The organism is Streptomyces sp. NPDC088747, from assembly GCF_044751025.1.
Lineage (GTDB): Bacteria > Actinomycetota > Actinomycetes > Streptomycetales > Streptomycetaceae > Streptomyces.
In genome coordinates, this window is the sequence record NZ_JBIVKZ010000013.1 from 57,541 (window position 1) to 114,478 (window position 56,938).

Below are 56,938 nucleotides of genomic sequence, written 5' to 3' on the forward strand. Positions count from 1 at the left end.
GCGAGGTGCGGTACCAGATCGACAACGAGTGGCTCGACGGCTTCCAGGCCACCGTCACGGTCACCTCCACCAAGGCCCTCGACTCCTGGCGCGTCTCCTGGACCTACCAGGACGGCCAGCGTGTCGCCCAGATGTGGGACGGCTCCTTCGTCCAGAAGGGCTCGCGGGTCACCGCCACCGCCGCCGACTACAACAGGGCCGTCTCCGCGGGCGGCACCTTCGCCGTCGGTCTCCTCGCCTCCTGGCAGGACGGCAACTCCGCACCCCGCGACTTCGCGCTGAACGGCGGGAAGTGCGCGGTCGCGGGCTGACCCCGGGGCCCGAGTTCCCCGCTCACAGTGCCGCGGTCCAGGAACTCGACGGGCCGTCGGCGCGGATCGACTCCCTCTCCCAGGCCTCGCGGCTGCGCACATAGCGAGGGGAGGCGGCGACGATGCCCTGGGTCTCCGCCGAGCCCGGCCGCAGGCGCCAGCGCACCGTCCCCGTGACCCGGACGGCACAGGAGTCCACGAACGACTGGCACGCCTGGCGCAGTTCACCGAACCAGCGCCCTTCGAGCGCCTCGCGGACCCAGATCTGTTCGATGCGCATCTTCTCCCGGACGGTCTCGGCGTCGAGCGTCGCCGTCTCCAGATGCCACAGGGCTCAGGGCGAGCGGCAGCAGCGCGACGGTGCTCGGGATGAGCCGCCGCAGCGTCGCCGAACACGTCCGCCAGGTCTCCGCCCAACTCGGCAGCGGCAGTCGCGCCCGGCTGGGCCATCTGCTGGCCACGACGGGGATGCTGGACGGCGAGGAGTGAGGGAGCGGTGCGCCGCCGTGGGGCGAACTCCGCCCGCCGCTGGGTCCGTATCCCGCTCCGCCGCTGGGCCCGTACCCCGCTCCGCCGCTGGGCCGGCACCCCGCTTCGATAATTGCGTGGCGCCCGCCGGAGCGCGCCTCTAGGGTGTGTACGAATCGAGCGGTGGCCGGTGTCCGGTCGCCGCCGCAGGCCGAGTCAAGAGCAGGAGGTGTGACCCGATGGCTGTCTTTGCGAAGGGCGCTGCCCGCATCCAGAAGTCCATCAAGTCCACCTCTGTGGCCGCCGGCTGACCTTCCTCCTCTTTCCGCGCGTCTGAAGGCGCGTGTGCCGGGGCCGCCCTTGTGAAGGGTTTCCCTTGACTTCCTCTTCTCTCCCTCTCCACCCGCTGACGTCCTACGGCTGGGACGACGCGTGGGCGGACGAGTTCGCCCGGTTCGACGCCGAGGGGCTGCTCCCCGGGCGGGTGATCCGGGTCGACCGCGGACAGTGCGACGTGGTCACCGCCGACGGGGTGACGCGCGCGGACACCGCGTTCGTGACCCCCAACGATCCGCTGCGGGTCGTGTGCACCGGCGACTGGGTCGCCGTCGAACCCGCGGGCAACCCGCGCTACGTACGGGCGTACCTGCCACGCCGTACCGCCTTCGTGCGCTCCACCTCCTCCAAGCGCTCCGAGGGGCAGATCCTCGCGGCCAACGTCGACTACGCGGTGGTCGCCGTGTCCCTCGCCGTGGAACTCGACCTGGGCCGCGTCGAACGCTTCCTGGCGCTGGCCTGGGAGTCCGGCGCGCAGCCCGTGGTCGTCCTCACCAAGGCCGACCTGGTGCCGGACCCTGCGACGCTCGGGCATCTCACGCAGGACGTGGAGACGACCGCGCCGGGGGTGCCGGTGCTGCCGGTGAGCGCCACCACCGGAGAGGGCCTGGACGTACTGGAGGCCGTGCTCTCCGGCGGCACGGCCGTGCTCCTCGGACAGTCCGGCGCGGGCAAGTCGACCCTCGCCAACGCGTTGCTCGGCGAGGACGTCATGGCGGTGCGGGCCGCGCGCGACGTGGACGGCAAGGGCCGCCACACCACGACGACCCGCAACCTCCTCGCCCTCCCCGGCGGCGGGGTCCTCATCGACACGCCCGGCCTGCGCGGAGTCGGCCTCTGGGACGCCGAGACCGGCGTCGGCCAGGTCTTCGCCGAGATCGAGGCACTCGCCGCGGACTGTCGCTTCCACGACTGCGCCCACGTCGCCGAACCCGGCTGCGCCGTCCTCGCCGCGCTCGACGCCGGCGCCCTCCCCGAACGCCGCCTGGAGAGCTACCGCAAGCTCCTCCGCGAGAACCAGCGCATCGTCGCCAAGACGGACGCCCGGCTCCGCGCGGAGATCCGCAAGGACTGGAAACGGAAGGGCGCGGAGGGGCGCGCGGCGATGGAGGCGAAGAGGGGGCGGTGGTAGGCGGATCGGCCGGCGAAGACTCAGCCCCTCCGGCGTCTGAGGAGCGGGGTCCGGGGCGGAGCCCCGGGAACGAGGGACGGCCAGGGGCGGAGGGGCGAAGGCCTCTCCACCCCTGGCCCCACCCCCACCCCCGCCCCCTCAGTCCTCCAGCCCCCAACTGTGAATCCGCCGGGGATGCACACGGATCAGCTCCTCGCTGAAATGCGGTCCCAACTCATGTGGCCCGGTGAGGAGTTCGGCATCGCCCCGGATGTCGACCCCCCGGACCCGCCACGGATGAACGCTGACGACATCGTCGACGACCAGCCCGACCTTCGGGTTCTTCTGAAGGTTGCGCCACTTCTTGGTGGACCCCATCGAGTAGCCGCCGATCAGAATCGTCCCGTCCTCCTGCGGGAAGAAGCCGACGGGGTTCGCCTGCGGCTGCCCGTGCGGGTCGACGGTCGCCAGCCGCCCCAACCGCTGCGACTTCAGGTACGCACGCTCGGCCTCGCTGAATTCGGTCATGCCACCAGCCAAACAGCCGAAGGCGACCAGCGCATCGGATCCTGGGCCTAGGGCCCCGGACGTAGTACGGGTGTACGGCCGTGCGCCCAAATGGCGTGCATCGGGGCAAGAGTGCGCCGGTGGGACCAACCGGTCGGCGATCCTTGGCCGCATGACCCGCGCGATCAAGGTCCGGCACGTCCTCGCGGCCCTGGTGACGACCCTGGTCCTCGCCCCGCCGTCCGTGGGCGCCGAGGCGGCACCGCTCCTCGGCCCGTTCGCCCTCGCCCCCACCCCCACCTGGACCGGAACCTGGGAGGGCGCCGCCTCCGGCACCGTCCCCGCGTTGCCCGGCGCCACGATCCGCAACGTCGTGCACACCAGCGTCGGCGGCGGCGCCGCCCGCGTCCGGATCTCCAACCGGCTCGGCACCAAGCCGCTCCGACTCGGCGCCGTCACCGTCGCGTTGCAGGAACCGGGCGCACCGCGCAGCGCGAAGGCCGTGCCGGGATCGATGCGTACCGCCACCTTCGGAGGCGCCGCCACGGTGACGATCCCGGCGGGCCGGGACCTGCTGACCGACCCCGTGTACCTCCAGGTCCCGGCCGACGCCAACCTCCTGGTCTCGGTGCACACCCCCGTCGACTCGGGCCCGGCGACCTACCACCGCTCCGCGCTCCAGGCCAACTTCGTCGCCCCCGCGGGGGACCGGACCGCCGAGGAGAGCGGCACCGCGTACACCACGGCCATCGGGAACTGGTACTACGTGACCGGCGTCGACGTGCTCGGCACCTCGGCCGCGGGCAGCGTCGTCACCCTCGGCGACTCCATCACCGACGGCACCGGCTCCTCGTTCAGCGCCAACCACCGCTGGCCCGACCGTCTCGCCGACCGCCTGGCGGCCCTCCCGCCGACCCGCAGGCTAGGCGTACTGAACGCGGGGATCTCCGGAAACCGCCTCCTCCTGGAGGGCCGCGGGCCCAGCGCGCTGGACCGCTTCGACGCCGACGTCCTCTCCCGCACCGGCGTACGCGTGGTGATCGTGATGGAGGGCATCAACGACATCAAGGGCGCCCCGGCGGTGACGGACCCCGCCGCCGTCGAGGACGCGTACCGCCGCCTGGTGAGCCGCGCGCACGCCCGCGGGATCCGCGTCGTCGGGGCGACGCTCACCCCGTACGCGGGCCACAGCGCCTACACGCAGGCCCGTGAGGCCGTACGCCAGGAGGTCAACCGGGTGATCCGCACGGGCGGTCTCTTCGACGAGGTCGTGGACTTCGACGCCGTCGTCCGCGACCCGGCCCGCCCGAGCCGCATCCTCCCGGCCTACGACCCCGGCGACCACCTGCACTTCAACGACGCCGGCCTGAAGGCGATGGCCGACGCGATCGACCTGACCGAACTGGCACCCTGGGCTCCCTGAACGCCTCCCGAGCGACCCCGAGCGACTCCCCGAGCGCCTCATCGAGCGACGTGGAGCCTTGAGCGCGGGCTCCAAGGAAAGAAGGACCCCGCCCGGAGCCCACCGCACCGCCCGGGCCCGGCTCACCCCCAGGTCACCGCCCCCAGCCACGCGCCCATGATCAGCAGGCACGCGAACAGCTCCGTCAGGACGCTCCAGCCGCCCGCCCGCATCGCCGTCCGCACCGAGGCCATCGCCTGCCCGTGCCCGCCCAGGCGCAGCCGCTCGGAGAGGTAGATCCCGCCGAGGAAGCCGGGTATCGCGCCGGCCACCGGTACCAGGAAGAAACCGAGCAGCGCCCCGGCCCCGGCGTACACCGCCATTCGAGGGGTCGCCCCGCTCTCCCGCAGCCGCCGGGCCGGCAGTACCCACCGGAGCGCCTGGGACAGCAGCAGGACCCCAGTGGCGCCCACGAGCACGGCCCAGGCGACGCCCCGGGCGTCCTCCAGCGCCCACCACAGGACCGCGGCCCATACGAGCCACGACCCCGGTACGCCGGGCACCAGTACTCCGGCCAGGCCGAACAGTATGACCACGCCGACCAGCAGGAGTTCCCACGCTCCCATCTGCCCAGCGTGACTGAGCGAGCGGGAAACCGCAGGTCAGTCCCGGGCGACCCAGCCCTTCTCGTACGCGTGCCAGCCCAGCTGGAGCCGGGTCGTGACCCGCGTGAGTTCCATCAGCCGCTTGACCCGGCGCTGCACGGTCCGCAGCCCCAGATCGAGCTGCTTGGCGACGCTGGCGTCGGTCAGCCCGGCCAGCAGCAGGGACAGGACCTCCAGATCGGTGCCGTCCGGGCCGTCCGCACCCTGCTCCAGGACGGCCGCGCCCCCGAGGCGCAGCGGCAGCGCGTCGCGCCACACCGACTCGAACAGCCCGGAGAGCAGTTCGAGCAGCCCGCTCTCGTGGACGACCAGCGCGGAGGGCTCCGAGGCGTGCGAGGTGAGCGGCACCATCGCGAGCGTCCGGTCGGCGATGACCAGCTTGGTCGGCACCTTGTCGACCACCCGGACCCGCTCGTCCCGCCCGAGCGCGGCGGACAGCTCGGTGATCCCGTCGGGCAGGTCGAGAACGGCCCGCTCGACGACCACGCGGTAGCGGACGCCCCGGCCCGCGGCCTGCTCCTCCGCGTCGTTGTCCATCCCGGAGACGGCCACCGGATTGCCGGTGACCAGCGCGCACACCTCCTCGGCCGCGCCGAGCTGGAGCTGGAGGAACCGCTGCGCGACCGCCGCCGCGCCGATCACCACCTCGACGAGGTCGTGCACGGCGGGCTCGGCGGCCTGCCCGCGGTACTCCTCGGCGAGCAGCGCGGCCGCCAGCTCCGCCTTCTCCAGCTCGTGCCGCTGCTGCGTGAGCAGCGCCCCGAGGGCCACACCGGGCGGAGCGGCGACCCAGCGGCCCGGGCGCCCCGACGACTGCGCCGCGAGTCCGTGCCGCTCCAGGCGGCGCAGGGCGCGCTCCGTGTCGTACTCGCCGAGCGTGAGCCGCCGCGCGAGATCGGGCACATCGGCGGCGCCGACCGACACCAGCGCGCGGTACGCCGTCTCGTGGGTCTCATCCAGACCTATCGCTCCGAGCATGCGGCGACATCCCTCCCCAAGGAATCGTTTCAGCAGGTCGGTGACGCCGATGGCGGAAAACAGCCACGGCGCAAACCCGCCTCGGCACATCATCGCCGTACCCCCCGCCTTTCTGACAAGCTCACGCCACCGAGGCACCGCATGCCGCCCGTTATGCCCCGCTCGGGACGGTGGTGGGCGGGGCGAGTGCGGTCGCCGGTGGCGGGCGGAGCGAGTGCGGGCGCGCGTCACAGCGGAGCCTCAGGGAAACAGGTCACACTCGGCCGCACCGACCGAAGGCGGGGACAACTCCGTCATCCAGACCGTGACCTGGGCCTACGGCGCGCGGGTGCGCGTGCGCCGGGCCCGGTCACTCCGGCGCCGCCGGGCGGTTCTCCCGTGGGGGGTGGGACCGCCCGGCGGTACACGTCCGGCCCTCGCGCGCGCCGTCCAGTCCCGCATCGGCGTTCGACGGTTCGTCCGACACGCCGTTCGACGACCAGTCCCTTGGCCGGTTTTTCGGGATGCCTCGTTTTCATCCGGCTCCGGCGGTGGACAATTACGGGCATGAGCCAGCAGGGGGAGAAGCCCACCGGTCACCAGGACGACTGGTGGGGGCAGTTGTACGACGACTCCACCGAGGACACGGGGCCCGCGGCCGTGGCCGATTCCCTCGACGACCGGTTCGCGTCGGCCGCGGGGACGATGGGTCTTGAGCCAGGCGCCGCTGCGGGACCGGGGCCGGCGCCCGAATCCGGTGCCCCGCCGCAGCCGGAGCGGCCTCCCGCCGTACCGGAGCAGCGCCCCGGCCGCTGGGAGCGGGGGAACGCCCTCGGGCCGGACGCCGCCCCCGGCCCGGGTCCGCTCGCCGGTCCTGGGCCGAGCCCCTCCCCGGGGCCCTGGCAGACCCCGCCGCCGGTCCGGCACGCCGGTCCGGCCCAGGGCCCGCCCGCCGACCCGTCCGTTCCCGCCATCTTTCCGCCGGGACCGACCCCGCCCGGGTTCCGCCCGCAGGAGCCCCCGAGCCGTACGTCCACGGAGTCGCCCGGCGCCGCCGTCCCCGCCTCGACAGGCCCTCTTCCCAACGCTCCCGTGCCGTGGGACGCCCCGCCGCCCCCCGCCCGCCAGAACCGCGAGGCCGCACTCGCCGTCCCGAACCGGCCACCCGCCGCCGGCTACGTCGGCTCGGGCCCGCCCACCTACGACGCCGAGCCCACCACCCTCCCGCCCGCAGACCCCGACGCACTGGAGGACCTGGTCGCCGACACGGTCCTGGACGGCGCCCGCTACGGGACCAGCACCCTGCGGGCCGTCTCCGTGCGCGGGGACTCCGCGCGTTTCCGGGGCGAGCCGCGCCGGGACTCGCTGCTCACGGCCCGCTTCGGCACGGGGGAGCAGGCGCTGGTGCTCGTCGCTATGGCCACGGGCGCGCGGGCCACGCCAGGCGCGCACCTGGCTGCCGCCGAGGCCTGCCAGTGGATCGGGCGGGCCGTGGGGCGCAGCCACGCGCGGCTGTCGGAGGACATCAGGGCCGCCAGGCGCGGTGACCTGAAGTCGGGGCTGCACCGGCTGACCGACCGCAGCCTGGGCAAACTGCGGGCGAGCGCGGCCGAACAGGGCATCGAGCCCGAGGAGTACACGGCCAGCCTGCGGTGCCTGCTGCTGCCCGCCGATCCCGAGTGCCGTACGCGCGTCTTCTTCGGCGTCGGGGCCGGGGGCCTGTTCCGGTTGCGGGACGGTGAGTGGCAGGACATCGAACCGCGGGTCGCCGACGTCACCGGCGAGGCCGTGGTCGGCTTCGGATCGCCGCCGCACGAGACCCCGGAGGGCGACCGGCTCACCATGGACCTGGGGATCACGACGCCCCCGAGCCCGTACGAGGCGATCGCCGAACCGCCGCGCGCCCCGTTCCGTTTCCGTGCCTCCGTCGCCCGCCCGGGTGACACGCTGCTGCTGTGCACCGGGGGACTCGCCGACCCGTTGCGCGGCGAACCCGGGCTCGCCGAGCAGTTGACGGCGCGGTGGTCGGGGGCGGAACCGCCCGGTCTCGCGGGGTTCCTCACGGACACCCAGGTGCGGGTCAAGGGATACGCCGACGACCGGACCGCGGCGGCCGTTTGGGAGGCGTAACACCCGGCCCTGTGAATTCATGGAACCCGGACGGATCTCCGGAGACCGAAGGGCACGTGAAGTCATGGCCAAGCAGAACGTCGCCGAGCAGTTCGTCGACATCCTCGTCCGCGCGGGAGTCAAGCGCCTGTACGGGGTGGTCGGCGACAGCCTCAACCCCGTCGTGGACGCGATCCGGCGCAACTCCGCCATCGACTGGATCCATGTCCGGCACGAGGAGACCGCCGCCTTCGCCGCGGGCGCGGAGGCCCAGGTCACCGGCAAGCTCGCGGCCTGCGCCGGCTCCTGCGGTCCCGGAAACCTGCACCTGATCAACGGCCTGTACGACGCCCACCGCTCCATGGCCCCGGTGCTCGCCCTCGCCTCGCACATCCCCTCCAGCGAGATCGGCCTCGGCTACTTCCAGGAGACCCATCCCGAACGGCTGTTCAACGAATGCAGTCACTACAACGAGATGATCTCCAACCCGAAGCAGATGCCGAGGCTGCTCCAGACCGCCATCCAGCACGCGGTGGGCCAGTCCGGCGTCAGCGTCGTCTCGCTCCCCGGTGACATCGCCTCCGAGCCCGCGCCCGACAAGGCCCTGGAGACCGCCCTCGTCACCTCCCGGCCCAGCGTCCGACCCGGCGACGCCGAGATCGACAGGCTCGTCGCGATGATCGACGCGGCCGACAAGGTCACCCTGTTCTGCGGCAGCGGCACCGCGGGCGCGCACGCCGAGGTCATGGAGTTCGCGGAGAAGATCAAGTCCCCCGTGGGGCACGCGCTGCGCGGCAAGGAGTGGATCCAGTACGACAACCCGTACGACGTCGGCATGAGCGGGCTGCTCGGATACGGCGCCGCCTACGAGGCGACGCACGAGTGCGATCTCCTGATCCTGCTCGGCACCGACTTCCCGTACAACGCCTTCCTCCCCGACGACGTGAAGATCGCCCAGGTCGACGTCCGCCCGGAGCGGCTGGGCCGGCGTTCCAAGCTGGAGCTGGCGGTGTGGGGCGATGTGAAGGAGACCCTGCGCTGTCTCACGCCGCGGGTGCGGCCCAAGGAGAACCGGCGCTTCCTCGACAAGATGCTGAAGAAGCACGCCGACGCGCTGGAGGGGGTCGTCAAGGCGTACACCAGGAAGGTCGAGAAGCACGTCCCGGTCCACCCCGAGTACGTCGCCTCGCTGGTCGACGAACTCGCCGCCGAGGACGCGGTGTTCACCGTCGACACCGGGATGTGCAATGTGTGGGCGGCCCGGTACATCTCGCCCAACGGCCGCCGTCGCGTGATCGGTTCGTTCTCGCACGGCTCGATGGCGAACGCGCTGCCGATGGCGATCGGCGCCCAGTTCACCGACCGCGGGCGGCAGGTCGTCTCCATGTCCGGGGACGGCGGGTTCTCCATGCTGATGGGCGACTTCCTCACCCTCGTCCAGTACGACCTGCCGGTGAAGGTCGTCCTCTTCAACAACTCCTCCCTGGGCATGGTCGAGTTGGAGATGCTGGTCGCCGGGATGCCCTCGTACGGGACCACCAACAAGAACCCCGACTTCGCGGCCGTGGCACGGGCCTGCGGTGCCTACGGTGTCCGCGTCGAGAAGCCCAAGGACCTCGCGGGCGCACTCAAGGACGCCTTCAGGCACAAGGGTCCCGCCCTGGTCGACGTGGTCACCGACCCCAACGCCCTGTCCATCCCGCCGAAGATCAGCGCCGAGATGGTGACGGGCTTCGCGCTGTCCGCCTCGAAGGTCGTGCTCGACGGGGGAGTGGGGCGGATGCTGCAGATGGCCCGTTCCAATCTGCGCAACGTGCCGCGACCTTGAGGTCCGCCCCGGCCCCGGGTGCTCTTCGCCCGGCGCCGGGCGGGTCGCGTACGGCCGGATCGGCAGTGGCGGCTCAGCAGTCGGGCCGATCCCCGGTGGTCGGGACGTCCCCGCGGAGGTAGGTCCGCGGACGTGCTGGACCACCGGGTTGTGCGCCGTCTCGAACGGCAGACGCACCGCCGCCACCAGAGTGCCCTTCTCGCCGGCGCCGCCGCCCATCCACCGTCATCCGCAGCTTGTTGACTGTTCGACATGACTGTCGTGTTTCCGTACGGGGCATGGTTTCCCGTGAACGTGTTCGAGCGGGAGGAACCGACATCGGCGCGCAGGCGGGGGACATGAGAAGGCAGTCACGAGGAGGCGGTCCGATGGCCATCGGGGTCTCCTCCGGAAAAGCGGTGGAGGAAGCGACCGAGAGGGCGATGGACCAGCCGGGGGGAGCACAGCTGAGGCGCAGGCTGGGCCGGGCCGACCTGCGGGCGGTGCCCGAGGTCCGCAAGGCGCTGCGGGAACTCTTACGTCACTGGGGGAGGCCGGGAAGGGCGGAGATAGCGGAGCTGCTGACCAGCGAGCTGGTCACCAACGCACTCGTCCACACCGACGAGGACGCGGTGCTGACTGCGACCGTCGGGCCTCGTAGACTGCGGGTGGAGGTACGGGACTTCGTAGGAAGCAGACCGACGCTGCGGGTACCGGACGCCGACGACGGTACGCACGGCAGAGGGCTCGTCCTCGTCCAGTCCCTCGCGGACGCGTGGGGGGTGCGCTCGCACGGCGTGGGCAAGGCGGTGTGGTTCGAACTGGACGGCGGCGCGGTGTAGTCACCGCGCCGCCGTCCCAGTGTTCGCGGCCTCGTCGAACAGCCGCGCTCGCGGTCCTGCCTCGTTCAGTCACGGGTCAGGACCGAGTGGTGCCTACGAGCCGTGCCTAGCCGAACTGCTGCTCGAGGTCCTTGAGCTTGCGCTCCAGGGAGTCGAGCCGCGGGAGAGCCATCGTGTCGTCCTCCGCCGTGAGATCGACGGTGAACGGCTCGGCGCTCTTGCGGACCGGCTGAAGCGGGGGCCGCGAACGGACGGGAAGCGGCTCCCCGGCCGATATGGCAGGCTCCGTGGAGGCCTGGGCGGAGGTCCGCTCCACGGTCGCCGACTCCAGCTCCCGGCCGCCGCCACCGCCACCGCCGCCACCGCCGGGGCCCGGGCCGGGCAGCGCCTTGTGGCCACGGCTGAGCGCCTTGAGGTGTGCTCGCTCGACGCGCTCCTCGTTGCGGCGGCGCAGTCGGGTCTGCTCCTTCTGGCGCCGGTCCTCGCGCACCTCGTCCACGGCCTCGTCCAGGGTGCGGACGTTCTCCAGGAGCATCAGCGACCAGGCGCTGTACGTCTCGCGGGGCGCCCGCAGCCAGCGGACGATCCGGATCTGCGGCAGCGGACGCGGCACCAGGCCCTGCTCACGGAGCGCGGCACGGCGGGTCTGCTTCAGCGCGCGGTCGAACAGCACCGCGGCCGACAGGGACATGCCCGCGAAGAACTGCGGGGCGCCCTCGTGCGAGATCCCCCGCGGCGCGTGCATCCAGTTGAACCAGGCGGCGGCACCGGCGAACGTCCACACGAGTATCCGGGAGCCGAGCGCCGCGTCACCGTGGCTGGCCTCGCGCACCGCGAGCACGGAGCAGAACATGGCCGCTCCGTCCAGGCCGAACGGCACGAGGTACTCCCAGCCGCCGGAGAGGCCGAGGTTCTCCTCGCCGAAGCCGACCAGGCCCTTGAAGGAGAGTGCGGCCGCGACGGCGGCGCAGATGAAGAGCAGCAGGTAGGAGGCGGTGCCGTATATGGCTTCCTTGCGCCTTCGGCGCTCCTCGCTGCGCTCCCACGAATCTTCCGTGCTCGCCGCTTTCTCCCCGGACTTCTTGCCGCGCGCGAGCACCGCCACCGCCGCCAGCAGGCCCAGGAGCAGAACGGCGCCCGGGAGGAGCCAGTTCAGCGATATGTCGGTCAGTCTCATCTGGGGTCCCTTGCATTGGGATAGGGCGTAACGCCCGTCATAGTGGCCCAATCCCATCGGCCCTCAGGGGTTTTCGGGGCAAGAGGCCGCCAATGGAGTGCAAGGGGATGCGCAGGGCGACATTCTGCTCGAACTGCCGCGCGAGGGACGGGAGTTGAGTGCGATTAACACTACCCGTACTGATGGTTCAACGGAAAGTTCCTGCGACAAGTGAGGAAGTTGTGAAGCAGCTGTAACCTCCGGGGCGCCCGTGAGGGAGTCCCGTGGGAGTTGATCTTACGGTATGCGCGGGGGTGGACCGTGCCGGGGTGCCTCAACTGGCGGCGGCGACGGACAACTTGGTGAGGCGGTCCGCGTCGCAGGTGCGCGGGCAGGTGGCGCAGGTGTCCTCGGGGCGCAGCGTGTAGAAGAGGCAGCAGCTCACGCGGTCGCGGGTGGCCAGCGGCTGCCCGTCCTCGCCGGTCAGTTCGCGGAACGCGGCGGAACCGGCGTAGGGCCCGGTGGTGCCCGGCAGCAGCAGCCTCAGCTCGTCCATCGCGCGCCGCTCCTCGCCGAGGAGGCCGGCGATGTACCAGAGGCTCTCGACGATCTCGTCGGTCGCCATGCCCCACAGGGCGCGGCCGCGCCGCCGCATGCGCGGTCCGAAGCCGCCGAGGACCGGTTCCAGGTGCTCGGCCACGGCGGCCCGTACCTCTGCCCGCAGAGCCTCCTCGTCCGGTACGACCCGGGCGCCGGGCAGGGTTGCCGCCGGGTCGTCGGGCAGGCAGGCGAACTCGCCGGTCCGCACCGCCAGGCGGCCGAGGGTGCGCTGGAATGTGACGTGCTCCACAGGGAAGCGGGGTACGCGGCGCTGGAGGAACCACGGCACGGTGATCAGGAGGCAGGCCGGCCAGGCGTAGCGGTGCAGTCCGAAGCTGGCCACCACGTTGGGGCGGGCCCGCTGTCCGTAGTCCTCGATCACCTGTGCCTCGTCCCACGCCAGGAACGCGTCGAGGTCGGACCCGCCCGCCGCGAGCCCCGCGACGCCGACCCAGCCGGCGCCCCGGGGGGCCGGCTCGCCGGGACCGAGCTCGATGACGCTCAGGTCGGGATAAACCTCGGTCAGCCGGGCGTACGCGTCCGTGACGACAGAGGGGGCCGGGCGGTCCCCTGTGAGGGTTGAGGTGCCTGCGGCTATGAGGGTTGAGGTGTCTGCGGCCGGTGCGAGAGCGTGCATGCGGGGACCATCGCTTCCCGATCGTTGACAGGTAAGCCTTACCTTACCCGGTACGGTCCATGTTTGAACTGGCGGCGACTGGGCCTATGGTCTTGACGGACGAGTGACAACCACGGCATTGACCCCCAAGTGCCGACAAGCCCGGAGGAGGTCCCCGTGGAGCAGGCCGGTCCGCGCGGCGCGCACGGCTCCCCCGGGGTGGGAATCCCCGATGTCCGCACGGCGAGTACCCGGGTGCCCGCGCAGCCGCAGGCGGCCGACGTGGAACGGGAGCGGGAGCGGAACGCCGCCGCGGGGGTGGCGCCGGGCGCTTCCTCCGGTGCGGCCGCCGACGCCGAGGTCCGCGGATCGGCCGCCCGTGGTGAGCACACGCACAGCGAGCCGCCGCCGATCCCGCGCCCCCGGGCCGAGAGCGCGCGTCCCGTCGTCCAGCGCGCGTCCGTACGCGGGCAGATCCTGGACGCCCTGCGTGGCGCGCTCGTCGCGGGCGAACTCGCGCCCGGTGAGGTCTACTCGGCGCCCCTGCTCGGCGAGCGCTTCGGGGTCTCCGCGACACCCGTACGCGAGGCGATGCAGCAGCTCGCGCTCGAAGGGGCCGTCGAGGTCGTGCCCAACCGGGGTTTCCGGGTCGTCGAACGCGGCACCCACGAGCTGGCCGAGCTCGCCGAGATCCGCGCCCTCATCGAGGTCCCGGTGATGCTGCGACTGGCCCGCACGGTGCCCGCCGCGCGCTGGGCCGAGCTGCGCCCGCTCGCCGACGCGACGGTACGGGCCGCGTCCCTCGGCTGCCGCGCGACCTACGCCGAGTCCGACCGCGTCTTCCACCGCGCGGTCCTCGCCCTCGCGGGCAACCAACAGCTCGTCCGCATCGCCGACGACCTCCACCGCCGCGCCCAGTGGCCCCTGGTCGGCGGCCCCGCCACCCGAGGCCGCGCCGACCTCGTCGCCGACGCCGCCGAACACACCGCCCTCCTGGAAGCCCTGACCGCCCAGAACCTGCCGGTCGTGCAGTCCCTGGTCCGGGAACACTTCGCGGGCGCGTAGCAGCGGGCGACGAGCGACGGTTTGCCGCGGGCCTCGCCCACCTGGCCCGTCCGGGCCCCGTCTCTCGCGGCCGAGCCGTGGCCGCCGGCCTGCCGGCCGCCCCCGTCCCCGGTATGTCCCCTTCCTCCCGTGTGTGTCACGGCTCCGTGCGGGGTGCGCTACGTGGCGTCGGGGCGGGGAACCCGGGGTGGGCGGTGGGCGTGGCCTCGTGTACTCGGTGTGAGTCGGAACGAACTCGGAGGTGGGACCCATGCCCGACCCGTCCTGGACGGCGCAGCAGCAGGCTCAGCAGGCCTCGCAGCACGCGCAGCGGATCCATCAGGACCATGTGCGCCAGCACCGAGACATGAGCGAGCTGGGCCGCGCCCACGCCCGGCACGGTGGCGCGGCCCAGCACCACTACCCCGCGTCCGCCCGCCACGGCCAGGGCGGCGGGCTGCGCGGTCTCCTGACGCTCGTGGTGCTCGTGGCCGCGGTCGTGTACCTGGCCCGCGACCCCGAACTCCGCACCACCGTCGAGACGTTCGCCCAGGGCCTCTGGGCGCGCGTCCAGAACAGCTAGGCCCGCCCGCTTATGCCGTGGCGGCCGGCGGGTTCAACTGCTGGGCCAGCCAGGTCGGTACGCCGCCCAGGAGCCGGAACAGCCGTGCCGCCTCGGCCCGCAGCCGGGACGCCTCCGGCTCGGACTCGGCGTCCGCGAGCGAGGCCAGCGCCGGAACCGTACCGACGAGGAAGCCCAACTCCTCGCGGATACGCAGAGATTCGGCGAATCCGTGCCGCGCCTCCGCCAACTCGCCCTCCTGAAGGGCGAGTCCGGCGAGATGGCGCCAGGTGAAGGAGAGCAGCAACGGGTTGTCCTGCGCCGTCGCACCGGCGTGGGCGCGCCGGTAGGCGGCCCGCGCGGACTCCGGCGAGTGCGCCAGGTTCTGGGCCACCAGACCGCGCCGGAAGTCCAGCAGCGCCCGCGCAGGCGCCCCCGGCGTGATCAGCGCGGCGGCCCGGCTCAGCGCGGCCCGCGCCTCGTCCGCCCGGTCCCGTACCCCCAGCAGCGTCGCCGCGTACGCCAGTTGCCCGCGCTCGCACGCCGCCGCGCCCCGCTCGTCGTCGCTCTGGGCCACCGCCTCCGCCGTCCGCAGCGCGTCCTCCGCCTCGGCCCAGCCCTGCTCGGTATAGAGGCACCCCTCCACGAGAAGCGACGCTCTCTGGAGCGCCGGTTCCGCGCTGCCCGGATCGAGCAGCGCCGCGGCATCGGCCCAGCAGGCGCGCGAGCGCAACCGCCATACCGCGGTCTGGAGTGGATCGTCACCTGCGGTCGTTCCGGAACCAGACATGGCGGAATGCGCCACGTTGCCCTCCCCGAGCACACCATTGAGCTGTTGAGTGGTGGCATCTCAGCACGGATCGCGGGGCCCGGCCAAGGGGGTGGGTGAAGGATTTCACAAAGTCGTGGATGTCGTGCCGCGCATCCCGGGAACCGGAAATCAGCTCATTCTCAGTGCCAGGAAGAAGTCCAGCTTGTCCTCCAGGCGGGAAAGGTCACGACTCGTCAACTGCTCGATCCGGCCAACGCGGTAGCGCAGCGTGTTGACGTGCAGGTGCAGACGCGCGGCACAACGGGTCCAGGAACCGTCGCAGTCGAGGAACGCCTCCAGGGTCGGAATCAGCTCGGCGCGATGGCGCCGGTCGTAGTCCCGCAGCGGATCGAGCAGCCGGGCCGTGAACGCCCGCCGCACGTCGTCCGGCACGAAGGGCAGCAGCAGCACGTGCGAGGCCAGCTCCTGGTGCCCGGCCGCGCACACCCGTCCGGGCCGCGCCGCGGCGACCCGGCGGGCGTGCCGGGCCTCCTCCAGCGCGCCGCGCAGCCCCTCCGCCGAGTGCACGGCGGCGCTGACGCCGAGCGTGAGCCGCCCGTCGTCGTTCAGGCCCGCCGTCAGTGGATCCCGTACGGCCTCCAGGAGCGTGTCCGCGAGCAGCCCGCTCTCCGAGCCGTCGTGCTCCGAGGACACCGCGGGAAGCGCGAGGAGGGCGATCGCCTCCTCACCGGTGTGGGCGACGGCTATGCGGTCGGAGTGCTCGGGGCCCGCCGCCAGCGGATTGACGAGGATCTCCTCCAGGAGCGCCTGGGCGACCGGCCCGCCCTCGATGTCCCCGCCGTCCCACTCGACCCGGGCCACCACCACCTGCCAGTGCGGGGCCGCGCCCAGCCCCGGCAGCAGCACCGGAGCGGCCACCCGCAGCCGCGCCGCGATCTCGGCGGGCGGGGCGCCCGTCTGCACCAGCTCCAGGACCTCCTGCGCGAGCCGCCGCCGCACCGTGCGCGCCGCGTCCCGCCGCTCCCGCTCGACCGAGATCAGCTGGGTGACCCCCTGAAGGAGGTCGAGCCGCTCCTCGGGCCAGTCCCCGGCGTCCGCCTCCACCGCGAGCAGCCAGTCCGAGAGCACCGTCTCGCGCACGTCCCGGGACGCGCCCGTGGAGCGGCCCGCGGAGGGGATCGGGAAGAGCGAGTACGTCGTCGTGCCCACCGTGACCCGGTGCGGGCCCCGGCGCCCGGTGCGCGCCGCCGCCAGGTGCTCGGCGGCCAGCTGCCCGCAGACGTCCGCGGGCAGCGCGGCCCCCGCGAGCTTCGAACCCGCGATGGGCCGGCCGGTGGGGGACAGCACCCAGGCCCGCAGGTCCAGGTCGGAGCCGAGCAGGTCGAGCACCACGTCGGGGCCGCCCCCGGCAGGTCCCGACGTCATCATCCGCCGGTGCCGGTCCACCACGGCCGCCAGATCCCCGGCCCGCTCGCCCGAGACCTGCCGTACGACGTGCTCGGTGATCGTCGCGAAGGCCACCGACTCGTTCACCCCGAACAGCGGCAGCCGGTGCCGGACGCAGGCCTGGACCAGATCGTCCGGCACGTCGCCGAGCTCCGCCTCACCGGCGGCCAGCGCCGCGACCCCGGCGCCCGCCAGGATGCGTACGAAGGGCTCGGAGTCCGCGGCGTCGTGCCGCCAGGCGAGACCGGTGAGGACCAGCTCACCGCCCGAGAGGTAACGGCTGGGGTCCTTGAGGTCCGTGGTCATCACACCGCGTACGGTGCGGTCCAGCTCGTCCTCGCCGCCGAGCAGCCGCAGGCCCAGCGCGTCGGTGTCCAGCAGTGCGCGCAGCCGCATTCTCGTCGCCGCCGATCTTTGTCTCGAAATCTACGATGGATCTGGATGGCTCCGGGGTGAGAACCCCGCGGGCGGGGTTTCCGCCCGCCTGAGCCTGTGTCCTGGGCTTTCGAGAGCTGTGCTCACTGTTTCCAGGGAAAAACAGAGAGGTTTCTGATGACCTCCGTTCATACGAATCTACAAGATGCGCGCCCTGGCCAGCCAACTCCTTCATGGTTTCAGTGACTGACCCCCATGGAGCACCGCGCTGTGTACTGGCCCCACTCCGCGTAAACAACTCATGAACGAGCCGGGCCCGCCGCACACGATCTGGCTTGATCAGAACCACTGCGACCACCACGACACGAATGAAGAGAGCCACTCATGGACTTCCTTCGCCCCGCCAGCTGGGAGGAGGCGCTCGCCGCGAAGGCCGAGCACCCCACCGCTGTGCCGATTGCGGGTGGCACCGATGTGATGGTCGAGATCAACTTCGACCACCGCAGGCCCGAGTACCTCCTCGATCTGAACCGCGTCGGCGAGCTGAGCGACTGGGAGGCCGGCGAGGAGAGCGTGCGCCTGGGCGCCTCCGTCCCCTACACCAAGATCATGGAACACCTGCGCGGCGAGCTGCCCGGCCTGGCCCTCGCCTCCCACACGGTGGCCTCCCCGCAGATCCGCAACCGCGGCGGCGTCGGCGGCAACCTCGGCACCGCCTCCCCGGCCGGTGACGCCCACCCCGCCCTCCTCGCGGCGGGCGCCGAGGTCGAGGCCGAGTCCGTACGCGGCACGCGGCTGATCCCGATCGACGAGTTCTACACCGGCGTGAAGCGCAACGCGCTCGCTCCCGACGAGCTCATCAGGGCCGTACACATCAAGAAGGCGGACGGCCCGCAGCAGTACTCCAAGGTCGGCACCCGCAACGCCATGGTCATCGCGGTCTGCGCCTTCGGCCTCGCACTGCACCCGTCCACCCGCACGGTCCGCACCGGCATCGGCTCCGCCGCGCCCACGCCCGTCCGCGCCAAGACCGCCGAGGAGTTCTTGAACGCGGCGCTCGAAGAGGGCGGCTTCTGGGACAACGGCCGGATCATCACCCCGTCGGTCGCCAAGCAGTTCGCGGACCTGTGCGCCGCCGCCTGCAACCCGATCGACGACGTACGCGGCACGGCGAGCTACCGCCGTCACGCGGTCGGCATCATGGCCCGCCGGACGCTCACCTGGACCTGGGAGTCGTACCGCGGCGGCGCCGCCCACACGGAGGGAGTCGCGTAATGCGCGTCAATTTCACGGTCAACGGCCGTCAGCAGGAAGCCGACGACGTGTGGGAGGGCGAGTCCCTGCTGTACGTACTGCGGGAGCGGATGGGCCTGCCCGGTTCCAAGAACGCCTGCGAGCAGGGCGAGTGCGGTTCCTGCACGGTCCGCCTCGACGGCGTGCCGGTGTGTTCGTGTCTCGTCGCGGCCGGCCAGGCCGAAGGGCGCGAGGTCGTCACGGTGGAAGGGCTCGCGGAGTACGCCAAGCAGCGGGCCGAGCAAGGCGGTTGCGGTACGGGAGCGTGCGGCACCGGCCTGGACCAGGCAAAGCGGTGGGAGGCGAAACCGCAGGACTCCCACACCGGCGAGGGCGGTGAACTCGCCCCCATCCAGCAGGCGTTCATCGACGCCGGCGCCGTCCAGTGCGGCTTCTGCACCCCCGGTCTGCTGGTCGCGGCCGACGAGATGCTGGAGCACAACCCGACCCCGAGCGACGCGGACATCCGCGAGGCGCTCTCGGGCAACCTGTGCCGCTGCACCGGCTACGAGAAGATCATGGACGCGGTCCGCCTCGCGGCCGCCCGGCAGTCCGAGGCGGTCTGACCATGGGAACGACAGGCACACCCACCAACATCACCCAGGGCTCCAGGACCAAGGGCGGCATCGGCGAGTCGACGCTGCGCCCGGACGGCACCCTGAAGGTCACCGGCGAGTTCGCGTACTCCTCCGACATGTGGCACGAGGACATGCTTTGGGGCCAGATCCTGCGCTCGACCGTCGCCCACGCCGAGATCGTCTCCATCGACACCTCCGAGGCACTCGCCCAGGCCGGCGTCTACGCCGTACTGACCTACGACGACCTGCCGACCGACGTGAAGAACTACGGCCTGGAGATCCAGGACACCCCCGTCCTCGCCCACGGCAAGGTCCGCCACCACGGCGAGCCGGTCGCGATCGTCGCCGCCGACCACCCGGAGACCGCGCGCCGCGCCGCCGCGAAGATCAGGGTCGAGTACCGCGAACTGCCGGTCATCACGGACGAGGCGTCCGCGACCGCGCCCGACGCGATCCTCATCCACGAGGGCCGCGACGACCACCACATCGGCCATGTGAGCCACCCCAACATCGTGCACCGCCAGCCGATCGTCCGCGGCGACGCCGAACAGGCCGCCAAGAAAGCCGACTTCGTGGTCAGGGGCGAGTACACCTTCGGCATGCAGGACCAGGCCTTCCTCGGCCCGGAGTCCGGCCTCGCCGTGCCCGCCGAGGACGGCGGCGTCGACCTCTACGTCGCCACCCAGTGGCTGCACTCGGACCTCAAGCAGATCGCGCCCGTCCTCGGCCTGCCCGAGGACAAGGTCCGTATGACGCTCTCGGGCGTCGGCGGCGCGTTCGGCGGACGCGAGGACCTGTCGATGCAGATCCACGCCTGTCTGCTGGCCCTGCGCACCGGCAAGCCCGTCAAGATCGTCTACAACCGCTTCGAGTCCTTCTTCGGGCACGTCCACCGCCACCCCGCCAAGCTCTACTACGAGCACGGGGCGACCAAGGACGGCAAGCTCACGCACCTGAAGGCCCGGATCGTCCTGGACGGCGGCGCGTACGCCTCCGCCTCCCCGGCGGTCGTCGGCAACGCGGCCTCGCTGGGCGCCGGCCCGTACGTCATCGACGACGTCGACATCGAGGCCGTCGCGCTCTACACCAACAACCCGCCCTGCGGCGCCATGCGCGGCTTCGGCGCGGTACAGGCGTGCTTCGCCTACGAGGCCCAGATGGACAGGCTCGCCGACGAGGTGGGCATGGACCGGGTCGCCTTCCGCCAGCTCAACGCGATGGAACAGGGCACCCTGTTGCCGACCGGGCAGGCCGTGGACTCCCCGGCGCCCGTCGCGGAGATCCTGCGCCGCGTCAAGGCGATGCCGCTGCCGCCGGAGCGCCAGTGGGAGAGCTCCGAGGGCTCCGACGTACGCCAGTTGCCGGGCGGCCTCTCCAACACCACCCACGGCGAAGGCGTCGTACGAGGTGTCGGCTACGCGGTCGGCATCAAGAACGTCGGCTTCTCCGAGGGCTTCGACGACTATTCAACCGCCCGCGTCCGTATGGAAGTCGTGGGCGGGGAACCGGTGGCCACCGTGCACACCGCGATGGCGGAGGTCGGCCAGGGCGGCGTCACCGTCCACGCGCAGATCGCCCGCACCGAACTGGGTGTCACGCAGGTCACCATCGCCCCGGCCGACACACAGGTGGGCAGCGCCGGTTCGACGTCCGCGTCGCGTCAGACGTACGTCACCGGTGGCGCCGTCAAGAACTCCTGCGAGCTCGTCCGCGAGAAGGTCCTGGAGATCGGCCGCCGCAAGCTCGGCACCTACCACCCCGCCTGGGCCACCGCCGAACTGCTCCTGGAGGGCGGCAAGGTCGTCACCGACGGGGGCGAGGTCCTCGCCGACCTGGTCGACATCCTGGAGGACGAGGCCGTCGAGGTCGAGGCCGAATGGCGGCACCGCCCGACCGAGCCCTTCGACCTGCGCACCGGCCAGGGCAACGGGCACGTCCAGTACTCGTTCGCCGCGCACCGCGCCGTCGTCGAGGTGGACACCGAACTCGGCCTGGTGAAGGTCATCGAACTGGCCTGCGCCCAGGACGTCGGCAAGGCGCTCAACCCGCTGTCCGTCATCGGCCAGATCCAGGGTGGCACCACCCAGGGCCTGGGCATGGCGGTCATGGAGGAGATCATCGTCGACCCGGTCACCGCGAAGGTGCGCAACCCCTCCTTCACGGACTACCTGATCCCCACCATCCTCGACACACCGACCATCCCGGTCGACGTGCTCGAACTCGCCGACGACCACGCCCCGTACGGGCTCCGTGGCATCGGCGAGGCCCCGACCCTGTCGTCGACCCCGGCCGTCCTCGCGGCGATCCGGAACGCGACGGGTCTGCAGCTCAACCGGACGCCGGTACGGCCTGAACACCTGACCGGCACCGCATAGGCCCCCAGGGCCCAGTTCGCGGCACCGGACTCTCCGGGCGCCGCACAGGACCCTCCGGGCGGCGCAGGGAACGTCACACTTCGCCGCGCCGCCCGGAGTACTCAAGTACCGCACCGCTCGCGGCACTTGAAGCACAGCCACGCACACGCAAACCCCACGTTCGTCTCGGGCCGTCCCCCGGGTCGTGCGGCCGAAGTTCCTTCCCAAATCCCGCAGCCACCCAAGTGGCTGATCGACCGTCAGGGCGGTCGACACGGGTGTCCCTTTGAACCTTGGGAGCAGGCCCACATGACCCAGCAGTCACTGGAGCCGAAGACCGTCGCTGAGGACGCGGGCGCGGGTAGCCGCGTCCCGGCCGGCCGGTCCTGGCTCGACCGGTACTTCCACATATCCCAGCGGGGAAGCTCCGTCGCGCGTGAGGTGCGCGGCGGCACCACCACCTTCATGGCGATGGCGTACATCCTGCTGCTCAACCCGCTGATCCTGTCCGGCAAGGACGCGGCCGGGAACACGCTCGGCCAGCAGGCGCTGATCACCGCGACCGCGTTCGCGGCGGCGTTCACCACCCTCCTCATGGGCTTCTTCGGCAAGGTGCCGCTCGCCCTCGCCGCCGGACTCTCCGTGTCCGGCGTGCTGTCCTCGCAGGTCGCCCCGCAGATGACCTGGCCGCAGGCGATGGGCATGTGCGTGATGTACGGCGTCGTCATCATGCTCCTGGTCGTCACCGGCCTGCGCGAGATGATCATGAACGCGATCCCGCTGGCGCTGAAACACGCGATCACCATGGGCATCGGCCTGTTCGTCGCGCTGATCGGCCTGGTGAAGGCGGGCTTCGTCCACCAGGGCGTGGCCACCCCGGTCTCCCTCGGCCCGGCCGGTGAGCTCGCCGGCTGGCCGGTACTGCTCTTCGCCGCGACCCTGCTGCTGATCTTCATGCTCCAGGCCAGGGCGATCCCCGGCGCGATCCTCATCGGCATCGTGGCGGGCACCGTCGTCGCCGTCGTCCTCAACGCCCTCGACGTGATCGACCCGAAGCAGTGGGCGAGCGGCGCCCCCGAACTGCACGGCAGCGCGGTCTCGATGCCGGACTTCTCGCTCTTCGGCGACGTCGAGTTCGGCGGCTGGGGCCAGGTCGGTGCGATGACCGTCGGCATGATTGTCTTCACCCTCGTGCTCGCCGGGTTCTTCGATGCGATGGCCACGATCATCGGCGTCGGCACCGAGGCCAAGCTCGCCGACGCGCAGGGCCGGATGCCGGGCCTGTCCAAGGCGCTGTTCATCGACGGCGCGGGCGGAGCGGTCGGCGGGGTGGCCGGCGCGTCGGGCCAGACGGTCTTCGTGGAGTCGGCGACGGGCGTCGGGGAGGGCGCCCGTACGGGCCTGTCCTCCGTGATCACCGGCCTGTTCTTCGCGGCCTGTCTGTTCTTCACCCCGCTCACCGCGATCGTTCCCGGCGAGGTCGCCGCCGCCGCGCTCGTCGTCATCGGCGCCATGATGATGATGAACGCCCGGCACGTGGACTGGGCCGACCGCGCCACCGCGATCCCGGTCTTCCTGACCGTCGTGATCATGCCGTTCACGTACTCCATCACCGCGGGTGTCGCCGCCGGAGTGATCAGCTACGTCGCCATCAAGATCGCACAGGGCAGGGCCCGGGAGATCGGGGCGTTCATGTGGGGCCTGACGGTGATCTTCGTCGTCTTCTTCGCCCTCAACCCGATCGAGAGCTGGATGGGCGTGCGCTGACCCGCCCGCCGGATCCCTCCACGCAACCGCCGCTACCGCTGCAACCGCCGCAACTCGCCCGAGGAGACCGAGAGATGCTGGACATCGCCGAAGAGCTGCACCGGTGGGCCGAGGCGGGACGCGACTTCGCCGTCGCCACCGTCGTGGCCGTCGGCGGCAGCGCGCCCCGCCAACCGGGCGCCGCGCTCGCCGTCGACTCCGACGGCACGGCGATCGGCTCGGTCTCCGGCGGCTGCGTGGAGGGCGCCGTCTACGAACTGTGCCGACAGGCCTTGGAGGACGGGGAGCCGGTCCTCGAACGCTTCGGCTACAGCGACGACGACGCCTTCGCCGTGGGGCTCACCTGCGGCGGCGTCATCGACATCCTGGTGACGCCGGTCCGCTCCGGGGATCCCGCCCGGCCCGTGCTCGCCGCCGCGCTGGCCGCGGCGGCGGGCGGGGAGGCCGCCGCGGTCGCCCGGATCGTGAGCGGTCCGGCCGAACTGCTGGGGCGCGCGGTGGTGGTGCGCCCCGACGGGTCGTACGAGGGTGGCTTCGGCGCCCATCCCGAGCTGGACCGGACCGTGGTGGGCGAGGCGGGGGCCTTCCTGGACGCCGGCCGCACCGGCACCCTGGAGATCGGAGAGCAGGGCTCTCGTTGTGGAGCACCGCTCACGGTTCTGGTGGAGTCGTCGGTCCCGCCGCCCCGGATGATCGTCTTCGGCGCCATCGACTTCGCTTCGGCGCTGGTACGCGTCGGCCGCTTCCTCGGCTACCGCGTGACGGTGTGCGACGCCCGCCCCGTCTTCGCGACGGCCGCCCGGTTCCCCGACGCCGACGAGATCGTCGTCGAGTGGCCGCACGAGTACCTGGCCCGCACCGAGGTCGACTCCCGGACGGTGCTGTGCGTCCTGACCCACGACGCCAAGTTCGACGTACCGCTGCTCCAGCTCGCGTTGCGCCTCCCGGTCGCCTACGTGGGGGCGATGGGGTCACGCCGTACCCACCTGGACCGCAACGACCGGCTGCGCGAAGTCGGCGTCACCGAGCTGGAGCTGACGCGGCTCAGGTCCCCGATCGGGCTGGACCTGGGCGCACGTACGCCCGAGGAGACGGCCCTGTCCATCGCTGCCGAGATCGTCGCCAACCGGCGCGGGGGGAGCGGGGTTTCGCTGACCGGGGCGCACACGCCGATCCACCACGAGGCGGTGGCGTCCTCGGCGTCGGTGGGACGGATCGGGTCGGTGGCCTGAGGACGTGTGTACGGTCGCGGGCGTTCGGTTACGCCCGCCGGGGGTCCGTCGTTGTACGAGCGCGGGCTCCTCACTGGTATCCGTGACTCGTACTCGTCACCTCTACTCGTCACTCGTACCCGTACGCGTCAATCTCCCGCGCCATGTATTGACGCGCGCGGGCCGCTCGACGAGTCTCCTGTGGGAGCGCTCCCGCAAGTCCCCCGTGACCGTGCGACCCAGGAGTGAACCCGGATGAGACGTACCTCTGCGTGGCTTGCCGCCCTCTCGCTCGCACTGGCCGCCCTCTGTCTCGCGCCGCCCGCATCCCGGGCCGCGGAGAGCCTCGGCCGTGGTCCCTCGCTGTCGGAGGAACTCGGCCACGGCGCCTCCCTGTACGTCCCTGACGCCAACCCGGCGGCGTACCGGCAGGCGTTCGAACTCGCCCGTGCGGGTCAACTCCTGGACGCCGCAAGGATCGTGGCCATGGTGAACACCCCGCAGGCCGTCTGGTACGGCGACCAGACCCCGGCCCAGGTGGAGCGGCTGATCCGGGAGGTGACGCGGGACGCGGACCGTCAGGACGCGATCCCGGCGTTCGCGCTCTACAACATCCCCGGACGCGACTGCTCCAACTACTCGGGGGGCGGGGCCTCGAATACGGCGGAGTACAAGGCGTGGATCGACGCGGTCGCGCGCGGCATCGGAGGCCGTGACGCCCTGGTCACCCTCGAACCCGACGCGCTGGCCCTGCTGCCCGCCGACTGCGGCCAGGACGACGCGCAGGGCACGAGGACCGCGGCCCGGTACACGGAGGTCAACTACGCGGTGTCCGCGCTGGAACCGCTGCCCGGAACGCGTGTGTACCTCGACACCGGCCACTCCGGCTGGCACACCGTCAACTCCATCGTGCCGCGCCTGATCAAGGGCGGCATCGCTCGTGCCTCCGGCTTCTACACCAACGCCTCGAACTACCAGACCGACGACGCCAACTCCTGGTACGGCAAGCTGATCTCGTCGTGCCTGGCGTACGTCGGCGCGGGCGGCGACGTCGCGGCCTGTCCCCACCAGTGGTGGCCGCGAGCCGACGCCCAGGCCTGGCTGGACTCCCACGTCCACGTGCCCGCGTCCCGCATGAAGCACTTCGTCACGGACTCCAGCCGCAACGGACGGGGCCCCTGGACGCCTCCCGCGGGCAAGTACACGGACCCACAGGACTGGTGCAATCCGCCCGACCGCGGCCTGGGTGCCCGCCCGACCCTGCGTACCGGCGACCCGTTGCAGGACGCCCGCCTGTGGATCAAGACCCCGGGCGAGTCCGACGGCCTCTGTCTGCGCGGCACGCCGGGCCCCCAGGACCCTGAGCGCGCGATGATCGACCCCGCCGCGGGCGACTGGTTCCCGGAACAGGCTCTGGAACTCGTACGGTTCGCCAACCCGCCGATCCTGGGCTGACGTTCACCGCCGGCCCGCTTCACTCCTCCCGCAGCAACCCCTCCACCGCCCGCCCGAACATCGACCGACCGGCCCGCGCCAGCACCGGATCGAGGACCCCGGGGACCCACCGCACCCTGATCTCCTCCCGCCACACCACCCGCGACCCCCCGCCGGCCTCCGGACGCACCTCGATCTCGGCCCAGCCCCTGACGAACGAGCCCCGCTTGACCAGTCGGCACAGCCCGGGACCGCCGTCCTGCGGGGGCCGCCACACGACGACCTCCATCGGGTCGTCGAACGCCACGGGGCCCACACCCGAGCGGGCCACGAAGACGGTGCCCACACGGGTCGGCGGCGCGGTGGCCACCGTGACCCGCGTCAACGGGACCACATCGGCATGCCGACGCCACTCGGTGAGCCGCCGCCAGCTCAGATCGACGGGGGAGGGGGACACGCGTTCCAGCAGGACCAGGGCCACGGTGATGATCGTAGGCAGGGGAGGGGTTCCGCGGACCGCCGAACACGACATGGATTACTAGCCAGCCATCTGAATCGGGTGCCAGTCTCATGTCATCTCCACATCGGGAGGGCAAAGCGCCCTGGAGGGCCGCGGCTCCGGCTGGAACACGCTGCCGCCCCCGACGCGGCGGCGCCCGCCCCGCGCATGAGGGGAGAAGGAGCGGGGCAGAGTCCCGAAGGCGTAGGCAACAGTTCGAATGCCGGAATGGTGGTCGCATACGCCCCGGGAGTCGCTGAAGTACGCCCGTGTAACTTCGGCTAGCCTGCGTCAGTGCAACTTCCGCCCTTCGTGGATCTGCGGCCAATTGGCAGATGCAATCTGACCTGCCCCTTCTGCTTCGGGCCACGCCACGAAGTCCCTTCCATGGGCGCGGCGGACGCTTTACGGATCGCCGAGGCTCTGCGGGAAGGTGGGGTGCAGGGATCGGTGATCTCGGGAGGCGAGCCGACATTGCTGCCGTATCTGGCCGACCTCACGGAGACGCTGAGCGGTCCGCGCGCGGAAGGGCTCCCCATCAGGGTCGTCCTGAGTACGAACGGGCTCGCGCCGTTGAAGCGGATGGAGCGTGTGCTGCCGCACCTCTCGTGGATCGCCCTTCCTCTGGAGTCCGCGGACGCGAAGGAACACCGAGAACTCCGCACGGGTGTCGCGCGTCACCGGGAGAAGGTCCTCGACCTTCTGCGAGAGGTGCGCAAGAACCACCGGCAGGTGCAGGTGAAGCTCGGCACCGTCGTCACGCGCCGCAATGTCTCCGGAGCGCCGCGCGTCCTGGACCTCATCGACGAGGACTCCTCGCTCCCCGAGGTCTGGAAGGTCTACCAGATGTCGGAGACCAACTACGGTGCCGACAACGCGGACCGGCTCTCCCTGGGGGACGACGAGTTCGAGGACGTCGTCGCCCGATGCGAGTCGGCGGCCGAAGAGCGGGGGGTCGCACTGCGCGTGTACCGCAACGCTACCCGCACCGGAAGTTACTTCTTCGTCGATCCCGACGGCGAGGTCGTCGTCATCGACGAGAAGGGGGAGCGGCGGCTCGGCAACTTCTTCGACAGGCTCGCCGACGGGGGATTCCGGGCCGCGGAGCTGATCGAGCCGGCAAAAAACATCGACAACTTTCTCGGCACCTATCCCGACGCATGAGGAGCGTGCGATGACGGAACACGTACGCGTAGGAGTGCAGGCGATCGTCCGGCTCGGTGATGACGTACTTCTCGGGCGCAGGATCAACACCTTCGGACACGGCACCTGGGGACTGCCCGGCGGCCATCTGGAGGTCGGCGAGTCGCTGGCGGAGGCCGCGTGCCGTGAGCTCGCGGAGGAGACCGGGGCCCAGGCCGCCGGAGCACGCGTGGTCTGTGTGACCGACCCGGACCCCGCCGCCAACCACCACATGCAGGTCGGCGTGGAGATCCTCGACTACTCGGGCGAGATCCACGTGCGGGAGCCTGACCGCTGCGAGCGCTGGGAGTTCTGGCCCCTCGATGCACTGCCCGACCCGCTCTTCGTCGGGTCGGAAGGCGTACTGCGCAGCATCAGGGACGGGGCTCTCCACCTGCCCTGAGATCGCCCCGTACCTGGACATCGGCCAGCGCGTCCATCTCGCTCACCAGCGTCGCCCGGTGGCGCCCCTGGTAGTTCTCGAACTGCTCCCACGTACTGGACAGATTCCACTGCGTCTCGAACTCCGCGAGGCTGTCCGCGTGATACCGGCTGTCCTTGTAGAACATCACCTCGAAGGCGTTGAGCCCCCGACCGGTGCGGTGCTCGGGATTGGACGTGATGTACGGCTCGAAGAACCCGATGCCCGACGTCAGCAGCGTCGTGCCGGAGATGTCCATCGACGTGAGCCGCAGTTCGATCAGCCGGGGGTACTTCTCCTTGAGCTTCAGGTACGACTCGGTCACGGGCTTGTAGGTCTCCTGGTAGTACTTGCTGGTCTCCACCAGCTTCAGGATGTTCTGGAAACTGGCCCGTTCCGTGGCGGCGTCGGGGCGCATGAACACGGCGAGGCTGTTCCACGGACTGCTGATGATGACGTGGAACCGCACTCCGCGTTCGAGCGCCTGGATGATCCGCGACTGGAAGAGATTCCGCGTCGCGAGCAGGTAGGAGGCACCCGCGTGCGCGATGAGCCGGATCACCTGCCGCTCGGACTCCAGCGCCGCCATCTTCGCGTCGTTGCGATCGGCGTTCTCCTGTGGCTTGTACCACCGCTCGATGAGGTAGGGCAGCTTCTCGTCCGACACCGCGGACGCGCGCATGTCCGCCAGGGCGTCGCGCAGCGCGTCGGCCTGAGAATGCTTCTGCGCGCCCGTGGCCGGAGCCTTCCCCAGCGCCTCCGCGAGGACGTCCACGGCCGCCAGCCTGCGGACACTGTTGGCCGAGCCGGCCTGTCCCGCCGCGTCGAACTCCGCGGTGGCCAGGGCGGCTTGGGCGGCGATGGTCTCTCGGTGGTCCAGTCCGAGCAGCAGCGACGCGTTCAGGTGGTGGAACTCCAGTTCGTCGAGCTCCGCCTGGCTCTGCTCCACCTCGTGCGTAGCGGAGGCGAGTCTGTAGCGCGCTGCGGTCAGCGCGGTCCGCGCCGCCAGAACGCGGGGATGGGCGGCGCCCTTCCTCTCCGTGAAGACGCCGACCGACTCGGTGAAGGCGGCCACCGCGTACTGGAGTTCACGGACGTCCTCACCGGCCTTGGCGGTCTCCACCCGGACCCGGTCGGCGATGAGGCGGGTCTCCAGGTCGCTGCGCCAGTCGCCGCCCAGCGCGGTCAGAGCCTTGGCGGCCCAGATCCTGGCACCGCGCACATCGCCCGTACGTAAGCTGACGGCGCTCAGGTTGGCCATGATTCTGGGGCGCTCGTCGTTCTTGAAGTGCAGGGACCGGTTGAGTGCGGAGATCAGCACCGACCGGGCGCGCACCAGATCGCCGTGCTCGGAGAGCAGCGCCCCCAGTTCACTCCAGAGCTCTGCTTCCGGATAACCCTCCTGGTCCGCGTCCGTGAGTTCCATGTTCCACAACGTCATGTCGACCACGGTTTCCGAGAGTTGACCGAGGCCGATCTTGAGCAGCAGTTTCGCCAGCTTGATGAGGGTGCGAATGGCGTGCGCGTCGTCGTCCCAGGCCTCGTCGTCGGCGCGGAGAGCCATGACGTAGGAGGAAAGACGGATCTCGTCCTCCGCGCGGGAATCGGTCGTCCGCAGCAGGATTCCCTCCGCCACGGATATCGCGTCGGACGGACTGTCGATTGCGATCACGTGGTGTCCTCCCGAGGGGTACAGCCGAGCGTCACTGCGTCCAGTCCACCCGCACGATGTTGATCAGGCCTGCTTTGTCGAGGTGCCTCTCTATGGCGTTCTTCCCCGTGGGGTACTCCTTCGCTCCCTCGTCGCCGAAGTCGTGGGCGGCTGAACCGCCTTCCTGGCCACCGGGCGTCGGGGCGGCACCGAGATGGTGCTTGAAGAGCCGGACCGCCTCGCTCACGGTGCCGGCGAAGGACGCGATGCCCTCGGTGTCGCGGTGCGGCCGGGGTTCGACGAGCAGTCCCAGGGCGACCGGCGGTCCGGACTGCCTCGTCCGCTCGATCGGACTTCCGGCGTAGTCGGAGTGCCCCTCGGGGGAGCTGTCCACCTGCAACCGCAGGGCCTTGACCACCAGACTCTCCGTCCGCCGGTACACCGCGTCGGCGTCGGCGACATGTCCGTAGAGGCTCTTGGAACGATCGGCCAGCTGATAGGCGGTCCGCCAGGGCTCCTCGCGTTTGGCGGTGTCGAAACGGACCCGGGGCAGTGGCACGTCGCTGTCGTCGGGCAGCAGCCTCAGCAGGGCGAGATCCGACGTCAGGTTGTAGTCCGCCACGACGACGGGCGTGCCGTCGCCGAGCCTGAGACCGTTCCGGCGCCTGGAACCCCGCAGGCTGTCACCGAGCCGGTGGGCGGCGGTCAGCGCGAATTTCCGCATGAACCGCAAACCGGAACCCAGCCGTTCGTCCCCGAGGAAAACGTCGATCAGGTACTCGTTCTGGAGCACGGGTCAGTCCCCCCGTCTGATCCCTTGAGCGAACCGGGCTTCCCGACCCGGAAGACGCAATGGTAGCGACGAGGGGATTCGTAGGGGGAGGCCTTTCCCGAGGATGCTCGCGGGAATTCTCGAAAAGCGGACGGACAGTTCCGTCACGTGCTCTCTCGAGAACGCCTGAATTTCCTCTTGCGCGGTTTACCGTGGACATCGTCGCGCAGAAGTCCCAGAAGTTGACTGTCCGCTTTTCTCGACTCTTCCACGCACATGGTGAACTTCAGCCACAGGGCGTCCTCGTCGTTGGGCAGGCGATGCCCCTCGCCCTGCTTGTGCCAGCGCTCCCAGGCGCTCATCCAGGCCTGCATCGCGTCGAACGACCGCACGCAGGCACCGCGCAACGCCTCGGAGCCGTAGATCTCGATCCGGGCGGCCAGCGCGGCGGCCGAGTCGGTCGCCTCGTCCTGGCGGCCCCGGCTCTTGGGAAGCCTGCCGGTCCGCGACGCGTACGCACGGAGCCTGGCGAAGGTGTGGATCGTGGCCATGACGTCGCTGTAGGCGTCCGCCCGCCGATCCCACAGGCGGCGCTCACGGTCGCGCAGGGTCGTCGCCCGCTGGGTGATCCCCGCGGCGATCAGGGAGGCGAGCGCTCCCAGCGACGTGCCGGTGAGCGCGGCTACCACCGGCGTGATTCTCACCTCCCCATGATGGCCCCGCGGGGATCGTGCCGCACAGTCCCGTGGTTCGGGCGGGCGGTGTCTCAGGCCACGTAAGAAGCGTTCTGTGCCGTGGTCATCACCCGTTGGCCGTCGGTGGAGGTGAGGAGGCCTGCCGCCACCCACGTGTTCACGACGGTTCGTACGTGGGTGATCAGGGCGGTCTTGGTGGGGAACGGGGCCGCTGCCCAGATCTCATCGAGGAGTGTGGTGCCGTTCGGGCGGGACGGGTTGGACACGCCGGAGTCCGTGTTGCCGAAGGTGACGCGGGGTTCGGTGCGCCGGAAGTAGGCGTGTGTGGGGTCCTCGGTGCCCTCGGAGAAGGGGGCGAACTCGGTGCCGTCGAGGGTGTGGTGGAGGGGTTTACCCGGCACGGGGGTGAGCGTCGGCAGGAGGTCGCCGGAGAGGGCGGCGTTGCGGTAGAGGCCGAACGGGAGGTAGGACGTCGCGGAGTCGCGGGCCACCAGGTTGACCGGGCCGTGGAACAGGGTCTGGAGGGTCGGGTCGTCCAGGGCCTTCTCCACCCGCAGGCGGAACGGGACCGTCACGCGTACGACGTCACCGGCGCTCCAGGTCCGGGAGACGGCGAAGTAGCTCCCGGCGGCCGGAGTCCCGCTCACCGCGGCCCCGTTGACCGTCACCTGGAAGCCGGCCGTCGCCCAGGACGGCACGCGCAGCCGCAGTTCGAAGGCCGCGCTGCCGCCGCCGACGGTGATCGTGGTCCCCTGCTCGCGGGGGTAGTCGGTGGTCTGCGTGACGGTGACGCCCTTCTCGGCCCAGTTCAGCGTGGTCGGACTGTAGAGGTTGACGTACAGCGCGCTCCCGTCGGCCGCCTTGAAGTACACCGAGTCCTGGTACTTGGTGGCGCTCTCCATGCCCGTGCCCTCGCAGCAGGTCGTTCCCTGCTTCGGGGTGTAGTCGCGGACGTGGCCGGGTGTCAGGCCGATGAAGTAGGTGACGAGCGGCTTCTCCGCGTCGGCCCTGTCCTGCTTGGATCCGAGCACCTGGTTGTAGAGGGCCCGCTCGTAGTAGTCCATGTACTTCGGGTCCTGCTCGTGGAAGAACAGCATCCGGCTCAGCTTGAGCAGGTTGTACGCGCAGCAGGTCTCCGCGGTCGTGTCGCCGATCGTCCCCGCGACGACCCCACGGGCCCGCCAGAACTCGGCCGTGCTGGTGCCGCCGATGCCGTACATCCGGACCGGTACGACCATGCCCCAGAAGTTCCGCGCGGCCGTCAGGTAACGCCGCTCGCCGGTCGCGTCGTACAGCCGCAGCAGTCCGGTGAAGATCGGGATGTGCTGGTTGGCGTGCAGACCGTCGAGGACGTCGGTGTTCGCGGCGCACGCGTCGATGAGCCTGTCCAGGTCGAACAGGCGGGCCAGCGCCAGGTGTTCGGCCTTTCCGGTGAGGGCGTGCAGATCGCAGATCGCCTCGACGATGCCGCCGAACTCGCCGCTGGAGAAGATGCCCCACATGCGTTGCAGGGTGGCGTCGGGCAGTCTGGAGAGCCGCGAGTACATCCAGTCGCACAGGCCGGAGGCGAGGTCGAGGGCGCGGGCGTCGTCGACGTGGAGGTAGGCGTCCAGCAGCCCGCGCAGGATCTTGTGCGCGGTGTAGTACGGCGCCCACACCCGCGTGTAGTCGCCGCTGGTCATCGACTCCAGCTCGATGAACTGGGTCTCGGGGTAGGCCGCGAGGAACCCGGGATGGCTGGGCCCGCCCCAGGTTCGGCGCAGGGCCGCGGTCAGGCCGCGGCCGGAACCGTCCGCGAAGCTTCCGCCCGTGGTCTCGTCGAAGGCGTACGAGGCGAGATTGCCGCGGCCCGCCGTCGAGTTGGCGGCGGAAGCTGATTGCAGGGCGGTGATCTCGGCGGAACTCAGCGCCCGCGACCAGGCGTTGAACTCGTCGTAGGCGCCCGCGAACACCGGGTCGCCGCCGAAGTTCGAGCGGCCGAGCCAGTTGTTGGCCAGGGTGCCCAAGGCCGCCGGGGTGAGGGTCAGCGCCGTACTCCGGGCGACGGCGGCGCCGTTGACGTAGAGGGTGCCGGCGGACCCCGTGAGCGTCACCGCCAGATGACTCCACCGGTTCAACGGAAGTGCGGCGGTGCCGTCGAGGCCCTGCTCGCCGCCGGGACCGCCCGTCGTGATCGCGAAGCGCGGTACGCCGGTGGCGTTGCGCGCGGCCAAGTACATATAGCGGGTGGTGTCGTTGCCGAAGTCGAAGACCCGGGTCCAGTTGGCGTCGTGGGTGGGCTTCACCCAGGCCGACAGGGTGATCGCGGAGGCGCCGCCGAGCACGCCGGCCGGCAGGTCGACGTACTGGTAGGAGCCCCGGACGTTCTCCGCGCCCTTGCCGAATCTCCCGGCCACGCTGAGCACCGCAGGGGCACTGCGCAGGGCCGCCCGCACCTCGGTCAGCGCCCCGGTCATGGCGCGGACCTTGTCGGCGAAGAGCTGTTCGCCGGTGCTGCCGTACGCCTGCGCGAGCATCGTCAGGAAGTGCCCGGTGTAGTGGCCGCGCAGGTTGCCGTTGGCCTCCCCGTCGAGCCCTTCCCAGCCGCCGGGGGCGACCGCGCCGCCGGTGGACAGGCCGGCGTTGGCGCGGAAGACCTGGAGCAGCCGGTTCACGTCGTACCCGCGGCCGTGGGCGAGCATCAGCTGCCGCTTGGCGGCGAAGACGCCCTGGCCGAGACTGACGTCCTTGAGGTCGAAGGGCCGGAGCGCCCAGGCGGCCGGCGCGGGCAGGATCGCGGCGGCGGCCCGCCCCGATCCGGCGTGGGCGAGCGCCGGTGCCGCCGCGGCCAGCGCCGCGCTCTGGAGCATGAACCGTCTGGAGAGGTGCGGAGCCATGCGTTCCTCGTCTCTGCGGGGGTGAGGTGCGAACGGGGCTACTCGGCGTAGAAGGTCGCGTCCTGGCGGTCCAGGGCCGTGCCGACCGGCTGGAGTTGGATGAGGTTGGCGTAGTGCCGGAGGTAGCGGCCGGGGAAGTTGTACGACTCGAACGAGACGCCGGTGGCGGTGTCCGCGAGTCCCGCGCGCCGCAGGAAGGAGGCGTCGGACCGGAAGGCGGCGGTGCCGTCGTTCCTCTCCACCCACAGCTCGTAGTTCTTGTGGCGGAGGTTGTAGCCGGGGAAGTTGGCGGACTCCAGCGACACCGTGCCGCTGCCCGCGAGACCGGTCACCACCCGGAACTGCGAGTCGGCGAGGGTGGTGACGTTCGCCTCCAGCCTGGCGCGGAACTCCCAGTGCCGGATGAACCGGTCCGGGTAGTTGTAGGACGAGAAGCGGACCGGGGTGAGGCCGTCGGCGACCGGGATGCCGAAGTTCGGTGTGCCGTCGGCGTTCCAGTACAGCTTCTGGTAACGGGTGCGCCGGTTGGGGTCGTTGAGCGGATCGCCGCTGATGTCCCGGTAGTTGCGGTCGTGGTAGACGAGGATGTCGCTCCTGCCGTCCTCGGACGTGGTGAACGTGTTGTGGCCGGGCCCGTACTGCCCGGTGGCCGCGTTGCTGGTGAAGACCGGGTTCGGGGTCTTGGTCCAGGAGGCCGCGTTCATCAGGTCGGCCGAGGCGGAGGCGGTCAGCAGGCCCAGGCAGTAGTTGCTGTCGGTGGCGCTGGCCGAGAAGGTCATGAAGACCCTGCCGCCCCGCTGGATGACCGAGGGCCCCTCGTTGACGGTGTGGCCGACCGTCTCCCAGGCGTTGGTGGGCCGCGAGATCAGGACCGGACTCCCGCTGATCGTCCAGGGGTTGGCCATCCTGGCGAGGTAGATGTTGGTGCCGTCGCCGACGGCCGGGTCGTTCTGCGCCCAGCTCAGATAGCGCGTCCCGTTCACCACGAACGTCGTGGCGTCGAGCGAGAAGGTGTCCAGCGGCAGCGCGATACGGCCCCGCTCGGTCCAGGTGCCGGTCAGCGGATTGGCGGAGCTCGACTCCAGGACGTACGGCCGGATCTTCCAGATGTCGTTGGAGGCTCCGGCGGCGAAGTAGACGTACCACCTGCCGTCGACGAAATGGATCTCCGGTGCCCAGATGTGGGCGCCCATCTCGCCGCTGGCGTGCTTGCTCCAGATGGTGGTCTCGGCGGCGCTGGACAGGCCCTGGAGAGTGGTGGCGCGGCGGAGCACGATCCTGTCGTACGCGGGGACGGTCGCCGTGAAGTAGTAGTAGCCGTCGGTGTGTCTGAAGATGTGCGGGTCGGCGCGCTGTTCGGCGACGGGGTTGGTGAAGGTCACGGCGGGGGAGGCCGGGGCGGCCGCGTGCGCGGGGGTGCCGGTGGTGCTGAGGGCCAGTGCGGCGAGGCCCGTCAGCACCACACGTCGGCTGGGACGGCTCATGTTCGTACTCACTCCCGGATCGGTGGTGGGCAGGCGGCGGCGGTCAGGCGTTGGTGGGCTGGAGGCGCCACTGCCGGCAGTTGTTGTTGAGCCAGGTCCACTGGCGGAGGTAGGCGCCGTCGGCGGTCGAACCGCCCGCGAGGTCAAGGCACTTGCCGCTGTGACGGTTCACCGGCGTGTACCAGTGACGGGTACGGAACACGGCAAGTCCCCTTCGACGGCCGGAGTGTTCGATATAACGAACGCTGTGCGGAGGTCCGACCAGAAGATAGGTTTCCGGCAAGGACACGTCAACGCTTCCGGCAGGTTTCGCCCCCGTCGGCGTCCCGCGGCGACCGGCCTGTCCTGAACCCCTTTCCCCGGATGGCTTGTTGAGGTCCTTTGTATTGGTGTTGCCGTTGTGCTCAGAGCGTGCGTTCGGGCAGGACGAGCGGGGCGCCGGTGCGCGGGTGAGGCAGCACCTCGACGGGCTGGCGGTATACGCGGCTGAGGAGTTCGGCCTCGAAGACCTCGGCCGACGGTCCGTCGGCGGCGGTGCGGCCGTCGTGCAGGACCGCGACACGGTCCGCGTACGCGGCGGCCAGGCCCAGGTCGTGCAGGACGACCACGACGGCGTCGCCGGCCGCGGCCCGCTCGCGGCAGACCCGCAGGACGAGTTCCTGGTGACGCAGGTCGAGAGCGGCCGTGGGTTCGTCCAGGAGGAGCAGCGGAGTGCGCTGGGCGAGTACGCGCGCCAGCGCGACCCGGGCCTTCTCGCCGCCGGAGAGAGCGGAGAAGGGGCGGGTGGCGAAGCCGGTGGTCTCGGTGGCGGCCTGGGCGCGGGCGACGGCGTCGTCGTCCTCGTCCTCGCGCGGTGTGCCGGCCCATGGGGCGCGGCCCATCCGCACCACCTCCTCGACGGGGAACGGAAAGGCGAGCGCGGCGGCCTGGGGCAACACCGCGCGGCGCAGGGCCAGTTCGGCGGGCGGCCAGTCGCGGGCGGCGCGTCCGCAGATCAGTACCTCGCCCGCGTCCGGGGCCAGATCGGCGGCGAGGGTGGCGAGGAGCGTGGACTTGCCGGCGCCGTTGGGGCCCACCAGGGCCAGCACCTCGCCGGTCCTGACGGTGAGGTCGATGCCGGTGAGGACGTCGCGGGAGCCGCGTCGCACCCGGAGGCCGCGTGTTTCGGCGATGGTGCTGCCGGGCTCGTAGGGCTCGGGGAGCGAACGGTGGCGGGTGACGGCGAAGAGGGATCTCATGCCCAGCCTCCTTGCGTACGGCGGGTTCGGCGCAGCAGCCAGAAGAAGACCGGGCTGCCGAGGAACGCGGTGAGGACGCCGAGCGGGAGTTCGGCGGGTGCGGCCAGGGTGCGGGCGGCCAGGTCCCCGGCGAGCAGGACGACCGCCCCGCCGAGGGCGCTGCCCGCGATGAGGAAGCGGTGTCCGGGGCCCGCGGCCATCCGCAGCAGATGCGGGACGACCAGACCGACGAAGCTGATGATCCCGGAGACCGCGACGGCGGCGGCGGTCAGGAGCGCGATCACCAGGACGAGGACGAGGCGCAGCCGTTCGACGTCCACACCCAGGTGGCGGGCCGGGCGTTCGCCCAGGGACAGCAGGTCCAGGCGGCGGGCGTAGAGCGGGGCCGCGGCCAGGCCCAGGAGGGCGCACGGCAGGACGGCGAGGACCTTGGGCCAGGTGGCCTGGGAGAGGGAACCGAGCTGCCAGAAGGCGATCTGGTTCACGGCTGCGGTGTCCGCGAAGAAGATGAACAGGCCGATCATCGCGCCCGCGAAGGCGTTGACGGCGATGCCGGTCAGGATCAGCGTGACGACCTCGCTGCGGCCGCCGGACCGCGACATGCCGTAGACCAGCAGGACGGTGGCGAGCCCCGCGACGAACGCGGCGGCGGAGACGGTCCAGTTGCCGAGGAAATTCAGCCCCAGCGAGATGCAGCAGACGGCGCCCACCGCCGCGCCCGAGGAGATGCCGATGACGCCGGGTTCGGCGAGCGGGTTGCCGAAGACACCCTGCATCAGCGCGCCCGCGCAGCCGAGCGAGGCGCCGACGAGCAGGGCGAGGACGATGCGGGGGAAGCGGACGTTCCACAGGACCGACTCGGCGACCCGGTCCAGGGAGGCTCCGCCGAGTCCGATCCGGTGCTGGATCGAGCCGAGGACGTCGCCGACCGGGATCGGGTAGGCCCCGAGGGCACCGGACGCCAGGACGAGGCCGACGAGGGCGGCGATCATGCCGACCGTCAGCAGCCAGGCGGCACCTCGCCGGCGGCGGGCGGGCGGTACGGGTTCGGCGCCGGTTCCTGAACCGGGCTCGGCGCTCGTACCGGGCTTGGTCCCGGTCCCCGGCGCGGGGCCGGCCCCGGGCTCCGGGTCGTTTCTGGGCCCGGGCCCGGCGGCTTCGCCGGACTGCGCGGACGTGTCGAGGGCGGTCACTTCGCCTCCTGGCTTTCGTGGGCGTTGTTCAGGCTGGGCAGGTCGTGGGGTGGGGGGTGGGTGGGCGTCCGGTCGGCGGTGCGGGCCGCGGTCGGGGATTCGCTGTCCTTGGGGTGGCCGGGCGGGGCGGGAGTCCGGCTGAGTCGTGGATTACGGCCGGGCCGGGCCTGAGTTCCGGCTGCGGCTGCGGCCCCGGGCTCCGGCTCCGGGCTCAGGTTCCGGCCCTGGCCGAGGCCAGGGCGGCGCTTCCATCGGTACGCCGCCTCCGACGGCCGGAATCTCGGCGGTGGGCCCGCGATGCCCGTGGTCGGGGGCCTCGCCCGGCTCCGGGGACCGGCCCGCGATGCCCGTGGTCGGTTCGGGGGCCTCGCGCGGCCCGGTCTCCAATCCCGGCGTCGGACTACTCGTACGGGGTCCGGCGGCCGGCTTGAAGTCCCTCGGCCCGTCCGGGCGAGCGGCCGACCTACCGACCGCCCGGCGCGGGTGCCGGTCGCCGGTCCCTGGCCCTCGCTCCCTCGGTCCGGCAGATCCGGCAGGCTCACCAGGCTCGGCCAACTGACCCGGCTGACCCAGGCGGGTCCGGCAGCCTCGGGCAGCTGACCCACCTGCCCTGGCAGACCCGCCTGCCCAAGCAGGCCCAGCCAGGTCCAAGCAGGCCCAGCCAGGTCCACGCAGGCCCCGGCAGGTCCAGACTGGCCTAGGCAGGCCTAGGCAAATCCAGCCATGCCCAGGCCACCCCCGGCAGCCTCAAACCCCCCGCCGGAACTCCTCGCCCAGTTCCCGAAAAACCGCCCCGTTGAAGTCGAACGCCCGACCGCACTCCTCGATCACGCGCCGCTTCTCCGGGTCGTCCACGCCGATCGCGTCGAGCCACGCGCGATAGTCCCGCTTGAACTCGGCGGGGTTCGCGACGCCCTCGAAGACGTAGAAGCGCACTCCGTCGCCCTTGCGGGCGAAGCCCCAGGTCTTCTCCGCCGTGCCGCGGATGATCTGGCCGCCGGAGAGGTCGCCGAGGTAGCGGGTGTAGTGGTGCGCGACGTACCCGGCGGTCCAGGTCCGCGCGCACTCCTCGACCCGCGCCGCGTACTCCCGCGTGGCCGGCAACGCGCTGACCGTCTCGCGCCAGTCGGCGCCCCGCAGATGTGCGAGGTCCCGCTCGATCTCCGCGACCCGGAAGAGCTCGGGCCGGATGAACGGTCCGGCCACCGGGTCCCCGGCCAGCGTCTCGGCCGGGGCCTCCAGCGCGCGGTAGACGTACCAGAGCTGTTCGGTGTAGCGCGCGTACGCCTCGACGCCGAGCCCGCCGCCGAGCAGATCGCTCATGAACCCGGAGTTCTCCGCCTCGGTGTGCTGGTCCTGCGACGCGGTGCGGATCAGCACCGAGAACGGTGTCGCGTCAGCGGTGACGGCACGGGCATTCAAAGGGACCTCCAGGGGCGAAATGGTGCACAGAAGCCGGTCGCGGCCACGGCCGCGATCGCACGCAGCGCCGTGCCGACAGCTGAGATACTCCTTGTTAGGCTTACCTAAGTCAACCTCTTGCCGACAGTCTGTCGGCAACGCCCGGGTGTCCCGGGTCGGCCACGGCCCGGGGGCTCACTTCCGGTGCAGGCGGTCGACGAGGATGTCGATGACCAGGGGGGCCTCGCCACCTCGGCCTCCGCCGCCACCTCGACCCGCACGATCGTCGACGGCTGCACCACCTACAACCTGTCGGTGACCGCGCCGAACACGGCAGCCGCCGCGGGCCAGGTCATCACGGTCACGGGCTCCGGCTACAACACCGGCCAGGGCATCTACGTCGGTCTCTGTGTCGTCGACGGCGCCGCGGGCGCGAACAAGCCGACCCCCTGCCTCGGCGGCCAGGTTCGGCACCGGCGGCACCTTCAGCGTGCAGATCTACGTCCAGGCCACCCTTGAGGACGGCAGCGTCTGCGGCCAGGACGTCGACTGCGCCGTCGTGACGCGCGCCGACCACTTCGACACCAACGACCGCAAGTACGACGTGCACGTCCCGGTCACCTTCTCGTAGTCGCTCCCCGCTCCGCCCGGTCACGCGGGCCGGCCCTCCGGCCGGCCCGTTCCGGCGGTTCCGCGCCCGGCACACCTTCCCGTGATCACCCGTCACCCGAGGAACTCTTCATGACAGACGACAACACCGACCGGCAGCGGCGGGAAGGCAGGACCGGACCCCGCTTCGGGCGCTCGGCGGCGCTCCTGGGAGCCGTCGCCCTGGTGGCCGCCGGAACCGTGGCCGTCACCGTCGGCCCGGCCGCGCGGGCCGCCGACACCCCGAAGACCGCCCTCGGCCAGGACGGACAGCGACTCACCGTCTCCGCCTCCGCCGGCCTCGACCCGGACGGCGAGACGCTCCGCGTCACCGGCTCCGGCTACGACGAGACGAAGGGCGTCTACGTCGCCCTGTGCGTCGACAACGGCGAAGGCCAACTGCCCACGCCCTGCATCGGCGGCGTCGACATGACCGGCACCTCGCACTCCTCCGCGTGGATCTCCTCCAACCCGCCGGACTACGGCGAGGACCTGGCGATCCCCTACGAGGAGGACGGTGGCTTCGAGGTCGAACTCACCGTGGACGCCATGGACGAGTTCACCGACTGCTTCGAGGTCACCTGCGTACTGGCCACCCGCGCCGACCACACCTTGTCCGGTGACCGCTCCCAGGACGTGAAGGTGCCCGTCGCCTTCGTCGGCCAAGCCCCCGTCGACACCGACGGCACCGACGACGGCGGCAGCGGCGGCACGGACGGCGGCGGCACGGACGGCGGCGGCACGGAGGGGGGCACCGACACCCGCGGCACCGACGGCGGTACGACGGACGGCGGCACCGAGGGCTCGACGAGCTCCGGCACCTCCGGCTCATCCACCTCGGGCACGACCACCGGCGGCAGCCTCGCCTCAACCGGAGTCACCGTCCTGGGCACGGCGGCGCTAGCCGCACTCCTCACGGCGGCCGGCTGGCTCGTCCACCGGCGGGCGCGGGCCGGGAGAGCGGACACCCCATAACCCGTGGCGGTACGACGACGGGGGTCCCCCACGGATCGTGGGGGACCCCCGTCGTCGTACCGCGGGCAGGTGGCCCGGCGTCCCTCAGGCGGCGACCGGCAGGCCCGGAGTGCGGAAGACGCGCTGCTCCGCGTCGACCGCGAACACCTCGCAGCCCTCCCGCGCGGCGGCCCACTCGACGCCCTCCGCGCCCATCGCGAACGCGGCCGTAGCCGTCGCGTCCGCCTCGGTCAGCGAGGATGCCACCACGGTCATGCTGAGCAGGCCGGTCGCCGGACGGCCGGTGCGCCCGTCGACGATGTGGTCACCGCGTTCGTACCGCGCGGACGTCGCCACCGCGCCGCCGGCGATCTCCAGCACCGCGCACAGCCGGTCGGCCCGCTCGGGGTGCCGTACGCCCACCCGCCACGGACCGCCCGCCGAGGCGATGTCACCACCGGCGTTGAGGCAGAACCGGCTGGTCCCGCGAGCCGTCAGCAGCTCCGCCGCCCGCTGCACCGACCAGCCCTTCACGACCGCGCACGGATCGAGGCCGCGGCCAGGCAGCCGCACCTGGAAGGCGCCGCGGGTCGCCACCCGGTAGTCCTCGCACAGGCCGAGGACCTCGGCCAGGTCGGCGCTGACCTCATGGGGTGCCGGCTCGCCCCGGTCCAGCCGGGACACCTCGCTGTCCGGCCTGAACGGGCTGAACCGGGCGTCGACCTCGCGCAGCCACGCGAACACCGCGTCCGCGGCCTCCTCCTGGGCGTCCCCGTCCCCGTCGTCGATCCGCAGCGACACCGGGAAACCCATCACGTGCTCGACCCGCCGCACGTCAGGCGCCCTTCGAGTCGATCGCGGCCTGGAGCGACTCCCGGTAGCCGTCACTGGTGATCGTGGCCCCGGACACCGTGTCGATGTCGGCGCTCTGCGCCGCCAAGGTCTCCTCGATCAGCACCGGCACGGCGGCGGTGGTCTGCGGGTGGTTGGGCTGCACCAGCATCCGCACGGAGGCGATCGTGTCGCCCTCGAAGGTGACCTCGACCTGCACGTCACCCTTCTCGGTGGCGACGGTCGAACCCGCGACGACCTTCGTGGCGGTGCCGGAGGACGCCGAGGGGTCCGCGGAGGGGGACCCCGAGGAGGAGGACGAGGAGGACGGTGCGGGGGAGGGCGCGACGACCTCCGTCGCGGCGGACGACGTGTCCGCGGACGGTTCGTAGCGCCACACGGTGATCAGGCCCAGGGCGGACAGGGCGACGACAGGCAGTACTCGCTTCACGGTGTTCCCCTCATCCGGCCAGGCTGAAGCGCTCGGAATGGATCTGCGGTTTCGGCACACCCAGCTCGCGCAGGGTGCGCAGGACCGCGCCGGTCATACCGGGCGGGCCGCACACGTAGACGTCACGGTCGGCGATGTCGGGCACCGCCCTGACCAGCTCAGGCGGCGCCAGCCGGTCGGGCACCGGCGGTCCGGTGATCAGGTGCAGCACCGCGCCCTTCGCGTGGGCCAGCTCGCGCAGTTCGTCGTAGAGCACGGCGTCCTGGTCCCTGGCGACCCGGTAGATCAGCACCACGTGCCCCTGAAGCTCCTCCAGCAGCGCCCGCATCGGGGTGATGCCCACACCGCCCGCGATGAGCAGGGCGTCGGGCCGCGTCCGGTGCATCGTGGTGAAGGCGCCGTAGGGACCCTCGGCGAAGACCCGGGTGCCGACCTTGACGTGCCGCAGGGCGGCGGTGCCGTCGCCGGCCGTCTTCGCGGTCAGCCGCAGGGTGCGGCCGTCCGGCGCCGCCGACAGCGAGAACGGGTTGGCCTGCCACCACCGGTCCCGCGTCATGAACCGCCACAGGAAGAACTGGCCCGCCCGCGCGGGCAGCCGGTCCAGGTCGCGGCCCGTCATGTAGATGGACACGACGTTGTCGGACTCGGGCACCACGGCCGAGACCCGCAGCTGATGCCGCAGGTTCCGCCACAGCGGAAGCACCACCCGGCCCAGGAGCACCGCACCGAGCGCCGTGCCCCACATGCCCCACCAGTACGCCGTGGCGGTGGACGATGTGGTGAAGGTCGTACCGACGCCGATCTGGTGCGTGAACGCCAGCACCACGGCCACGTACGTGTACAGGTGTATGAAGTGCCAGGTCTCGTACGCCAGCCGGCGCCGGGCGAACCGCGCCGACAGCGCGCCGATCCCCAGGATCAGCACCAGCGCGACGACCGCGCGCAGCACGCCCTCGACGGTCTCGGCCAGGTTCACCAGCTGGTCCACCGGGCCCATCGACGAGGACTCGGCGTAGCCGAAGGTGATGAACGTGGCATGCCCGAGCAGCGTCCACAGCAGGCCGAAGCCGACCCAGCGGTGCCAGGAGGTCAGCCGGTCCATGCCGATCCGCCGGTCGAGCCATGGCAGCCGGGCGACCAGCAGCAACTGGAACGCCATCAGGAGCGCGCCGTACAGCCCGCACAGCCGCCCCAGCAGGATCAGGGCGTTCGTGTCGAGCGGGGACTGGAGGAAGAAGACGGCCACCACGCCCACGTTCACGGCAAGCAGGGCGTACAGGCCCACTCGGGCCACCACCTTGGGCCGTACCGCCGTGGGGGGCGGCTGGAGTCGTTCGACAGTCGTCACGGACGGGAGCTCCTCGTTCGGGTCCGGGGACACCGAGCCTGCACGGTGAGACCTGTCGTTTCCCTGTCGGTCAACTTTCAAGTTCTTAGCGATGTTGTTCCGGCGAGCCCGCGGCTATGGCGTTCGGAGACGGGTGAAGCACTATGGGCTCGTGGAAAAAGTACGACTTCTCGTCGTGGACGACGATCCTCCCATCGCCGACCTGGTCGCGACGGTCGCCCGCTACGAGGGGTGGGAGGCCGCCACCGCCAACACGGGCGAGGAGGCGCTGACCCGCGCCGCCGAGTTCCGTCCGGACATCGTGGTGCTCGACCTGATGCTGCCGGGGCTCGACGGTTTCGGCGTCCTGGACCGGCTGCGGCGGTCCGGGACGATGGTGCCCGTGGTGTTCCTGACCGCCAGGGACGGGGTGGCCGACCGGGTCGCGGGCCTCACCCGCGGCGGCGACGACTACCTGGTCAAACCGTTCGCCGTGGAGGAGCTCATGGCCCGGCTGCGGACCGTGCTGCGCCGCGCCGCCGGACCCGGCTTCCAGCGGTCCGTGCTCAGGGTGGCCGACCTGACGATGGACGAGGACACCCGCGAGGTGCGGCGCGACGAGAAGCTGCTCACGCTCACCCCCACCGAGTACGAGGTGCTCCGCTACCTGATGCGCAAGTCGCCCACCGTGCTCACCAAGGCCCAGATCCTCGACCACGTCTGGGAGTATGGCTTCGGCGGCCGCTCCAACGTCGTCGAGCTGGTCATCAGCAGGCTGCGCCGCAAGCTCGACGACGTGGGCGCGCCGCTGATCCACACCGTGCGGGGCGTCGGGTACGTGGTGCGGCAGGTCGCCGAGTGATCCGCCGCTTCAGGGAGACCTACCGCAGGATGCGCCTGGGCACCCGGCTGGCCCTCGGCCTCGGCGTGCTGTCCCTGGTCGCGTTCGCGGTCGTCGGCACCGCGCTGTCGGCGTACATGCGGGACTACCTGGAGAACCAGCTCGGCGACCAGATGAAACTCGTCCAGGTCACCCAGACCGAGGACGTCAAGGCGGAGGGCAACATACGGGGGGAGCCCTACTGGGGCTGGTACACCGCCTCCTACCAGGTCTCGGACGGTACGGCCGAGATCCGCAGGCCCGCCGACGTGCCGGCCGACGACGACGAACTCGTCGACGCCGCCAGGGCACTGGCCGACTCGGGCACGGAGGACCTCGTCAGGACCGCCCACATCGACGGGGAGGGCACCTACCGGCTGCGCGCCTGCGCCGTCGAACCCGGCGTGGTCCTGGTCACCGCGGCTCCCATGAAGGACATCGACAACACCATGCGCCAGCTGGTGACGGTCCAGGTCGTCGCGTTCACGTTCGCGCTGCTCGCCCTCGTGGTGATCGGCCGGGCGGTGCTGCGGCGCGGCCTGAAGCCGCTCAGCGACATGGCGCACACGGCCCGCGGCATCACCTCGCACGACTTCACCGAGTCGGCCAGGCTGCCGGTCCGCGCCGACCGGGGCAACGGCGGCCCCGAGGTCGAGGAACTGCGCACCGCGTTCAACACCATGCTGGAACACATCGACAACTCCCTCGCCGTCCGCACCGAGGCCGAACAGCGGCTGCGCAGGTTCGTCGCGGACGCCTCGCACGAGCTGCGCACCCCTTTGATGTCGGTAAGGGGCTACGCGGACCTCTTCCAGTACGCGGCGGCCAACGAGCCCGCCGAACGCGACAGACACCTGGCCCGGCTGCGCGCCGAGGCCGCCAGGATGGGCGTACTCCTGGACGACCTGCTGCTGCTCGCCCGGCTGGACTCCGCCGAGGCCGAGGCGCCGCCGCGGCTGGCGGACGCGGACCTGGCGGAGCTGGCCCGCGAGGCGGCCGACGCCTTCCGCGCCGGACACCCCGGCCACGAGCTGACCCTGACGATCGGCCCCGGCCCGGTCCGGCTGCGCCTCGACACCCTGCGCATCAGGCAGGTTCTCGACAACCTCCTCACCAACGCCGCCGTGCACACACCGGCCGGTACGCGGGTGTCGGTGGACGTGTCCGTCGCCGAGGGCGCGGCGGTGGTGCGGATCGCCGACACGGGTCCCGGCATTCCCGCCGCCGACCGGGAGCGGGTCTTCGACCGCTTCTACCGTGTCGACAAGGCCCGTAGCCGCGACCGGGGCGGCAGCGGTCTGGGCCTGGCGGTCGCCCGGTCACTGGTACGGGCACACGGCGGCACCGTCGAACTGGCCAGCCGGCCGGGTGAGACGGTCTTCACCATCAGGCTGCCCCTCTGACAAGGGGGCTTGTCCGGGCGCGAGTTCACAGTGGGGCCCTCGCCGTGACCGGCTCGGCTTCAGCGGTGCCGGTCGGTCGGGGGCGTCCGCGGTGAGGCCGTGGGCAGGTGGCCGGCCCTCGCGGATTCGTCGCTGCTTGCCTGCTCGCCGGGCCGGCCCGACGCCTGTAGCGGCGCGAAGAGGGTTCGCGTGCCGGTGATGTCCATCATGCGGTCCAGGAAGGCCGGCGTGTTGTCCAGGTGGAGCGATATCCCGCGGGCGCTGGTGCGCCGGTGGATCATCAGCAGCGCGGACAGGCCCATGGAGTCGCACACTCCCAGCCCCGCGCAGTCGAGGACCAGTTCACGGAGCCGCGGATGGCCGGCCAGACAGTCGTCGGCCTGCCTGGTGAGTTCCTCGCTGGTGTCGTAGTCGAGGTCGCCGACCAGCCGCAGGCGTACGGTGCCCGGCCCCGCTTCGACGGTGACGGTGAAGTACCGGCTGGGCAGCGTGGTCATACGTGGGCTCCGGGGTGTCGGCCGGTGGTGGCGAGGGCGTCGTCGAGGGCGAGTCGTGCCCCGTCGAGCAGCCGGGTGGAACGGGGGAAGTCCTTGAGCTCGCCGGCCAGGATGTCCAGGGCGGGGCGCAGGGACCGGGCGGGGACGTCGCGGGCGGTGAGGATGCCCGCGGTCCAGGTCATGAAGTTCGTGAAGAGGTCGTCGTCGTCGGTGTACAGGGCGACGGACAGGAACTCGACGATGTGCGCGATGTCCTCGGCGGTGCGCTCGCGCTGCTGACCGGAGTAGCGGGCCATCGCCGGGAACCGCTCCTCCAACCGGGTCAGCACCTGCTTGACGAGCTGTCCGTGGGAACGCGCGACGAGTGTGTACTCCTGGTCGGCGAGGTGGTGCAGATCCTCGAACCGCGCACCGGGGCTGGGCTTGGGGATGCCGTCGGCGAGCTGCCGCGCGGCGTCGCGCGCGTCGGGGGCCCACGCGTTCGCGCCGAGCAGGCGCGCGTACCGGCCGTCGGGTCCGAAGGCCGCGCCGCCCGCCAGCACGGGCACGCCGACGGCCTGGCAGGCGCTGATCGCGGCATGGGCGGTGGGCAGCCGGGTGGCGATGGACGAGGAGAGGGCGACGGCGTCCGCTCCGCTGCTGTGCAGGTGCTCGATGAGGTGCGGGGAGGGCACCTGCGCGCCGAGGAAGCTGACCTGCCAGCCCCGCAGGGTGAGAACCTCGGCGAGCAGCCGCGCAGGCAGGACGTGCCATTCCTGGTCGACGCAGGCGACGGTGATCCGGCCTCGGGTGGGCGTGGTGCGGGTGGCGGGGTGGTGGGCGAGGGCGGCGATGACCCGCTCGGCGATGGCGCTGGCGGCATGCTCCTGCGCGACGCTGAGGCGGTTGGCCGCCCACTCGGTGCCCACTCTTCGCTGCACGGGGGCGATGAGGTCCAACAGCACGTCCTCCGCCCCGATCCCCTCGTCCAGCGCGGCGAACACTATGGCCGCGGCCCGGTGTTCGTCGCGGTCGGTCACCGCCGTCCACAGCTGCTCGTGCGGGGTCCGCGTGTCCGCCGTCATCGTGTTCATCCGGTGTACCTGCCCCGGGTGTGGCCGTCCACCGCGCTGAGATGGGTGGTTCGGGGTGCGGTGATGGCGACGACCGCCATGTCGTCGTGGTTGCCGTTGCGCAGCCACTGCGCCGCCAGCATCTGGATCCGCTCGACGACCGCCTCGCCGGGCATGTCGGCGCACCCGGACAGGGCCCGCCTGAGGCGTTCGTCGCCGAACAGCTCGTCGCCGAGCGGTCCGCCCCTGGCCTCCGTGATCCCGTCCGTGTACAGCAGGCACGTCTCGCCGGGGAGCAGCACGGCGTCCACGGTGCGGGCCTCCACGTGGGGGATGGCTCCGATCAGCGTGCCGCGGGTGGCGATCTCCTCGACAGTGCCGTCGGTCCGCACCACCAGGGGAGGCGGATGACCGGCCGAGGTGAGCCGTAGCCGGACATGGTTCCCGGTGCGCTGGACCGAGGCCATGACCAGGGTGGCGAAGCGGGCGTGATGGGAGTTGAGGAGCGCCCCGTTGAGGAGTCGCAGCATCCGCTCGTGGTCGTCGGCCATCGGCATGAGCGCCTGAAGGGTGTTGCGGATCTTGCCCGTCAGGACAGCCGCGTCCAGTCCCTTGCCGCAGACGTCGCCCAGCACGACCAGGGACGCCTCGTCCTCGGTGGCGCCCGGGTGGACGTCGTAGAAGTCGCCCCCCACCCGGTCCCTGGAGCCGGCCGCCCGGTAGCCGCCCGCGAACTCCACCCCGTGCGTGCGGTGCAGCTGGGGCGGCAGCAGATCCCGCATGAGGGTCTGCGTGATGTCGCTCTGCTCGGTGTACAGGCGGGCGGCGGACAGCGCCGCGCCGGCCCGTGCGGCGAACAGCCGGGTGAAGATCTCCTCGTTCTCGGTGAACCCGCTGCGCTCCGTGCCGCGTACGAGGATGAGCGCGCCCGCGGGCACGCCGTGGCCGGGCAGTGGTGTCACGACCACCGACCCGACGGTTCCGGTGAAGCCTGCCGGGAGCACCCAGTCGGGCAGCGCCCCGGGATCTATCCAGCGTGAGGGGACGGGCGGAAACCCCTGGAGTGCCTCACTGAGACCCGGCAGTTGCGCCGGATCGCTGTGGACCACGGTGCGGACGACGTCCTGCCCGGCGATGGCCTGCGCGACGGGCATCCGGGGGCCGGAGTGCGGAGTGACGACCACCGCAACATCCGCCAGGTACTCCGCGGCGAGCTGGGCGGTGGCGCTCATGCACCGGTCGGTGTTCAACGAAGCCAGCAGGACGTTGGAGGCCTCCGCGAGGAATCTGGTGCGCCGGCGCTCCGTGGCGAGCGCCTCCTCGGCGATTCTCCGGTCGGTGTCGTCGACCAGCCACCACACCACGTCGCCGTCGTGCCCCGGTGTGGGGTGTGCCTCGAAGCTCTGTGCCGCGATCCGCCCCGACGCGGAAGGGAGTGCGGGGGTGTCCTGAACACCCTGTGCGGGCAACCGGGCGCGCAGGCCCACGTCCTGGTGGGCCTGGGCGAGCCAGTCCGGGACCGAGTCGCGCATGCTCGCTCCGGGCAGTACGCCACCCAGCAGGCGCGCCGCGGTCGGGTTCACCTCGACGACGGTGCCGGCGCGGTCTGCCGAGATCACGGGGTACGGGGCCAGGTCCCAGACACCGGGTGCCGGGCGTCGTCGAGTCTCCGTAACGGGGGGTCCCTCGATAGAAGCCATGAAGGGGAGCCCGCCTGTGGCGGACCGCACCACCTTCCGATTGGCGAAAAATACTTACCTTGCGGCAACCATCTCGCAGGCGTCACCGGAATGGCAACCCACCCCCGCCCGGCCTCCCCCGGACGGGCCCCCGCGTCCACGCGTTGCACATCGCATGCCCCGAGTCTTCACATGAATTCCATCGAGTCCGTGACTTTCATCTCGGCCCGGGGCTCGGCCCGCTGCCGCCGGGTCAGTTCCTCGCGGGGCGTCCGTGCCAGTCCAGGCACACGACCAGGGAGTCGTCCGCGGCCGGTCCGAAGCCCCGGTGTCCGAGCAGCTCCTCCAGCATGGTCCTGGGCACCTGGGACGCGGGCAGCGCGCGGGTGCTGAGGACCGCCTTGGCCAGAGCGTTCAGGCTGTACTTCTCACCTTCGGGGGAGAGGGCGTCGTAGACCCCGTCACTGACGAACAGCAGCCGGTCTCCGGGCTCGACGGTGAAGTGCTGCGGGACGTAGGGGGTGTCCTCGAACATGCCCAGGGGCATCTGCGGTTCCAGCTCGACAGCCTCGACGACGTCGGCGCGCAGCCGCCAGATGCGGGGCGAGCCGGCGTCGATGATCTCCACGTTCCCGGTGGGGAGGTGGAAGCGGAGCAGCAGGGTCGAGAGGTACTGGTGCCCCTGGTGTCGCCCGTAGATCGCCTGGTCGGCGAGGGAGGCCTGACCGACGAGGTCCAGACCGGCCCGGCGGGCGTTGCGCAGCGCGTTGACCGCGAGGTTGGTGAGCAGGGCGGCCTCGATGCCCTCGCCCATGCCGTTGCTGACGGTCAGGATCAGATCGTCGGCGGAGGCCGACCAGTCGAAGCTGTCGCCGAAGATGGAGTAGGCGGGCTCCAGTTGGGCGCCGATGCTGTACTCGGGCCGCGAGCAGGAGCGTGCCGGGAGCAACTGCCACTGCATCTCCGCGGCCAGGGTCAGCCGCTCCGCCCGGCGGGCCTGGAGGAACAGGTCGGTGTCCCGCTGCGCGACGACGATCTCGTGCGCCAGCGCGTCCGCGTACTCCTTCAGGTGTCCCAGCAGGTCCGCGTCGGGCCGGTCCTCGCCGGAGGGCAGGGTGACGCTCAGGACCCCCAGCCGGTCACCGCGGACACTGACGGGCACGAAGACCGTTACGGTGGAGTCGGAGCCGTTGTCGGCGACCCGTGGCTCCTGGGCGCCGAACGCGCGGCCGGCTTCGCCGCTGTGCAGCGGGACCGGCGCGCTGGTGTGCGGCAGGACGCTCACGGGATGCAGCTCCGTCATGGCGTAGTCGGCCATCAGGAGCTCTACCGACACCGCGTGATGGTGTCGCTGGACGAAGGCGCGGAGGACGTCGAAAACCTCGTGCGGTGCGGCCTCGCGCAGCATGCGCTCGACCGCGCGGGATCTGTTCACCGGTACTGAACCTGCTTTCCTTGACATATCTTCATCTCGCAACCACTGCTCACAGGACCAGCCGTACCGAGCACACCGTGCGCCGTCGGGAGTGTCACATGCGCGAGGACCACGTTCGTCTCCACCCCCACGCCCCCGAGAACGCCCCCGAGGTCAGCCGCGTACTGGAGCTGCTGGAGACCGCGACGGAGCACAGCCGTGACGCGTTGAGCACGGCGCCGGTCTCCGCGGCGCAGACCCGCGTGATGTACCTCATCGAACGTCAGCCCGGTATCAGCCTCACCGCGCTCCGCCGCCACCTGGCGGTGGCCGCCCCTTCCGCCACGCGCCTCTGCGACCGCTTGCAGGCCGCCGGGTTCCTGCGCAGGACGCCGAGTCCCGAGGACCGGCGCGAGACGCGGCTGGATCTCACCGAAGCCGGTACCGCGCATCTGCGGGAGATCCGGCGCCGCCGTGAGCAGGCTCTGCGGCTGGCCATGAACCGGATGACGCCCGGTGCACGCGCCGCCCTGACCACCGGACTGGCAGCCCTCTGCGAGGCGGTCGCCGACGTCCACGCCCCGGCGGGCGAACTGCCCCGTCGCTAGAGCGTCCGACCGGCGTCCGGCCCGCGCTCACGCGGCCGGCTCAGCCCCGGGATCCCGGCGCCCGACCCGACGGCTCGTTCGGAGCGGCCCGCACTTGGGGGGCGGCGGTGGACTCTGGGCGTCGGGACCGACGAATGGCGAAGTCATGTGGCTTCTCCCCATCCCGTGGAGGAACTGCGTGGACCCTGTGTGGTCTTGCCCCGATGTCGAGAAATATGCGCGTGGCCTCGATCACAGGGCGTGGTGGCGGACCTCACGGATGTCGTCGTCCGTGAGGCGTCGGGGATCCGTGGAGCACCGGGGGAGGGAAGAAGCGACCGCGAGTGGATCAGGGCGCCGGCACCGTGTCCTCGGGGGTGCTGGTGACGCCATTGCAGGCGTTGGTGCTGTCGGAGGTGCCGGGGACCGCCGCCGCTTTCACCGCCGTGAAGTTGCTGACGTAGGCGTCGTGAGCGGTGTTGCTGTCGACCTTGAGGAGGCTCTCGTCGTTCTTGGTGAGCGCCGGGCCGGTGTAGTTGTGGCTGCCGGTCCACAGGACCTTCTGGGCGACCGTACCGTCGTACTTGCCCTCGATCAGCAGGTACTTGGAGTGGACGATGCGTGAGGCGGTGCCGGCGTCGCTGTCGTCGTCCCAGTTGTAGCAGCGCAGGGCGGGGCCGCCGGCGGCGTGCAGGGTCTCCCAGGTGCCGCTTGCGGAGCCGGAGTCGGTGGTGGAGTAGACGATGTCGACGGTGCAGCCGTCCTTCTGCAGCGCGACCAGTTTCTGGGCGACCGCGAGGCGGGTGAGTTTGAACACCGCCACGCGCACCTTGGTGCTCTTGGTGGTTCCGCTCTCGGTGTAGGTGCACGTGACGTTGTCCAGGACGCCGGTGATCGTGTCGCCGGGCGCCGGATCGCTCGCTGGGCGCGGGCCTCACCAGATTGACCGCCGCTCGCATCGCGCGCATGAACAGCGACCGTGACCTGATGAATCTCCCGTAGACAGAGACGCCGGCTCCGAAACGAGAGGGGGCGGCCGGTGGATGGACTGAAGCAGGCGTTCTTCAAGATCGACCGGCAACTCGGCGGAGCCGAGCCGCCGCCCAGGGCGCAGGTGTTCCTCGCCCGGAACGCCCTGGGCACGGCGTGGCTCGTCGGCGTCGGCCACGGGCTGCTGTGCGCTCTGGTGCTGTCCGCCTTCGATGATCCCTGGCGCCTGTTCCAGGCGATGCTGGTCGGGCTCGGTATGGGACTGTTTGCCTGGCTTGCCTGCCGGTTCGAACGCAGACGGCAGGCGCACTACGAGCGGACGGGAGGATTCCGCGGGAGTCCTCCCAAGCCTCCGGTGCCAGGAGGGGACCGGCCGCCCGTGTGGTTCGAGGGCATGTGGTGGATCTGCCTCTGGGCGACGGGCGCGGTGCTCCTGTGGCTGCTCGGCCAGTTGAAGGATCCGCCCTACAACTGGCCGACCAGCCTGCTCTTCGCCGGGTTCTTCATCATCGCGGGGTGGCCCGTCCGCCTCGTCATCGAGCACAGGCGCCGACGGGGCGACCGCGGCTGACGATGGATGCGTTGCGGCGCCGGTTCCGGGAGGCCGTGAGGTGTCGCCGTCGCGCCGCCTACAGGGCCACGGCCGTCCCTGTGATGTCGATCCCCGTGTCCGGCTCGACGGGGATGCCCACCGCGATGGTGCTGGGGCGGCCCATGTCGTGGCCCTGGTGAATGGTGATCCGGGCGGGGAGCGGTACGAGTCGCAGCTCCCTGAGGTAACCCCCGAACGCTGCCGCGGCGGCGCCGGTGGCCGGGTCTTCGAACACGCCGCCGGTCGGGAAGGGGTTGCGGGCGTGGAACACCGACTCCGATTCCCGCCAGAGCAGATCGACCGTCACCCACTCGTGTCGGTTCATGAGCTCGGCCAGCTCGTCCATGTCGTAGTCGAGGGACGCGAGCCGCGCGCGGTCGGCGGCGGCGAGGACGGGGTGCCGGGCTCCCGCGTAGGCGACTCGCGGGGGCAGCGCCGGATCGAGATCCTCCCGGCTCCAGCCCAGGAGGTCCAGCAGGACGTCGATCTGATCGTCCGTCATGGCCTCGGTGCGGGGCGGCACGCTTGTCAGGGTGGCGGTGATGTGTCCCGCCTCGTTCTTCGCGGTACGCACGGGAATGACTCCGGCCGGCGTGTGCAGGGTGAGTTCACCCACGCCGTGCCGGTGCGCGTACGCGACGGCCGTCGCGATCGTGGCATGGCCGCAGAAAGGGACCTCCATGGCCGGGCTGAAATAGCGCACGGCCATCTCCGGCCCATCGCCGGGAACGACGAACGCCGTTTCCGAGTACCCCACGGATTCCGCGATCCGAGCCATGTCGGCGTCGCTCGCTCCCGTGGCGTCCAGGACCACTCCGGCGGGGTTTCCACCCGCGGGGTCGGTCGTGAAGGCCGTATAGCGCTGAACTTCTGCATCCATTCGGCCATGTTAGTGGCGCTCAGCCCCATGCCAGCAGAGCGCCGTCGGCCGTGAGCCCGAGGGAGAATCCGAGCGCAATGCGCCGCGAACCTGCACTGGCGCGCACGGCATGGTAGTTGCGGGAATCGAAAAGGAGGCCCTCACCGACTGTGGGCCGCATTTCGAGGCGCTCTGCTTGTCGCACGACATCGTCCGTATAGCCGTAGGACTGTGGAGGCCGGAACTTCTCGTCCTCGGGGTGCCAGCGTTTGCGCCAGATGACCGTCTCTCCGCCGGTGCTCGGCACGCTCAGATAGAGGTTGAAGGCGAGTTGGGCCACCAGAGGGGAGCCGAGGAGGAATTCCTCGAACTCGCGCTCGGCGTCGTCGTAGTGGACCCGGAATCCCTGGGGCGCCTCGCGCAGTACACCGGCGCCCAAGGTGCGGCCCCGGTGCCGGCCGACGGTCACCCCCTTCGGCCAGTGCTCTCCGATGGCCTGCCTGGCTCTGGCCATCGGGTCGAAGGGCAGGCGCAGGAAGCGCCAGCTCTCGCGGGCCGCTCTGAGGGCCGGCCAGTAGCTTTCCGTGATTCTGCCGTTCACCCGGTGGTCGCTCACCCCGACACCGAACCGCATCACGGACGGCTGGACACGTCGCTCGCTGTAACTGTCGAAGGCGACGTCCTGGAGTGCGTCTACGACGCGGGCGCAGTCGTCGGCGGACTGGAGGCGGGGGACACGTACCGCTGCACAACGTCCTGCGGCGAGGCCGGCGAGGTCCGCGTGCCTGAACTCTTCGGCTGTGACCGTGCGGAAGAACGGGTCATGTAAGTGTGCGGAGTCCATAAGCGGCCCCTCTGCTCACGAGCTGGATGCCGTCAGCCGCCGTTCGCGTCCACCGGTCGGCCGCTTCATCGTCCCATGAGGGCAGCCGGACTGAAGGCCAGCTTTGCGTCACGCTCCAGCGCCCAGTGGTCCTCCTCGACGGACTCCAGGGCGATACGCCGTGCCGACCTGAGCTGCTCCGGGTCGGGTCCCGGTTCGGTGGCCGTCGGACTCGCGTCCCGGTCCTGGCGATCGTCGTGAGTCGGTTTCATACAGTCGCTCCTTCGCGCAGCTTGGTCACGTGGCGTGTCCGTCAGCTCACTCTGAGAGTGATGGACAGCGATGGTAGGCGCAAGACCCCGATCGGGTACGGCGCTTGGGCATGTCGATCAGTCGAGTGGCCGCTGATGAGGGGAATCGAGCAGATCCCCGACCGCGTCGAGGAGCTTCTGCGTCCGAAGGGTTTCGGGATGTTTCCTCCCTAGAACTCGCTTTCGGTCGCCGAGCAGGTGTGCGGCCTCCGTATGGGCGACCCTGATCCTGCCCTGCGCGAGCAGAACCTGACACTGGGTGAACCGCAGGGTCATGGCCAGGGCCGAGTCCTGGGCGTGAGCGGAGTCGACGAGTGCCCGGCCGATCAGATCCGCGGCCTCGTCCGCCCGTTCCGTCGCGAGCAGGCAGCGGGAGAGCGTCTGGCGGATGCGCAGCGTCTCCATCGTCGACGGGGACCACTGCCCGAGGCTGGTCTGCAGGATCTCCCGCAGCTCCTTCTCCGCCTCCACGGTCCGGCCCTGGGCGAACATGGCGCGGGCGAGGCTGTGACGGACGGTGACCGTGTGGGAGTGCTCGGGCCCGTTCACGCTGAGCTCCGCACCCGCGATCGACCGGAGGAGGGGTTCGGCCTCGTCGAAGCGTCCGCGCTCCAGGATGCTGCGGGCGAGTTTGTGACGGCTGGCCAGGGTGTCGGGATCCCTGGGGCCGAGCAGCACCTCGCGAGCGGCCACGATCCGGCGGAGGTCGGTCTCCGCGCGTTCGTAGTCCCCGCCCTCGAGCGCGATGCGCCCGTGTTCGTGCCGGACTCCGAGGATCTCGCGGCTGTCCGGCGGGAACCCGATGGCCGCGCAGTTGTCCAGGACGGTGTCGGAGAGTTCCTGCGCCGGCCTGAGCAGGCCCACCGCGATCAGGTACCGCATGGTCAGCCGGGCCAGCTCCACGGCTCCCCGCAGGACTTCGTCGCTGTCGACGTGGCTGTCCCCGACGATGCAGGCGCGGACCACCTCCATCGTGTGCGGGGCGATCGCGGTCCACGTCTCCCAGCTCGCCGGATCGTCGGGCGGGGAGAGCCTGGTGACGTCGAGTAGCAGATCGACGATGAGCCCGTAGTACTCCGCCCTGCGGTTCTCCATCCTGGCGTCCGCGCGCAGCAGTGCGTGGACGACGGGATGCAGGGTCAGGGTCCGTCCCGGCCCGCCGCCGCGGGTCTCCGGACCGTTGCTGCACTCGACGAGACCGAGGTCGTTGAGCCCCTTGAGTACCGCGTTGCGCTGAGGCCGGGGGAACGTGGGCAGCAGCGGCGACTCGGCGATGGCCGTGCTCTCCAGCAGCTTCCGGTAGGGGATGGGCGCGATTCCCAGGCAGGCGAACACCCGCAGCAGGGGCCTCGCCTGGGCCAGACCCTGCGACGACAGCAGGTCCAGGGCGATGTCGCAGACCTCGGCCATGGCGGAGGTGCCGAGCATCTCGTCCAGGCCGCTCGCCCTGGTTCCGGCGGGTGAGGTGCCGCGGGCCTCGAAGGCGGCCTGGTAGTCGGCGAAGTCGTGGATCGCGGGATCGTCGAGGGACGGCGACGCGTCGTACACGGAACTGAGGTAGGAGGCGGCGCCGTGCAGGGCCAGCGGCAGTCCACCGAGAGCGGTCGAGAGCCTGCGGGCCTCCTCCCTCGACCCTCCCTGCGGTACCGACTTCAGCAGCAACTCGGCGCCGTCGTCTGCCTGGAGCAGCGGTACGGGGTGCACCTGGCAGGGCGGCAGCCATTGGGCGGCGGAGCGGTCGCGGGTGGTGACGACGACGATCCCGTCGGCCTGCTTGGGCTGGCGCACCCATCCGGTGCCGTCGGTCACCTGGCCTGCCACGGGCGCGAGGCGGTGGTGTGTGTCGGCGTTGTCGATGACCAGCAGCCAGGGCTCCGGACTGGCCTCCAGATATCGCCATACGAGGTCCATCGGGCTGGCGTCGCCCCGGAAGGCCTGTTCGACCTCGCCGCTGGGCGCGTTCAGCTGACTCGCGACCTCGCGCATGGAGGCGTTGATCTGAGCGACGGTGATCCACCACACCCGCCGGTCCTGCTCCGCGAAGAAGGCCGCTTCCAGCGCTATGCGGCTCTTGCCCGAGCCGCCGAGGCCGGTGAGTACGTGGATCCGGGGCTCGGAGGGTCCGGCCGGACCGAGGATGCGGGCGATGATGGCGCGCGGCGCACGTCCGTACAGGCGCGTCTTGCGACGCCCGTAGGGAGGGCTGACCGACACGCCGCCCTTCTGCTGAGGGAGTCGGGGCCGCTCCGCCTCCGCCGGCATGGGGCCGGGGAGCCGCGGCGGTAAGGAGGCCGGTTCGTCCGGAGGGCGGGACGGGGGCGGGGTCGAGGACAGGGGCGGGGGAGGGGGCGTCGGGGGCGGTGTGGACGAGGGCGGTACGGACGACGGTGGTGCAGGCGGCGGTAGTACGGACGACGGTGGTACGGACGACGGTGGCGGTGTGGTGTCGACGCCGTCCGCTGACGGAACCTCCCGGCTGAGGATCCCGTTCAGTACCTCCGCGAC

Annotated in this window: 51 protein-coding genes and 1 pseudogene (2 of these 52 running past the window's edge); 22 read left to right on the forward strand and 30 right to left on the reverse strand. The window is 71.3% G+C overall.

What is annotated here, in order from left to right:
• On the forward strand, positions 1-311 hold the final stretch of the coding sequence (locus ACIP79_RS27650; protein ID WP_401227441.1) for a cellulose binding domain-containing protein. 1,177 nt of this gene lie to the left of the window's left edge; the window shows 311 of its 1,488 coding nt (coding positions 1,178-1,488); the start codon falls outside the window, past its left edge; the stop codon is at positions 309-311.
• Between the two features lie 22 nt (positions 312-333).
• Here ACIP79_RS27650 and ACIP79_RS27655 read toward each other — a convergent pair whose 3' ends face one another.
• Positions 334-642 carry a hypothetical protein gene (locus ACIP79_RS27655; RefSeq protein ID WP_401227691.1) on the reverse strand — a complete coding sequence of 103 codons (309 nt, stop codon included), beginning with the start codon at positions 640-642 and terminating at the stop codon, positions 334-336.
• A 513-nt stretch (positions 643-1,155) separates the two neighbouring features.
• Between ACIP79_RS27655 and rsgA the strand changes: the two genes are divergently transcribed.
• Positions 1,156-2,247: a ribosome small subunit-dependent GTPase A gene (rsgA, locus tag ACIP79_RS27660; RefSeq protein WP_401227443.1), complete on the forward strand. Its 1,092-nt coding sequence runs from the start codon at positions 1,156-1,158 to the stop codon at positions 2,245-2,247.
• Between the two features lie 138 nt (positions 2,248-2,385).
• On the opposite strand, the gene ACIP79_RS27665 is transcribed toward rsgA, so the two are convergent.
• Positions 2,386-2,754 (reverse strand): PPOX class F420-dependent oxidoreductase, encoded by a 369-nt coding sequence (locus tag ACIP79_RS27665; protein ID WP_401227445.1) that lies wholly within the window; start codon positions 2,752-2,754, stop codon positions 2,386-2,388.
• A 151-nt stretch (positions 2,755-2,905) separates the two neighbouring features.
• Here ACIP79_RS27665 and ACIP79_RS27670 point away from each other — a divergent pair, with 151 nt between their 5' ends.
• On the forward strand, positions 2,906-4,156 hold the full coding sequence (locus ACIP79_RS27670) for an SGNH/GDSL hydrolase family protein (RefSeq protein ID WP_401227447.1): 1,251 nt from the start codon (positions 2,906-2,908) through the stop codon (positions 4,154-4,156).
• Positions 4,157-4,278: 122 nt separating this feature from the next.
• On the opposite strand, the gene ACIP79_RS27675 is transcribed toward ACIP79_RS27670, so the two are convergent.
• Both ACIP79_RS27675 and ACIP79_RS27680 read right to left on the reverse strand, forming a co-directional pair.
• Positions 4,279-4,761, reverse strand: a complete 483-nt coding sequence (locus ACIP79_RS27675) for a DUF456 domain-containing protein (RefSeq protein WP_401227449.1) — start codon at positions 4,759-4,761, stop codon at positions 4,279-4,281.
• A gap of 36 nt (positions 4,762-4,797) precedes the next feature.
• Entirely contained in the window at positions 4,798-5,778 is a 981-nt protein-coding gene (locus ACIP79_RS27680; RefSeq protein ID WP_401227451.1) for a helix-turn-helix domain-containing protein, read from the reverse strand.
• A gap of 546 nt (positions 5,779-6,324) precedes the next feature.
• On the opposite strand from ACIP79_RS27680, the gene ACIP79_RS27685 reads away from it, so the two are divergent.
• The 3 genes from ACIP79_RS27685 (at position 6,325) to ACIP79_RS27695 (ending at position 10,515) form a co-directional block, all read left to right on the forward strand.
• Complete coding sequence (locus ACIP79_RS27685; RefSeq protein WP_401227452.1) at positions 6,325-7,887, forward strand: protein phosphatase 2C domain-containing protein; 1,563 nt, start codon at positions 6,325-6,327, stop codon at positions 7,885-7,887.
• Positions 7,888-7,951: 64 nt separating this feature from the next.
• Positions 7,952-9,694 (forward strand): pyruvate dehydrogenase, encoded by a 1,743-nt coding sequence (locus ACIP79_RS27690; protein WP_383687905.1) that lies wholly within the window; start codon positions 7,952-7,954, stop codon positions 9,692-9,694.
• 422 nt (positions 9,695-10,116) lie between these two features.
• Positions 10,117-10,515, forward strand: a complete 399-nt coding sequence (locus tag ACIP79_RS27695; protein ID WP_401227692.1) for an ATP-binding protein — start codon at positions 10,117-10,119, stop codon at positions 10,513-10,515.
• Positions 10,516-10,621: 106 nt separating this feature from the next.
• On the opposite strand, the gene ACIP79_RS27700 is transcribed toward ACIP79_RS27695, so the two are convergent.
• Both ACIP79_RS27700 and ACIP79_RS27705 read right to left on the reverse strand, forming a co-directional pair.
• A complete protein-coding gene (locus ACIP79_RS27700; RefSeq protein ID WP_401227453.1) occupies positions 10,622-11,692 on the reverse strand; it encodes a DUF2637 domain-containing protein in 1,071 nt (356 codons plus the stop codon).
• A gap of 313 nt (positions 11,693-12,005) precedes the next feature.
• Positions 12,006-12,908: a (2Fe-2S)-binding protein gene (locus tag ACIP79_RS27705; RefSeq protein WP_401227455.1), complete on the reverse strand. Its 903-nt coding sequence runs from the start codon at positions 12,906-12,908 to the stop codon at positions 12,006-12,008.
• A gap of 156 nt (positions 12,909-13,064) precedes the next feature.
• Between ACIP79_RS27705 and ACIP79_RS27710 the strand changes: the two genes are divergently transcribed.
• On the forward strand, positions 13,065-13,952 hold the full coding sequence (locus ACIP79_RS27710) for a GntR family transcriptional regulator (protein ID WP_401227457.1): 888 nt from the start codon (positions 13,065-13,067) through the stop codon (positions 13,950-13,952).
• Between the two features lie 250 nt (positions 13,953-14,202).
• The gene (locus tag ACIP79_RS27715) at positions 14,203-14,514 is read left to right on the forward strand and encodes a hypothetical protein (protein ID WP_401227458.1); all 312 of its coding nucleotides are present in this window, start codon (positions 14,203-14,205) and stop codon (positions 14,512-14,514) included.
• Between the two features lie 10 nt (positions 14,515-14,524).
• On the opposite strand, the gene ACIP79_RS27720 is transcribed toward ACIP79_RS27715, so the two are convergent.
• Positions 14,525-15,298, reverse strand: a complete 774-nt coding sequence (locus ACIP79_RS27720; protein ID WP_383689294.1) for a hypothetical protein — start codon at positions 15,296-15,298, stop codon at positions 14,525-14,527.
• Between the two features lie 135 nt (positions 15,299-15,433).
• Entirely contained in the window at positions 15,434-17,107 is a 1,674-nt protein-coding gene (locus ACIP79_RS27725) for a PucR family transcriptional regulator (protein WP_401227460.1), read from the reverse strand.
• A 363-nt stretch (positions 17,108-17,470) separates the two neighbouring features.
• Between ACIP79_RS27725 and ACIP79_RS27730 the strand changes: the two genes are divergently transcribed.
• From ACIP79_RS27730 to ACIP79_RS27755, 6 genes are all read left to right on the forward strand, one after another.
• The gene (locus ACIP79_RS27730) at positions 17,471-18,361 is read left to right on the forward strand and encodes an FAD binding domain-containing protein (protein WP_401227461.1); all 891 of its coding nucleotides are present in this window, start codon (positions 17,471-17,473) and stop codon (positions 18,359-18,361) included.
• The gene (locus ACIP79_RS27735; RefSeq protein WP_383682230.1) at positions 18,361-18,945 is read left to right on the forward strand and encodes a (2Fe-2S)-binding protein; all 585 of its coding nucleotides are present in this window, start codon (positions 18,361-18,363) and stop codon (positions 18,943-18,945) included. Before ACIP79_RS27730 ends, ACIP79_RS27735 begins: the two co-directional genes overlap by 1 nt.
• Before the next feature lie 2 nt (positions 18,946-18,947).
• Positions 18,948-21,332 carry a xanthine dehydrogenase family protein molybdopterin-binding subunit gene (locus tag ACIP79_RS27740; protein WP_401227462.1) on the forward strand — a complete coding sequence of 795 codons (2,385 nt, stop codon included), beginning with the start codon at positions 18,948-18,950 and terminating at the stop codon, positions 21,330-21,332.
• Positions 21,333-21,620: 288 nt separating this feature from the next.
• The gene (locus ACIP79_RS27745; protein ID WP_401227463.1) at positions 21,621-23,078 is read left to right on the forward strand and encodes an NCS2 family permease; all 1,458 of its coding nucleotides are present in this window, start codon (positions 21,621-21,623) and stop codon (positions 23,076-23,078) included.
• Positions 23,079-23,152: 74 nt separating this feature from the next.
• Positions 23,153-24,310 (forward strand): XdhC family protein, encoded by a 1,158-nt coding sequence (locus ACIP79_RS27750; protein ID WP_401227464.1) that lies wholly within the window; start codon positions 23,153-23,155, stop codon positions 24,308-24,310.
• A gap of 234 nt (positions 24,311-24,544) precedes the next feature.
• Positions 24,545-25,744, forward strand: coding sequence for a glycoside hydrolase family 6 protein (locus ACIP79_RS27755; protein WP_401227466.1), 1,200 nt, complete (start codon positions 24,545-24,547; stop codon positions 25,742-25,744).
• Positions 25,745-25,763: 19 nt separating this feature from the next.
• Here ACIP79_RS27755 and ACIP79_RS27760 read toward each other — a convergent pair whose 3' ends face one another.
• Positions 25,764-26,204 (reverse strand): SRPBCC family protein, encoded by a 441-nt coding sequence (locus tag ACIP79_RS27760; protein ID WP_401227468.1) that lies wholly within the window; start codon positions 26,202-26,204, stop codon positions 25,764-25,766.
• A 330-nt stretch (positions 26,205-26,534) separates the two neighbouring features.
• Between ACIP79_RS27760 and ACIP79_RS27765 the strand changes: the two genes are divergently transcribed.
• The gene (locus ACIP79_RS27765) at positions 26,535-27,386 is read left to right on the forward strand and encodes a radical SAM protein (protein ID WP_401227693.1); all 852 of its coding nucleotides are present in this window, start codon (positions 26,535-26,537) and stop codon (positions 27,384-27,386) included.
• A gap of 10 nt (positions 27,387-27,396) precedes the next feature.
• Positions 27,397-27,807 carry an NUDIX hydrolase gene (locus ACIP79_RS27770; protein ID WP_401227470.1) on the forward strand — a complete coding sequence of 137 codons (411 nt, stop codon included), beginning with the start codon at positions 27,397-27,399 and terminating at the stop codon, positions 27,805-27,807.
• On the opposite strand, the gene ACIP79_RS27775 is transcribed toward ACIP79_RS27770, so the two are convergent.
• The 9 genes from ACIP79_RS27775 to ACIP79_RS27815 all read right to left on the reverse strand — a co-directional run bounded on the left by ACIP79_RS27775 (position 27,779) and on the right by ACIP79_RS27815 (position 39,156).
• Positions 27,779-29,497, reverse strand: a complete 1,719-nt coding sequence (locus tag ACIP79_RS27775; RefSeq protein ID WP_401227471.1) for a hypothetical protein — start codon at positions 29,495-29,497, stop codon at positions 27,779-27,781. The two genes, ACIP79_RS27770 and ACIP79_RS27775, sit on opposite strands and share 29 nt — an antisense overlap.
• Positions 29,498-29,528: 31 nt before the next feature.
• Positions 29,529-30,269, reverse strand: a complete 741-nt coding sequence (locus ACIP79_RS27780) for a hypothetical protein (RefSeq protein ID WP_401227473.1) — start codon at positions 30,267-30,269, stop codon at positions 29,529-29,531.
• Positions 30,270-30,412: 143 nt separating this feature from the next.
• A complete protein-coding gene (locus ACIP79_RS27785; protein WP_401227475.1) occupies positions 30,413-30,952 on the reverse strand; it encodes a hypothetical protein in 540 nt (179 codons plus the stop codon).
• A 62-nt stretch (positions 30,953-31,014) separates the two neighbouring features.
• Positions 31,015-33,819, reverse strand: a complete 2,805-nt coding sequence (locus ACIP79_RS27790) for a beta-L-arabinofuranosidase domain-containing protein (protein WP_401227477.1) — start codon at positions 33,817-33,819, stop codon at positions 31,015-31,017.
• 38 nt (positions 33,820-33,857) lie between these two features.
• Positions 33,858-35,303 (reverse strand): family 43 glycosylhydrolase, encoded by a 1,446-nt coding sequence (locus tag ACIP79_RS27795; RefSeq protein WP_401227478.1) that lies wholly within the window; start codon positions 35,301-35,303, stop codon positions 33,858-33,860.
• Between the two features lie 43 nt (positions 35,304-35,346).
• On the reverse strand, positions 35,347-35,505 hold the full coding sequence (locus ACIP79_RS27800; protein WP_401227480.1) for an RICIN domain-containing protein: 159 nt from the start codon (positions 35,503-35,505) through the stop codon (positions 35,347-35,349).
• 202 nt (positions 35,506-35,707) lie between these two features.
• Positions 35,708-36,541, reverse strand: a complete 834-nt coding sequence (locus ACIP79_RS27805) for a heme ABC transporter ATP-binding protein (protein ID WP_401227482.1) — start codon at positions 36,539-36,541, stop codon at positions 35,708-35,710.
• Positions 36,538-37,533: a FecCD family ABC transporter permease gene (locus ACIP79_RS27810; protein WP_387178188.1), complete on the reverse strand. Its 996-nt coding sequence runs from the start codon at positions 37,531-37,533 to the stop codon at positions 36,538-36,540. Before ACIP79_RS27810 ends, ACIP79_RS27805 begins: the two co-directional genes overlap by 4 nt.
• A gap of 948 nt (positions 37,534-38,481) precedes the next feature.
• Positions 38,482-39,156, reverse strand: a complete 675-nt coding sequence (locus ACIP79_RS27815; RefSeq protein ID WP_401227484.1) for a heme oxygenase (biliverdin-producing) — start codon at positions 39,154-39,156, stop codon at positions 38,482-38,484.
• A gap of 222 nt (positions 39,157-39,378) precedes the next feature.
• Between ACIP79_RS27815 and ACIP79_RS27820 the strand changes: the two are divergent.
• Positions 39,379-39,766, forward strand: a pseudogene (locus ACIP79_RS27820) (hypothetical protein); the annotation flags it as partial.
• Between the two features lie 110 nt (positions 39,767-39,876).
• Complete coding sequence (locus ACIP79_RS27825; protein ID WP_401227485.1) at positions 39,877-40,758, forward strand: hypothetical protein; 882 nt, start codon at positions 39,877-39,879, stop codon at positions 40,756-40,758.
• Between the two features lie 84 nt (positions 40,759-40,842).
• Here the strand turns inward: ACIP79_RS27825 and ACIP79_RS27830 are convergent, their stop codons facing one another.
• The 3 genes from ACIP79_RS27830 to ACIP79_RS27840 are packed head-to-tail and all read right to left on the reverse strand — an operon-like array spanning position 40,843 to position 43,367.
• Positions 40,843-41,571, reverse strand: coding sequence for an FAD:protein FMN transferase (locus tag ACIP79_RS27830; RefSeq protein ID WP_401227487.1), 729 nt, complete (start codon positions 41,569-41,571; stop codon positions 40,843-40,845).
• 1 nt (position 41,572) lies between these two features.
• Positions 41,573-42,019, reverse strand: coding sequence for an FMN-binding protein (locus tag ACIP79_RS27835; RefSeq protein WP_401227489.1), 447 nt, complete (start codon positions 42,017-42,019; stop codon positions 41,573-41,575).
• 10 nt (positions 42,020-42,029) lie between these two features.
• Positions 42,030-43,367 (reverse strand): ferric reductase-like transmembrane domain-containing protein, encoded by a 1,338-nt coding sequence (locus ACIP79_RS27840; RefSeq protein WP_401227491.1) that lies wholly within the window; start codon positions 43,365-43,367, stop codon positions 42,030-42,032.
• A 151-nt stretch (positions 43,368-43,518) separates the two neighbouring features.
• On the opposite strand from ACIP79_RS27840, the gene ACIP79_RS27845 reads away from it, so the two are divergent.
• A complete protein-coding gene (locus ACIP79_RS27845; RefSeq protein WP_401227493.1) occupies positions 43,519-44,208 on the forward strand; it encodes a response regulator transcription factor in 690 nt (229 codons plus the stop codon).
• Complete coding sequence (locus ACIP79_RS27850) at positions 44,205-45,629, forward strand: sensor histidine kinase (RefSeq protein WP_401227495.1); 1,425 nt, start codon at positions 44,205-44,207, stop codon at positions 45,627-45,629. The genes ACIP79_RS27845 and ACIP79_RS27850 overlap by 4 nt, the downstream gene beginning before the upstream one ends.
• 59 nt (positions 45,630-45,688) lie before the next feature.
• On the opposite strand, the gene ACIP79_RS27855 is transcribed toward ACIP79_RS27850, so the two are convergent.
• The 4 genes from ACIP79_RS27855 to ACIP79_RS27870 all read right to left on the reverse strand — a co-directional run bounded on the left by ACIP79_RS27855 (position 45,689) and on the right by ACIP79_RS27870 (position 50,292).
• A complete protein-coding gene (locus tag ACIP79_RS27855; RefSeq protein ID WP_401227496.1) occupies positions 45,689-46,126 on the reverse strand; it encodes an STAS domain-containing protein in 438 nt (145 codons plus the stop codon).
• Complete coding sequence (locus tag ACIP79_RS27860; protein WP_401227695.1) at positions 46,123-47,190, reverse strand: B12-binding domain-containing protein; 1,068 nt, start codon at positions 47,188-47,190, stop codon at positions 46,123-46,125. The genes ACIP79_RS27855 and ACIP79_RS27860 overlap by 4 nt, the downstream gene beginning before the upstream one ends.
• A 5-nt stretch (positions 47,191-47,195) precedes the next feature.
• The gene (locus ACIP79_RS27865) at positions 47,196-48,878 is read right to left on the reverse strand and encodes a SpoIIE family protein phosphatase (RefSeq protein ID WP_401227497.1); all 1,683 of its coding nucleotides are present in this window, start codon (positions 48,876-48,878) and stop codon (positions 47,196-47,198) included.
• A gap of 232 nt (positions 48,879-49,110) precedes the next feature.
• Entirely contained in the window at positions 49,111-50,292 is a 1,182-nt protein-coding gene (locus tag ACIP79_RS27870; RefSeq protein ID WP_401227499.1) for a PP2C family protein-serine/threonine phosphatase, read from the reverse strand.
• A 98-nt stretch (positions 50,293-50,390) separates the two neighbouring features.
• Between ACIP79_RS27870 and ACIP79_RS27875 the strand changes: the two genes are divergently transcribed.
• Positions 50,391-50,879 (forward strand): MarR family winged helix-turn-helix transcriptional regulator, encoded by a 489-nt coding sequence (locus tag ACIP79_RS27875; RefSeq protein WP_401227501.1) that lies wholly within the window; start codon positions 50,391-50,393, stop codon positions 50,877-50,879.
• 328 nt (positions 50,880-51,207) lie between these two features.
• Here the strand turns inward: ACIP79_RS27875 and ACIP79_RS27880 are convergent, their stop codons facing one another.
• Positions 51,208-51,681, reverse strand: coding sequence for a phospholipase D-like domain-containing protein (locus ACIP79_RS27880; protein WP_401227503.1), 474 nt, complete (start codon positions 51,679-51,681; stop codon positions 51,208-51,210).
• A 216-nt stretch (positions 51,682-51,897) separates the two neighbouring features.
• On the opposite strand from ACIP79_RS27880, the gene ACIP79_RS27885 reads away from it, so the two are divergent.
• A complete protein-coding gene (locus ACIP79_RS27885; protein WP_401227505.1) occupies positions 51,898-52,419 on the forward strand; it encodes a hypothetical protein in 522 nt (173 codons plus the stop codon).
• Positions 52,420-52,477: 58 nt separating this feature from the next.
• Here the strand turns inward: ACIP79_RS27885 and ACIP79_RS27890 are convergent, their stop codons facing one another.
• The 4 genes from ACIP79_RS27890 to ACIP79_RS27905 form a co-directional block, all read right to left on the reverse strand.
• Positions 52,478-53,320: a PhzF family phenazine biosynthesis protein gene (locus ACIP79_RS27890; RefSeq protein ID WP_401227507.1), complete on the reverse strand. Its 843-nt coding sequence runs from the start codon at positions 53,318-53,320 to the stop codon at positions 52,478-52,480.
• A gap of 19 nt (positions 53,321-53,339) precedes the next feature.
• Positions 53,340-54,143, reverse strand: coding sequence for a proline hydroxylase (locus ACIP79_RS27895; protein WP_401227508.1), 804 nt, complete (start codon positions 54,141-54,143; stop codon positions 53,340-53,342).
• Positions 54,144-54,208: 65 nt separating this feature from the next.
• Positions 54,209-54,394: a hypothetical protein gene (locus ACIP79_RS27900; protein WP_383688765.1), complete on the reverse strand. Its 186-nt coding sequence runs from the start codon at positions 54,392-54,394 to the stop codon at positions 54,209-54,211.
• Positions 54,395-54,511: 117 nt separating this feature from the next.
• Positions 54,512-56,938, reverse strand: partial view of an alpha/beta fold hydrolase gene (locus tag ACIP79_RS27905; RefSeq protein WP_401227510.1) — the 3' portion only. 696 nt of this gene lie beyond the right edge of the window; 2,427 of the gene's 3,123 nt are visible here — the last part of the coding sequence; the start codon falls outside the window, past its right edge; the stop codon is at positions 54,512-54,514.

Coding starts and splice junctions, on each gene's coding strand:
- ACIP79_RS27680 (WP_401227451.1), bottom strand. CDS start 5,778: ATGCTCGGAGCGATAGGTCTGGATGAGACCCACGAGACGGCGTACCGC.
- ACIP79_RS27900 (WP_383688765.1), bottom strand. CDS start 54,394: ATGAAACCGACTCACGACGATCGCCAGGACCGGGACGCGAGTCCGACG.
- ACIP79_RS27750 (WP_401227464.1), top strand. CDS start 23,153: ATGCTGGACATCGCCGAAGAGCTGCACCGGTGGGCCGAGGCGGGACGC.
- ACIP79_RS27695 (WP_401227692.1), top strand. CDS start 10,117: ATGGACCAGCCGGGGGGAGCACAGCTGAGGCGCAGGCTGGGCCGGGCC.
- ACIP79_RS27675 (WP_401227449.1), bottom strand. CDS start 4,761: ATGGGAGCGTGGGAACTCCTGCTGGTCGGCGTGGTCATACTGTTCGGC.
- ACIP79_RS27735 (WP_383682230.1), top strand. CDS start 18,361: ATGCGCGTCAATTTCACGGTCAACGGCCGTCAGCAGGAAGCCGACGAC.
- ACIP79_RS27670 (WP_401227447.1), top strand. CDS start 2,906: ATGACCCGCGCGATCAAGGTCCGGCACGTCCTCGCGGCCCTGGTGACG.
- ACIP79_RS27805 (WP_401227482.1), bottom strand. CDS start 36,541: ATGAGATCCCTCTTCGCCGTCACCCGCCACCGTTCGCTCCCCGAGCCC.
- ACIP79_RS27865 (WP_401227497.1), bottom strand. CDS start 48,878: ATGGCTTCTATCGAGGGACCCCCCGTTACGGAGACTCGACGACGCCCG.
- ACIP79_RS27685 (WP_401227452.1), top strand. CDS start 6,325: ATGAGCCAGCAGGGGGAGAAGCCCACCGGTCACCAGGACGACTGGTGG.
- ACIP79_RS27700 (WP_401227453.1), bottom strand. CDS start 11,692: ATGAGACTGACCGACATATCGCTGAACTGGCTCCTCCCGGGCGCCGTT.
- ACIP79_RS27690 (WP_383687905.1), top strand. CDS start 7,952: ATGGCCAAGCAGAACGTCGCCGAGCAGTTCGTCGACATCCTCGTCCGC.
- ACIP79_RS27740 (WP_401227462.1), top strand. CDS start 18,948: ATGGGAACGACAGGCACACCCACCAACATCACCCAGGGCTCCAGGACC.
- ACIP79_RS27705 (WP_401227455.1), bottom strand. CDS start 12,908: ATGCACGCTCTCGCACCGGCCGCAGACACCTCAACCCTCATAGCCGCA.
- ACIP79_RS27790 (WP_401227477.1), bottom strand. CDS start 33,819: ATGGCTCCGCACCTCTCCAGACGGTTCATGCTCCAGAGCGCGGCGCTG.
- ACIP79_RS27715 (WP_401227458.1), top strand. CDS start 14,203: ATGCCCGACCCGTCCTGGACGGCGCAGCAGCAGGCTCAGCAGGCCTCG.
- ACIP79_RS27755 (WP_401227466.1), top strand. CDS start 24,545: ATGAGACGTACCTCTGCGTGGCTTGCCGCCCTCTCGCTCGCACTGGCC.
- ACIP79_RS27745 (WP_401227463.1), top strand. CDS start 21,621: ATGACCCAGCAGTCACTGGAGCCGAAGACCGTCGCTGAGGACGCGGGC.
- ACIP79_RS27890 (WP_401227507.1), bottom strand. CDS start 53,320: ATGGATGCAGAAGTTCAGCGCTATACGGCCTTCACGACCGACCCCGCG.
- ACIP79_RS27860 (WP_401227695.1), bottom strand. CDS start 47,190: ATGACGGCGGACACGCGGACCCCGCACGAGCAGCTGTGGACGGCGGTG.
- ACIP79_RS27730 (WP_401227461.1), top strand. CDS start 17,471: ATGGACTTCCTTCGCCCCGCCAGCTGGGAGGAGGCGCTCGCCGCGAAG.
- ACIP79_RS27725 (WP_401227460.1), bottom strand. CDS start 17,107: ATGCGGCTGCGCGCACTGCTGGACACCGACGCGCTGGGCCTGCGGCTG.
- ACIP79_RS27770 (WP_401227470.1), top strand. CDS start 27,397: ATGACGGAACACGTACGCGTAGGAGTGCAGGCGATCGTCCGGCTCGGT.
- ACIP79_RS27795 (WP_401227478.1), bottom strand. CDS start 35,303: ATGAGCCGTCCCAGCCGACGTGTGGTGCTGACGGGCCTCGCCGCACTG.
- ACIP79_RS27825 (WP_401227485.1), top strand. CDS start 39,877: ATGACAGACGACAACACCGACCGGCAGCGGCGGGAAGGCAGGACCGGA.
- ACIP79_RS27875 (WP_401227501.1), top strand. CDS start 50,391: ATGCGCGAGGACCACGTTCGTCTCCACCCCCACGCCCCCGAGAACGCC.
- ACIP79_RS27810 (WP_387178188.1), bottom strand. CDS start 37,533: ATGATCGCCGCCCTCGTCGGCCTCGTCCTGGCGTCCGGTGCCCTCGGG.
- ACIP79_RS27855 (WP_401227496.1), bottom strand. CDS start 46,126: ATGACCACGCTGCCCAGCCGGTACTTCACCGTCACCGTCGAAGCGGGG.
- ACIP79_RS27665 (WP_401227445.1), bottom strand. CDS start 2,754: ATGACCGAATTCAGCGAGGCCGAGCGTGCGTACCTGAAGTCGCAGCGG.
- ACIP79_RS27895 (WP_401227508.1), bottom strand. CDS start 54,143: ATGGACTCCGCACACTTACATGACCCGTTCTTCCGCACGGTCACAGCC.